This is a genomic window from Stenotrophomonas sp. GQ19 (genome assembly GCF_059758695.1).
Map to the genome: position 1 here is coordinate 1 of NZ_JCAXES010000008.1, position 57,671 is coordinate 57,671.

A 57,671-nucleotide genomic window follows, 5' to 3' on the forward strand; every position below is an offset into this window, starting at 1 on the left:
TCTCAACAAAAAAGGCCCCGCAGTGCGGGGCCTTTTTCTGTTCGCCTGGAACGCGTATCAGCGCTTCATCGAACCGAAGAACTCGTCGTTGGACTTGGTGTTCTTCATCTTGTCGAGCAGGAATTCCATCGCGGCCATTTCATCCATCGGATGCAGCAGCTTGCGCAGGATCCAGATCTTCTGCAGCAGTTCCGGTTCGATCAGCAGGTCTTCGCGACGGGTACCCGAGCGGTTGATGTCGATCGCCGGGAACACGCGCTTTTCAGAGATGCGACGGCTCAGGTGCACTTCGCTGTTGCCGGTGCCCTTGAACTCTTCGTAGATCACCTCGTCCATCTTGCTGCCGGTATCGACCAGCGCGGTAGCGATGATGGTCAGGCTGCCGCCTTCCTCCACATTACGCGCGGCGCCGAAGAAGCGCTTCGGACGGTGCAGGGCGTTGGCGTCCACACCACCGGTGAGCACCTTGCCGGAGCTGGGCACCACGTTGTTGTAGGCACGTGCCAGGCGGGTGATCGAGTCGAGCAGGATCACCACGTCCTTCTTGTGCTCGACCAGGCGCTTGGCCCGCTCGATCACCATTTCGGCAACCTGCACGTGACGCGCAGCCGGCTCGTCGAAGGTGGAGCTGATGACTTCGCCGCGCACGGTGCGCTGCATTTCGGTCACTTCTTCCGGGCGCTCATCGATCAGCAGCACGATCAGGTGCACGTCCGGATGATTGGTGGTGATCGCCGTGGCCACCTGCTGCATCATCATCGTCTTACCGGCCTTGGGCTGGGACACGATCAGCGAACGCTGACCCTTGCCCTGCGGTGCCATCAGATCGAGGATGCGGCCGGTGATGTCTTCGGACGAGCCGTTGCCGCGTTCCAGGGTGAAGCGCTTGCGCGGGAACAGCGGGGTCAGGTTCTCGAACAGCACCTTGTTCTTCGACGCTTCCAGCGGCTCACCATTGATGGTGTCCACGATCGACAGCGCGAAGTAACGCTCGCCGTCCTTCGGGAAGCGGATGCGGCCGGACAGGTGGTCGCCGGTGCGCAGGTTGAAGCGGCGGATCTGGCTGGGCGAAATGTAGGTATCGTCCGGGCCGGCCAGGTAGCTGGCTTCGGCGGCACGCAGGAAACCAAAGCCGTCCGGCAGGATTTCCAGCACGCCGTCGGCGGCAACGCCGTCGCCATGGCGGGTGAGCACCTTGAGCAGGGCGAAGATCACGTCCTGCTTGCGGGCACGTGCCACGCCTTCGGAAATCTGCAGCTGCTCGGCAATTTCCAGCAGCTTCTGCGCCGGCATGCGCTTGAGGTCGCTCAGCGAATAGACCGGGAAGCCTTCGGGCACATTGGCCTGCTGGCTGCGCACGAACGGCTGCTGTTCGCCGTTGTCCTGCGGCATGCCGTCGTCGTTGTAGCGATCGCCACCGCGATTGCGGTCACGGCGATTGCGGAAACGATCACGGCGGTTGCCCTGACCCTGACCCTGACCTTGGTTCTGGCCCTGGCCTTGACCTTGACCCTGCTGGTACGGGTTCTGCCCGCCCTTGGGGGTGTTGTTGCCGTTCTGGTTGCGCTGGCCACCGTCGCCGGTGTCCTGTTGCGCATTGCCCTGGGCAGAGGAGGCGTCGCCGGTAGCGGCGGACGGTGCCTGCTGCGGCGCCGACGGAGCGGCGACCGGCGCCGGCGCGTCATGCGCGGCAGCCAGGGGCAGTGCAGGCTGGGAGGGGGGAGAACCTGCCTCGGCAGCGGTGTTGGCGGCGGCCTTGGCGACGCGCGGCTTGCGCACGCGCTTCTCGGCGGGCGCGTCGGCGCTCCCGGGTTCGGAAGTAGTGATATCGGACAAGTGCTGGATTCCTCGCTAGAAGGTGCGAGCGCCCGGCAGGGCAGCGAACGTTGGGAAAGGATTCTGGAAAGAACGTCGTCCAGAAGATGCGGCGCGCGAATGCGGCCGGATGCTGCCGACACTAACACCGGCTCGCGGCGGTGCGCAAGCCGGGTGGGGCAGGGTCATTCATGCGGGGCAGGCCCCGCGGGCAGCCGGCAGGGGCCGGCTGCCTGCTGCGATCAGGCCAGCGCCTTGTCCAGCATGCCGGCCAGCTGGGCCTTGCCGACCGCGCCGATCTGCTGCGCCTGGACCTGGCCGTCCTTGAACACCAGCAGCATCGGGATCGAGCGCACGTGGTACTTGGCGGCCAATGCGCGGTTCTGGTCCACGTTGACCTTGGCGATCTTGGCGCGGCCGTTGTAGGCGTCGGCCAGTTCGTCCAGGGCGGGGGCGATCATCTTGCACGGACCACACCACTCGGCCCAGAAATCGACCAGCACCGGTTCCTTGGAATTCAGCACTGCGCTATCGAAGTCGGCATCGCCGACATGTACAACCTTGTCGCTCATCTTGGTTTCTCGTCTGGAAATGCACCCGGCCGAGCCGGAGGAGGTTGAATTTGGACGCCACCGGAAGGTGCCATCCGCGTCTGCTGCCTCGTGGCCGCGAGGGCGGCCAGCGGTGCGCCAGGTGGATGCCTGGTCGCTCACGGCGGGCAGTGTACCCCTATCGTCGCGGCCGGGCAGGTGCTGCCTGAAACCCAGCATCCCGTGATTGGCGCCCTGCATTGATGGGGCAGTCCTTCTCTATATGCGGGCGTGTGCGACCGCCTCCAGTGACCGTGGCGCGCGCGTTCAACTGGCGGCAGGCGCGGTGAAAACACGTGAAAACCGGTGTGCCGGCACCGGGCACCCAAGGTGGCAGCCCACCGCTGGCGGGCTGTCTCAGCCATCCATGCGACGGCAGAGGCCGGTTTGGCGCCGACATTGCGCTAAACTGCGCCATTGTGCGGCGCCCCTGGACCGGTAGGTCCGGCCCCGTCCAACCCCGGCGCAGGGCCCGCAATGGCGACGGTGCCCCCCAAGATTGCAAGCCTCCCGCGCACCGCTGCCGGGGCGGCCTTACCAAGACGGACACATGAGCGACAAACCGCTGACCGATTTGACCTTCTCCTCCTTCGAGCTGCACCCGGCCCTGCAGGCCGGCCTTGAAGGAGCCGGATTCACCCGTTGCACGCCCATCCAGGCGCTGACCCTGCCGGTCGCGCTGCCCGGCGGCGACGTCGCCGGCCAGGCCCAGACCGGCACCGGCAAGACCCTGGCCTTCCTGGTCGCGGTGGTGAACCGCCTGCTGACCCGCCCGGCACTGGCCGACCGCAAGCCGGAAGACCCGCGCGCGCTGATCCTGGCCCCCACCCGCGAACTGGCCATCCAGATCCACAAGGATGCGGTCAAGTTCGGTTCGGACCTGGGCCTGCGCTTCGCGCTGGTCTACGGCGGTGTGGATTACGACAAGCAGCGCGAGATCCTGCAGCAGGGCGTGGACGTCATCATCGCCACCCCGGGCCGCCTGATCGATTACGTCAAGCAGCACAAGGTGGTGTCGCTGCACGCCTGCGAAATCTGCGTGCTCGACGAAGCCGACCGCATGTTCGACCTGGGCTTCATCAAGGACATCCGCTTCCTGCTGCGCCGCATGCCCGAGCGCAGCACGCGCCAGACGCTGCTGTTCAGCGCCACGCTCAGCCACCGCGTGCTGGAGCTGGCCTATGAGCACATGAACGAGCCGCAGAAGCTGGTGGTGGAAAGCGAGTCGATCACCGCCGCGCGCGTGCGCCAGCGCATCTACTTCCCGGCGGACGAAGAAAAGATCCCGCTGCTGCTGGGCCTGCTGTCGCGCAGCGAAGGCGCGCGCACCATGGTCTTCGTCAACACCAAGGTGTTCGTCGAGCGCGTGGCCCGTTCGCTGGAAAAGGCCGGCTACCGCGTGGGCGTGCTGTCCGGCGACGTGCCGCAGAAGAAGCGTGAGAGCCTGCTCAACCGCTTCCAGAAGGGCCAGCTCGAAATCCTGGTGGCCACCGACGTGGCCGCCCGCGGCCTGCACATCGACGGCATCAAGTACGTCTACAACTACGACCTGCCGTTCGACGCCGAAGACTACGTGCACCGCATCGGCCGTACCGCGCGCCTGGGCGAAGAAGGCGATGCGATCAGCTTCGCCTGCGAGCGCTACGCGATGGGCCTGCCGGACATCGAGGCCTACATCGAGCAGAAGATCCCGGTCGAAGCGGTCACCAGCGAAATCCTGACCTCGCTGCCGCGCCCGGAACGTGCCCCGGCCGAAGCGGGCGAGGACGGCGACGAGAACGAGAGCGTTGGCCAGATCTTCCGCGAGGCACGCGAAGCGCGTGCGGCCGAAGAACAGCGCCGTGGCGGTGGCAGCAGCAGCGGTCGCGGTGGCAAGCCGTCGGCCGGTGGCCGTGGCGAACGCCGCGCACCGGGCGAGCGCAGTGCCGACGGCAAGCCGCGCCGCGAGCGCAAGCCGCGCGTGGAAGGCGACGCGCCGGTCGAGGGTGAGGTCAAGCCGCAGGCCGCGGTGGCCCAGGCCGCCGTTGCCCCGGCGGACGCCCCGAGCGCCGCCGACAGCCCGGCCGTGGAAGGCGAGCGCGCCCCGCGCAAGCGTCGTCGTCGTCGCCACGGCCGTCCGGTCGAAGGCGCCGAAGGTGCCGCACCGCAGGCATCGGTGACCCCGGTGCAGGTGACTGCCAAGCCGATGCGTGGCACCCCGGCCGCCGATCCGGGCGCGTCGTTCCTGACCCGCATCGGTCGCAAGATCCGCCGGATGCTCTCCGGTTCGTAAGACCGGACGCGCGACCCGCGATGCCTGGGGGGTATAGCCCCCTTGGCAAGGGGGCGGTCGCGAAGCGACGGGGGATCGGGTGCTGATGAGAGGGGCCCACGGTTTGCGCAGCGAACCGTGGGGCGACAGCGCGAATGCGATGGCGCTTCCCCCGACCAACGGTCGGCACCCACCCCACCTGCACGCCGCCACCCTCGTCCTGCATAATCAGGGGATGAGCGTCCTGCGTTTTGACAATGTCAGCAAACAATATGCCGGCGGCCACCAGGCACTGGTGGACGTCAGCTTCGATGTCGCCCCCGGGGAAATGCTGTTCGTCACCGGTCACTCCGGTGCGGGCAAGAGCACTCTGCTCAAGTTGATCCACCTCGACGAGCGGCCCAGCCGCGGCGCGGTGATCTTCAACGAGCGCAACCTGCTCAAGGTGCGTGGCGGCAACATCCCCCGCCACCGTCGCGAGGTGGGCGCGGTCTACCAGGACCACCGCCTGCTGATGGACCGCAGCATCGCCGAGAACGTCGCCCTGCCGCTGATCCTGCGCGGCACCCGCCGCGCCGATATCGGCAAGCGGGTGCGCTCGGTGCTGGAACGGATGGGCCTGGGCCACCGCGAAAAAGCGCTGCCGTCGCAGCTGTCGGCGGGTGAGCAGCAGCGGGTGGGCATCGCCCGCGCGATCGTCAGCGAACCGCGGCTGCTGGTGGCCGACGAACCCACCGGCAACCTCGACCCCACCCTGGCGGCGGAAATCATGGCGTTGTTCGCCGAGCTTCCCGAGCGCGGCACCAGCGTGCTGGTGGTCAGCCACGACCTGGCCCTGCTGCGGCACATGCGCAAGCGCGTGCTGATCCTGGACCACGGCAAGCTGATCGACGACATCTCGCCGCAGGACCTGGCCGAATGAACGCACCCACCAACAAGGACGCCGCGGCACCGTCGCGCCTGGGCGTGTGGCTGCATCACCACGGCCATAGCGTGGTGTTCAGCCTGGGCCGTGCCTGGCGCAAGCCGTGGGCCACGCTGCTGACCATCATGGTGATGGCGCTGGCCCTGGCCCTGCCGTTGGGCCTGTCCATCGCGCTGGACAACCTCACCCATTTCGCCGGCAGCGTGCAGCAGTCGCGCGACATCAACCTGTTCCTCAAGACCGACACCGACGCGGCGGCGGCCGGACAGGTCGCCGATTCGTTGCGTGGCCGTGCCGATGTGGCCAACGTCACCGTGCAGACGCCAGAGCAGGGCCTGCAGGAACTGCGTGACGGCGCCGGGTTGGGCGAGGCGATCGATGCGCTGCACGACAACCCGTTGCCTACGCTGCTGATCGTCACCCCGAAGGCAGGCGCCGACGATGCGCGCCTGGCGCAGTCGCTGGAAGGCCTGCCGCAGGCCGACCTGGTGCAGCACGATGCGCTGTGGCGCAAGCGCCTGGACGCCTGGCTGGGCTTCGGCGCGCGGCTGGTACAGGTGCTGTCGGTGCTGCTGGGCCTGGGCGCCGCACTGGTGGTGGGCAATACCGTGCGCCTGGACATCCAGGCGCGCCGCGAGGAAATCGGCGTGCTGCAGTTGCTGGGCGCCAGCGACGGCTTCATCCGCCGCCCGTTCCTGTACCTGGGCGCGTGGTACGGGCTGGGGGCCGGCGCGGTGGCGCTGGCGCTGATCGGCGTGGCCGGCCTGGCCTTGCGACCGCCGCTGGCCGCGTTGTCTGAAAGTTATGCCAGCCCGTTCGTGTTGCACGGGTTGGATCTGCTGCATTCATCGTTCGTGCTGGTCGGCACCGTGGTGCTGGGCTGGCTGGGCGCGTGGCTGGTGACAGGGCATTTCCTGCGCCAGACCCGACCGACCGAAACCTGAGGCCCGCATGCGCCCGCAAGCCCTGAAGCACCTGGTCGACGATGCACCGCGCGTGATGGTGGTCGACGGCTCCAAGCTGGTCCGCAAGTTGATTGCCGATGTGCTGCAACGCGAATTGCCGGCGGTGGAGGTGGTGGGCTGCGCGAGCATCGAAGAGGCGCGCAACGCCCTTGCCGCCGGGCCGGTGAACCTGGTCACCACCTCGCTCACGCTCAGCGACGGCGACGGCCTGGCGCTGGCGCGGCTGGTCCGCGAAACCGCCGGGCAGGCCTACGTGCCGGTGATCGTGGTATCCGGCGATGCGCAGCAGCACCTGGAACAGCGCCGCTTCACCGACTACGTCACTGACTATTTCGACAAGGCGCTGGGCCATGAGGCGCTGGCCACGTTCATCCGTGGCTATGTGCAGCCGGAAACCATTCCCGGCGCCACCATCCTGTATGTCGAAGACAGCCGCGTGGTGGCCGAGGCGACCAAGCGCATGCTCGAACGCCAGAGCCTGCGCGTGCTGCATGTGATGACCGCCGAGGAAGCCTTCGCGCTGCTCACCGCTGAATCGCTGGGCCGCAGCAGCCATCGCATCGACCTGGTGCTCACCGACGTGACCCTCAAGGGCGAGCTGAGCGGGCTGGATGTGGTCGAGCGTGTGCGCGTGGATTTCGGCTACGGCAAGCGCCGCCTGCCGGTGCTGGTGATGACCGGTGATGGCAACCCGCTCAACCAGTCCGGCCTGCTGCAGGCCGGTGCCAACGACCTGGTGCAGAAGCCGATCGAAGAGCGCCTGCTGGTAACCAAAGTCCTGTTCCAGCTGCGCCTGTCGCGGCTCAATGAAAAACCCCTGGTGCGATGAACGACGACGCAACCCCCAGCATCCAGCTTGAACCGAGCTGGAAGGCACGTATTGGTGAGTGGCTGCTGCGTCCGGACATGCGTGACCTGTCCAGCTTCCTGCGCCAGCGCAAGGCAGCCGGTGCGCAGGTGTTCCCGCCCGGCCCGCAGATGTTCGCCGCCTTCGACGCCACCCCGTTCGAGCAGGTCAAGGTGGTGATCCTGGGCCAGGACCCGTACCACGGCGCCGGCCAGGCCCATGGCCTGAGTTTCTCGGTGATGCCCGGCGTCCCGGTGCCGCCGTCGCTGCTCAATATCTACAAGGAAATCGAAGCCGACCTGGGGATTCCGCGCCCGGACCACGGCTGCCTGCTGCCGTGGGCGCGCCAGGGCGTGCTGCTGCTCAATGCGGTGCTGACCGTGGAGGCCGGCCAGGCCGGTGCGCACCAGAAGCGCGGCTGGGAAGGGTTCACCGACCATGTCGTGGACACCCTCAACCGTGAACGCGACGGGCTGGTGTTCATGCTCTGGGGCAGCTACGCGCAACAGAAGGGCAAGGTGATCGACACCGGCCGGCATCGGGTGCTGAAGGCACCCCATCCGTCGCCGTTGTCGGCGCACCGCGGTTTCCTGGGGTGCCATCACTTCTCGATGGCCAATGAATACCTGCAGCGCCGCGGCCAGACGCCCATCGACTGGTCGCTGCCGCCGCGCGCGGCGCTGTAATCCGGGCCGGCAACAGGCCGGCAGCCACGCGTTACTCCGTCAACATTTCCATGATCGCGCGCGCCACCTGACGCTTGCGCGCGGGCATGCGCCGCAATAACGACAGAATCTCGGTTTCCTGGGCGGTACGTGCTGCTTCCACCGGCAACGCGTCCGGCAAAGGCAGGTCCACGCCGTCCTCCGGACGCCCGGGACCGCGCCCCGTGGCCAGCCATTCAAAATGGACTTGCGTCACAATTGCGATGCAGGCAAGGTGTTGCACGCTCGGGAATGTACCGCCTTCCCGTTCCCACTGCGCTACGGCACTGCGTCGCACGCCGGCCGCCAACGCCAGCTGCGCCTGGGACAGGCCAGCCGTTAGTCGGGCTCGCCGGATTCTGTCGCACATGGCCTGCATTTAGTGCCCCCTTTCCCTGTTCGGTAAGCCCTGCTTCCCTGGAAGTGATTCTTTTCCCGCGTGTACAGAATCGCTGTCGCCGCCTGCTGCATCCGGGGTATTCGTCCGACGCCGACCCGCCAGCAAGCGCCACTGTCCCCCTATTTCACGCCGTCTTGTTTGACGGAATTTTCGTTGCCCCGCATTAATCGGCCCGAACCGGACATAAACGCATTCCCAAGCGGGAAACGGCACCGGCAGGGCACGATCAGAACGACGACGGAGTAACTCCGCCGCCACGGTCGAACTCTGCCAAAAATCGGCGGAGACGCATGTATGGTTAATGTGAAAGGCGTGAACGTTCCGTCAGTGCGTTGGCAGTCATGGCTGCTCCTTGCACTACTGGCGGTGCTTTCATGCCTGGGGCAGGCCAAGGCGCAATCGGCCTGTACCGCCGGCGCCTGCGTCAGTGCCGGTCCGCGCCTGGCCTCGGTGGATTCCACCCAGAGTCCGGTGCTCAACCTGCTGTTCGGCGCGCTGCTGCCGGGCACCAGCCTCAACCTGAGCGTGGCCGACTGGAACAACCTGGCCGGCGCCAACATCAACCTCAACGCCTTGCTGACCCAGCTCAACGGCGGGGTGGTGGTGAGCGATCCCAGCCAGGTGCTCAACGCCAACATCACCCTGGGCCAGTTGCGCGCGGCGATGGTGCAGGTGCTGCAGGCCGACGGCCAGACCGCCGCGGCCAACGTGCTCAACGCACTGCCGCTGGGCGCGGCCGGCACCACCGGCAACATCCGCCTGGCCGACCTGCTGCAGATCGCCCTGCCCACCGGATCGCTGGCCAGCGTGCGCCTGAACGTGCTGGACCTGCTGACCGGCGGCGTGCAGCTCTACAACTTCCGCAACGTGCTCACCACGCCAACGCCGATCACCGTCGACACCGCGGCGCTGGGCCTCAACGGTGTGGCCAACGTGCGCCTGTGGCTGCAGGTGATCGAACCGCCGGTCTACACCTGCGGCACGGTGGGCGCGGCGTTCCACAGTGCGGCCATCCGCATCAAGCTCGACCTGGACCTGGTGCAGGGACTCAACACCGGCACGCTCAGCGCGGCGCTCAACGGCCTCAACCTGCTGGGGGTGTCGCTGTCCAACACCAGCATCACCGCCGACGTGCTGCACCTGCAGCTGTATGCCGACGTGGCGCGTGCCGAAGGCTCGATCTCGGCGGTGAACCTGGTGGGCAACGCGGTCACCTTGCAGGCGCGCCCGGGCCTGGTGAACCTGTATGTCGGCCAGATCAGCGACGCCACCTTCTTCAACCGCAGCACCGTGCTCACCGACACCGCCCTGACCGCCGCCACGCTGACCTCGCTCAGCGTGAAGGTGCGGGTGGCGGCCAACGTGCTTGGCCTGCTCACGCCGATCGCCGACATCACCGTGCCGCTCACGGTCAGCGTGCGCAGCTTCGCCACCGCCACGCCAGGGCTGCAGAGTGCCAGCTTCACTGGTCCCTACCCACAGACCCGCACGCTGACTGCCGGTACGGTGAGCGCGGCCACGATGGTGTCCACGCTGGTCAACTCGTTGAACATCCAGGTCACCAGTGGCAACCCCACCGTGACCCTGCTCGGCGGCATCCCGCTGCCGCTGCCGGTGGCCGACCTGGTCAACGGCATCGTCAACACGCTGCTTACGCCCATCCGCTCCGCCGTCAACGTGCTGGTCACCCCCGTGCTGACGGCCGTGCTCGGGGGCCTGGTCGACAACCTGCTGGCGCTGCTGGGCATCCGTATCGGCCAGGCGGTGTTCACCGTGGAAGGCATCACCCAGGCCTGCGCGGCGACGCTGCAGCTGGTCAAGGACCTGCAGCCCACCAGCGACACCGGCCGCTTCAACCTGTCCATCACCTACAACGGCAGCACGGTGGGCTCGGCCAGCAACGTGGGCAACAACGGCGCCACCGCGGCGGTGATCACCGTGCCCGGCGGCAGCTACGCGCTGTCCGAAGCCGCCGCCGCCGGCACCACGCTGGCGCGCTATGCCAGCAGCTGGCAATGCACCGACCAGAACAACACCGTGGTGTCTTCCGGCAGCGGCGGCAGCTTCACCCTGCAGGCGCCGGCGATGACCGCCACCGCCGTGACCCTGGTGTGCCGCATCACCAACCGCACGCGCCAGGCCGAGCTGTCGATCACCAAGAGCGACGGCAGCGGCACCTACACACCAGGCGGCACGGCCACCTACACGCTGCTGGTGCGCAACGACGGGCCCGACCCGGTCACCGATGCCGTGGTGGCCGACAACCTGCCCAACGGCATCACCCTGCGGGGCGCCTGGACCTGCAGTGCCACCAGCGGCAGCACGTGCGCGGCGGCCAGTGGCGGTGCGGTGGGCGGCAACGCGGTCAGCGTGGGCGTGAACCTGATCAATGGGGGCCAGGCAACGATCAGTGTGCCGGTCAGCTTCAGCAGCAATCCGGGCGCGTACTAGCACCCGGGGCGGTACCGCAGTGGGCGTGGGGATGACCCCGCGCCGGGGATGGACACGATCACCGCTTCGAGGATGAGCGCATGGCAGCACGCCGCACGCAGGGCAGGGCACGCAGGGCATCGGCCGGCATCGCGCACGCGGTGGGGCTGTTGGCGTTGCTGCTGTCTCCCACGCTGCTTGCGCAGAGCTATCCGAACCCGCTCAACAACACCGCCACGGTGACCGCGCCGACCGATGTGGGCGACCCGACCCCAGGCAACAACACCGCCACCGATACCAACGCGCTGGCCCTGCAGGCACAGCTGAGCGTGACCAAGACATTGCTGAGTACCAGTCCGGTGGCCGCCGGCGGCGCCGTGCAGTACCGCATCCAGGTGAGCAATGCCGGCCCGTCGGCGGCGCAGGGCGTGGGCGTGGTCGACACCGTGTCGTCGCTGCTCACCAACGTGGCCTGGAGTTGCCAGCCCACCACCGCGGCATCGTCGTGCGCGCAGTCCAGTGGCACCGGCAATGCCGTCAACGTGCAGGTCAACGTGGGCGTGGGCGACAGCGTGGTGCTGCTGGTCAATGGCACCGCGCCCAGCGCCACCCCGGCCACCGTGCCGGCCAACAGCGTCGCGCTGGTGCTGCCCACCGGCACCACCGATCCGACCCCGGGCGACAACAGCGCCACCACCCCGGCCGTGCCGGTGCAGGCCAACGCGCTGGTGGCCAACAACGATGTGTTCGCCACCGCGATCTCCTCGGCCACCGGTGGCACCACGCCCACGGTGCTGGCCAATGACACGCTCAACGGTGCGCCGGTGGTCGGCGCCAACCTCATCATCGCGCTGCAGGGCGCGCCGGCCGGATTCACCATCAACAGTGCCGGCGTGATCACGGTGCCGGCCGGCGCCACCGCCGGTGCCGGCAGCCTGACCTACCAGATCTGCGAGAACGCCTCGCCGACCAACTGCGCCACCGCCACGGCCAGCGTTGTGATCGGCCCGACTGCGGTGAACGACAGCTTCAACGCCACCGGTGGCGCGCCCTCGTTCGCCGGCAACGTGGGCAGCAACGACAACGCACCGGCGGGTGCGGTGTTCAGCGCCGTCGGCACGCCCCCGGCCGGGCTCACCGTCAACAGCGACGGCACCTTCACCTACGCGCCTGTCGGCGGCATCGCCACGCCCACCTCGTTCCAGTACCAGGTCTGCCTGCCCGCGCCGAACGGCGCCGTCTGCGCGACGGGAACTGCTGCGATCGTAGTCAATGCCAACGCACTGGTAGCGGTGGATGACACCTTCGCCACGCCGATCCCGGCCGGCACCGGTGGGCTCACCCCCACCGTGCTCACCAACGACACGTTCAACGGCGGCGCCGTGCCGCTGGCCCAGGTGACGCTGAGCCTGGTGGGCGCGCCGGCAGGCTTTGCCATCAATGCCAACGGCACCGTGCAGGTGCCGACCACCGCCGCGGCCGGTCCGTTGGCGCTGACCTATCGCTTCTGCGAAAACGCCTTGCCGGCCAACTGCGCCACCGCCACCGCCAATCTGGTGGTGAGCCCGGATGCAGTGAACGACACGGTGACCACCCCGGGCGGCGGTCAGCCGGCCACCGGCAGCCTGGCCGGCAACGACAACATCGCCAGCGGGTCCACCTACACCCTGGCCACCGCGCCCACCCGTGGCGCCGCCGTGGTCAACGCCGATGGGACCTTCAGCTACACCCCGTCCAACGGCAATACCGGGCCGGACTCGTTCATCTACCAGGTGTGCCTGCCGGCCCCGAACGGCACCGTGTGCGACACCGCCACGGTCAGCGTGAACGTGCAGGCCAACCAGATTGCCGCGGTCAACGATGTGTTCACCACGCCGCTGCTGACGGGCACCACCACCACGGTGAGCCTGCTGGGCAACGACACCCTCAATGGGGTGGCGGTGGCCCCGGCCGCGGTGCTGCTCACCCTGAGTGGTGCGCCGGCCAACTATGCGGTCAACGCCAACGGGCAGGTGCAGGTGCCGGCCGGTGCCGCGGCCGGTGCAGTGACCTTTGACTACCAGATCTGCGAAATAGCGGCGCCCACCAACTGCGCCACCGCCAGCGTGCAGCTGGTGGTCGCGCCCGATGCGCTCGACGACGCGTTCGTGGCCACGGCGGGCGTCCCGCTGACCGGCACCGTGACCGGCAACGACAACGTGGGCGCGGGCGCACAGTTCAGCCTGCTGGCCGTGGCCGCGCATGGCACCGTGACGGTCAATGCCGATGGCAGCTTCAGCTACACCGCGCAGTCGGCGTACATCGGTGCGGACAGTTTCCGCTACCAGGTGTGCCTGCCGGCGCCGAATGCGGGCGTGTGCGATGCCGCCACCGTGACCGTCAATGTCGGCGCCGCCGTCATCGCGGCCGGCAACGACGACTTCACCGGCACGCCGCTGACCAGTGCCGGTGGGCTGACCGCCAGCGTGCTGGACAACGACACCTTCAACGGCGCGGCCATCCTGCCTGCGCAGGCCACGCTGTCGCTGATCAATGCACCGCCAGCCGGTTACACACTGGCCGCCAACGGCCAGCTGCAGGTGCCTGCGGGTGCGCCGGCCGGGCCCATCAGCCTGACCTACCAGCTGTGCCAGGCCGGCACCAGCAACTGCACCACCGCGAGCATTGCGGTGGTGATCGCGCCCGACGCGGTGGCCGATGCGTTCACCACCCAGGTGGCGCGCGCGGTCAGCGGCAACGTGGCGGTCAATGACACGGTTGCCGTCGGCACCACCTATGTCGTGACCGGTGCCACGCCGGCCGGGCTGCTGTTCAACCCCGATGGCAGCTTCACCTACACCCCGCCGGCGCAGTACACCGGCACCACCACGTTCACCTACCAGGCGTGCCTGGCCGCGCCGTTCGCCGCCGTCTGCGATACCGCCACGGTCACCCTCAACGTCAACGCCGGCACGCTGGTGGCCAACGACGATGACTTCCGCGCCGCGATCATCAACCCGGCCAGCGGCGGCACCACCAACAGCGTGCTTGGCAACGACACCATCAACGGCGCGGTTCCGCCGGCCCCGGCCGATGTGATCCTGAGCCTGGTGGGCGCGCCGGCCGGCTATGTGATCAACAGCAACGGCACCGTGTCCGTTCCCGGTGGCGCGGCGGCCGGTGCGGTCAGCTTCTCCTACCAGCTGTGCGAAGCGGCACTGCCCAGCAACTGCGATACCGGTGCGGTGCAGCTGCTGCTGGCGCCGGTGGCGGTCAACGACACTCTCAGCACGCAGGTGGGCGTGCCGGTGACCGGCAACGTGGCCGGCAACGACAACGTACCGGCCAACGCGAGCTTCAGCCTGAGCGGCACCGCGCCGGCCGGTCTGGTGTTCAACCCGAACGGCAGCTTCACCTACACCCCGCCGGTGGGCACCCAGGGCGCGGTCACCTTCGCCTATCAGGCCTGCCTGCCCGCACCGGACACCACCGTGTGCGCCGGCGCGTCGGTCACGGTCAACGTCAATGCCGGCACCCTGGTGGCCAATGACGATGATGTCCGCGCGACCCCGATCAACCCTGCCGTGGGCGGCAGCACGGCGTCGGTGCTGGGCAACGACAGCCTCAATGGCACCGTGCCGCCGGCCTCGGCCGATGTGCTGCTCACCCTGGTGGGCGCGCCGTCGGGCTACACGCTGGGCAGCGATGGCGTGCTCGCCATTGCCAGCGGCGTGGCTGCCGGTGCGGTCACGCTGACCTACCAGCTGTGCGAAGCGGCGCTGCCGGGCAACTGCGATACGGCCCAGATCCGCCTGCTGGTCGCGCCGTTGGCGGCCGCCGATGTGTTCTCCACCCCGGCCGGGCAGCTGCTGGCCGGCAACGTGGGCAGCAACGACAACGCGCCGGCCGGTGCGGTGTTCCGCGTGCCCGGCGCGGTGCCGGCGGGCCTGCAGTTCGGCGCCGATGGCAGCATCCAGTACACCCCGCCGGCCAACTTCACCGGCCCGGTCACGTTCACCTATGAGGTCTGCCTGCCCGCGCCGGACAGCGCGCAGTGCAGTACCGCCACGGCCACCATCAACGTCAACGCGGGCACCCTGGTGGCGCGCGACGACGACATCAGCGCCACGCCGCTCGCCCCCGGTGGCACCAGTGCCAGCAGCGTGCTGGTCAATGACACGCTCAACGGCGTTACGCCGCCGGCCGCCGCCAGTGTGCTGCTGAGCCTGGTCGGTGCGCCGGCCGGTTACGCGCTCGATGCCAACGGCCTGCTGCAGGTGCCCGCGGCCGCCACCAGTGGCGCGGTGGTGCTGACCTACCAGGTCTGCGAAGCGGTGCTGCCCAGCAACTGCGCCAGCGCCACCCTGCGCCTGGTAGTGACGCCGTCGGCCAGCAACGACACCTATTCCACCGCGGCCGGGCAGGCGCTCAACGGCAACGTCGGTGACAACGACAACGTGCCGGCGGGCGCGCTGTTCAGCGTGGTCGGCCCGGTGCCGGCCGGGCTGACCTTCACCGGGTCGGGCAGCTTCACCTATGTGCCGCCGGTGGGCGCTACCTCGCCGGTGAACGTCAATTACCAGGTCTGCCTGCCGGCACCGAACGCGGCGCTGTGCGCCACGGCCAGCGCCACCATCACCATCACCGTGGGCAGCCTGGCCGCCAATGGCGATGATTTCAGCACCACCCCGATCAACCCGGTCAGTGGCGGCAGCACCACCTCGGTGCTGGCCAATGATTCGCTCAACGGTGCCACGCCGCCGGCGGTGGCCGACGTGCTGCTGTCACTGGTGGGCGCACCGGCCGGCCTGGCCATCACCGCCGAAGGCGCGGTAACCGTGGCCGCCGGTACCCCTGCCGGGGTCAAGAATCTCACCTACCAGTTGTGCGAAGCGGCTGCGCCGGGCAACTGCGACACCGCGACGATCCGCCTGGTGGTGGCACCGTCGGCGCTGGACGATGCGTTGTCCACCGCGGCCGGGCAGGTGCTCACCAGCAGCGTGGCCAGCAACGACAACGTGCCGGCCGGTGCGGTCTTCCAGGTGGTGGGCATCCCGCCGGACGGGCTGGTGCTGGCCGCCGATGGCAGCCTGGTCTACACCCCGCCAACCGGGTTCAGCGGCGCATCCACCTTCGCCTACACGGTCTGCCTGCCGGCACCCGATGCGGGCGTGTGCGCCACCGCGAACGCAACGCTCAACGTCAACAGCGGCACGCTGGTGGCCGTGGCCGATACCTTCGCCACCCCGATCGCGCCGGGCACGGCGTCGCCCACCGTGCTGACCAACGACACCCTCAACGCGGCCACGCCGTTGCCCGCCGAGGTGGTGCTGTCGCTGGTCGGCGCGCCCACCGGCTTTGCGATTGCCGCCGACGGCACCATCAGCGTGGCCACCGGCACTGTGTCCGGTGCCACCACGCTCACCTACCAGATCTGCGAGGCCGCCGCGTCGGCCAACTGCGCCACCGCCAGCGTGGCCCTGGTGGTCGCTCCGGCACCGGCCAACGACGCCTTCGCCGTGCAGGCCGGTCAGACGTTGACTGGCAATGTGTCGGGCAACGACAGCATGCCGATCGGATCGGTGTACACGCTGCAGGGCACGCCGCCGGCCGGGGTCACCTTCAACGCCGATGGCAGCTTCACCTATGCACCGCCGGCGGGCACTACCAGCCCGGCCAGCTTCGACTACCAGGCCTGTCTGCCTGCGCCGAACAGCGCCGTGTGCGGTACCGCCACGGCCACGCTGAACATCAACAACGGCCTGCTGGTGGCGGCCGATGACAGCTTCGGTGCGATCGCGCCGGGCGCCAGCACGCCCAGCGTGCTGGGCAACGATGCGCTCAACGGGGTGACCCCGCCGGCTGCGGCCACGGTGTCGCTGTCGCTGGTGGGCGCACCGGCCGGTTTCACCCTCAGCCCCACCGGTACGCTGTCGGTGGCCGCCACCGCGCCCACCGGCGCCATCGCGCTGGTCTACCAGATCTGCGAAACCGCGGCGGCCAACAACTGCGCCACGGCTACCATCGCGCTGGTGGTGCGCCCGGTGCCGGTCAACGACGTGATCGCCGTGCAGTCCGGCCAGCCCAACACCGGCAACGTGTCGGGCAACGACAACATGCCGGCCGGCTCCACCTGGAGCGTGGTCGCGCCGCCGCAGGGGCTGGTCTTCAACAGCAACGGCAGCTTCACCTACACCCCACCGGCGGGCACCATCGGCCCGGTCACCTTCAGCTACCAGGCCTGCCTGCCGGCGCCGGATGCCGCGGTGTGCGGCACCGCGACGGCTACCTTGAACATCGCGGTGAACGCGGTGGTGGCCAACGACGATACGTTCGCGGCCCCGATCACCGCCGGCTCGGCCACGCCCAGCGTGCTGGCCAACGACGCCCTCAACGGGGTCACCCCGCCGGCCTCTGCCGATGTGCAGCTGCTGCTGGTGGGCGCACCGGCCGGGTTCGTGATCAACAACGACGGCACGGTGCAGGTGCCGGCCGGTGCGACTGCCGGTGCGACGCTGCTGAACTACCAGCTGTGCGAGACCGCGTCGCCGACCAACTGCGACAGCGCCGCGATCCGCCTGGTGATCACCCCGGCACCGCAGAACGACGCGTTTGCCGTGCAGGCCGGTGACACGCTGGTGGGCAGCAGTGTGGCCACCAACGACAGCATGCCGGCCGGGTCGACCTGGGCGGTGCAGGGCACGCCGCCGACCGGGCTGGTGTTCAACGGAAATGGCAGCTTCACCTACACCCCGCCGGTGGGCACCACCGGGGCGGTCACCTTCACCTACCAGACCTGCCTGCCTGCGCCCAACAGCGGCGTGTGCGGCCTCGCCACGGCCACGGTGAACGTCAACCTGGGCACGCTGGTGGCTGGCGATGACAGCTTCACCAGCGTCGTGCCCGGCACCACCACGCCCAGCGTGCTGGCCAACGATGCGCTCAACACGGTGAGCCCGCCGGCCGCGGCCAGCGTGCAGCTGAGCCTGGTGGGTGCGCCGGCCGGCTACGCCATCGCCGCCGATGGCACCATCACCGTGCCCACCGGGGTCACCTCCGGCCCGGCCACGCTGACCTACCAGATCTGCGAAACCGCCGCGCCGTCCAACTGCGATACCGCCACGGTGTCGCTGGTGATCACCCCGGCCGCGCAGAACGACGCGTATGCCGTGCAGGCCGGCGGCTCCATCAGCAACGGCAACGTGGCCGCCAACGACAACCTGCCGGCAGGCTCCATCTGGACGGTGCAGGGCGCCACACCGGCCGGGCTGACGTTCAACGGCGATGGCACCTTCACCTATACCCCGCCGATCGGCACCGTCGGCCCGGTGATCTTTACCTACCAGGCGTGCCTGTCGGCGCCGAACGCCTCGCTCTGCGACAGCGCCAGCGTCACCCTCAACATCAGCAACGGCACCTTGGTGGCGGTTGACGACACCCTCAGCGGGGTCGCTGCAGGAGGCACCACCACCGTCAGCGTGCTGGCCAACGACACGCTCAATGCGGTGAGCCCGCCGCTGCCGGCCAGCGTTGTGCTGACCCTGGTGGGTGCGCCGGCCGGGTACACCCTCAATGCCGACGGCACCCTTGGCGTGGGCAGCACCGTGACATCGGGCACCACCACGCTCACCTACCAGATCTGCGAAGCCGCCGCGCCGACCAACTGCGATACCGCCAGCATCACCGTCATCGTCAGCCCCTCGCCGCAGAACGATGCCTTCTCGGTGCAGGCCGGGCAGACGTTGAGCAACAGCGTGGCGACCAATGACAGCCTGCCGCCGGGCTCGACCTTCACCGTGCAGGGCACCCCGCCGGCCGGGCTGACCTTCAACCCCGACGGGTCGTTCACCTACGCCCCGCTGCCCGCCACGCCGAGCCCGGTGACCTTCACCTACCAGGCCTGCCTGCCCGCACCGAACGTGGTGTGCGCCACCGCCAGCGTCACCCTCAACATCACCACCGGCTCGCTGCTGGCCGGCAACGACACGCTCAGCGGCGTGGCACCGGGCACCACCTCGGCGGCCAGCGTGCTGGCCAACGACAGCCTCAACGGTGTGTCGCCGCCGGCGGCGGCCAACGTGCTGCTGACCCTGGTCGGCGCACCGGCGGGCTTTGCGATCACGCCCACCGGCACCATCAGCGTGGCCACCGGCGTCAGTGCCGGACCGACCCCGTTGACCTACCAGATCTGCGAAGCCGCCGCGCCGGGCAACTGCGCCACCGCCAGCGTCACCGTGATCGTCAGCCCGACCCCGCAGAACGACGCGTTCTCGGTGCAGGCCGGGCAGACGCTGAGCAACAGCGTGGCCAGCAACGACAGCATGCCGGCCGGCTCCACCTGGGCGGTGCAGGGCGTGCCGCCACCGGGCCTGACCTTCAACCCCGATGGCAGCTTCACCTACGCGCCGCCGACCGGTGCGGTGTCGCCGGTGGGCTTCACCTACCAGACCTGCCTGCCGGCGCCGAACGGCAGCCTGTGTGCCACCGCCACGGTGGCGCTGAACATCAACAACGGCACACTGAGTGCAGGCGATGACACCCTGGTCGGCGTGCTGCCCGGTGCCACCACCGGCACCAGCGTGCTCGCCAACGACAGCCTCAATGGCGTGTCGCCGCCGGCCGCGGGCGATGTGTTGTTGAGTCTGGTCGGCGCGCCGGGTGGCTTCACGCTCAACCCCGACGGCACGATCACCGTGGGCAGCGGCGTGGGCTCCGGGCCGACCACCCTCACCTACCAGATCTGCGAAGCGGCCGCGCCGTCCAACTGCGACACCGCCAGCGTCACCGTGGTGGTCACCCCGGCGCCGCAGGATGACGCCTACGCCGTGCAGGCCGGGCAGACCCTGTCCAACACCGTGGCCGCCAACGACAACACCCCGCCCGGTGCGCAGTTCACGTTGCAGGACACCGCGCCGGCCGGCTTGACGTTCAACGCCAACGGCAGCTTCACCTACACCCCGGCGATCGGCGTGGTCGGCCCGGTCAGCGTGGCCTACCAGGTCTGCCTGCCGGCGCCGAACGCCAGCCTGTGCGGGCGCGCCATCGTCACCATCAGCATCAACAACGGCCAGCTGGTGGCCGGCGATGACACGTTCACTGGCGTCGCACCGGGCAGCACCTCCGGGCCCAGCGTGCTGGCCAACGACAGCCTCAACGGGGTGTCGCCACCGGCTGCGGGCGACGTGCTGCTGAGCCTGGTCGGTGCGCCGGCGGGCTTCAGCATCGGCAACGACGGCAGGATCACCGTGTCCACCGGCGTCACCTCCGGTGCAACCGCGCTCACCTACCAGATCTGCGAAGCCGCCGCGCCCGCCAACTGCGACACCGCCAGCGTCACCGTGGTGGTCAGCCCGGCACCGCAGAACGATGCGTACTCGGTCCCGGCCGGGCAGACGCTGACCAACACCGTGGCCAGCAATGACAGCATGCCGGCTACGGCGGTCTATACCGTGCTGGGTGCGGCGCCGGGCGGCCTGACTCTCACCAGCACCGGCGCGTTCACCTACACCCCACCGGGCGGCACGCCCAGCCCGGTCAGCTTCACCTACCAGGCCTGCCTGCCCGCGCCGTACGCGGCCAGCTGCGGCACCGCCACGGTCACCATCAACATCAACAACGGCACGCTGGTGGCCGGCGATGATGTGCTCACCGATGTGCTGCCCGGCGCCACCTCGTCGGCCAGCGTGCTCGCCAACGACCGCCTCAACGGGGTCAGCCCGCCGCCGCCTGGCGATGTGATCCTCAGCCTGGTGGGCGCACCGGCCGGCATCACCATCAACCCCGATGGCACGATCAGCGTGGGCACCGGCGTCGCGTCGGGCGCCACCCTGATCACCTACCAGATCTGCGAAGCCGCCGCGCCGGCCAACTGCGCCACCGCCGGCGTCACCCTGGTGATCACCCCGGCGCCGCAGAACGACAGCGTCACCGCCCCGGCCGGGCGCCCGACCCTTGGCAACGTGTCGTCCAACGACAACACGCCGCCGGGCGCGCTCTACACCCTCACCAGCGGTGCGGTGCCCGGGCTGGTGTTCAACGCCGACGGCAGCTTCAGCTACACCCCGCCGTCGGGCACCACCGGGCCGGTGACCTTCACCTACCAGGTATGCCTGCCTGCGCCGTACAGCGCGCAGTGCGGCACGGCCAGCGTCACGCTCACGCTGTCCGGGTCGGCCAACGTGGTGCTGTCGGTCAACGACGACTTCACCGCTACGCCGGTGGATCCGTCGGTAGGCGGCACCATCGCGCGCTCGGTGCTGGACAACGACAGCTTCAACAACGTGTCGCCGCCGCCGGTGGGCAGCGTGGTGGCCAGCCTCACCGGCAGCACGCCGGGCTACACGATGAACAACCAGGGCCAGATCATGGTGGCCGCCGGTGTGCAGCCGGGCCAGGTGCAGCTGGCCTACCAGCTGTGCGAGAACGGCGTGCCGACCAACTGCACCACCGCCATCGCCACGGTGCTGGTGCAGGGGCCGGTGGGTGCGCTGCTGGCGGTGGATGACAGCGCCGGTCCGATCGGGCCGGCCGGGCAGGCACGGGTATTGAACGTGTTCAACAACGACACCTTCAACACCGCACCGCTGGACCCGGCCCAGGTGAGCTTCGCGCCGGTGGCCACTACCGCGCTGACCTTCAGCGCCGATGGCTGGGTGGACGTGGCCGCCGGGCTGGCACCGGGCAGCTACAGCACCACCTACACCCTGTGCCTGCTCAACCAGCCCACCGTATGCGACACCGGCACGGTCAGCGTGACCGTCATCGCCGGCGCGCCGGGCGTGGATGCCGAGGATGACCAGGTGCAGGTGCCGCAGGACGGCGTGATCGAGATCGACGTGCTGGGCAACGACCGCGTCAACGGCACGCCGATCGATCCCGATACGGTGACGGTGACCATCACCGCGCCGCCGCCGTACGGCACGGCCACGGTGCTGCCGCGCGCGCGCATCCGCTTCGCCGCGCTGACCAACTTCGCCGGCGTGCAGAACTTCGACTACCAGGTGTGCGACGTGGCCGACCCGGCGATGTGCGCCAGCGCCACGGTCACCGTAACCGTGGAGCCGAACGTGCTCACCCTGGTCGACGACGCGGTCACCGTGGAGGCCACCGCGCCGGTGCAGATCGACGTGCTGGCCAACGACAGCGCCCGCAGTGCACCGCTGGACCCGGCCTCGCTGCAGGTGGTGACCGCACCGACCCACGGCAACGTGCAGTGCGCCAACGGCCTGTGCAGCTACACGCCGGCCGCAGGGTTTGCCGGCACCGACAGGTTCCGCTACCGGGTCTGCGACGTGTCCATTCCCACCGCGCTGTGCGCCGAAGCGAACGTGGCCGTCACCGTGGCCGGCCAGCAGGCCGTGCTGCGCCTGACCAAGGTGGCCGCCAAGCGCAGCGCGCAGATCGGCGACCTGGTGCGTTACACGGTGACCATCGACAACGTGGGCGAGGTGGATGCCAACGGCGCCACCCTGCTGGACACGCTGCCGCCGGGCTTCACCTTCGTGCGCGGTGGCTTCGCGGTGCAGGACGCCGACAACGATGCGCGCACCAGTGGTGTGCAGCCGCTGCGCATCGACGGCATCGACATCCCGGTGGGCGAGCGCGCCACGGTGGTGTACTACCTGCGCGTCGGGGCGGGCACCGGCACCGGTGTGCACACCAACCGCATCACCGCCATCGATGGCGAGAACCGCAGCATCGGCAACGTGGCCTCGGCCGATGTGGACATCACCACCGATCCGCTGCTCGACGAGAGCCTGATCATCGGCAGCGTGTTCGACGACCGCAACGGCAACGGCGTGCAGGACCCGGGCGAGCGGGGCATTCCCGGCGTGCGCGTGGCAGCGGTGGAAGGCCTGCTGATGGAGACCGATGCCTTCGGCCGCTATCACCTAGTGGGCATCCCCGGTGGCCAGGCACGCGGGCGCAACTTCATCCTCAAGGTGGACCCGTCCACGTTGCCCAGCGGGGCCCACTTCACCACGCCCAATCCGCTGGTCCGGCGGATCACGCCCGGGCTGCCGGCACGGTTCGACTTCGGTGTGCGCATGCCCGATGGCGCGCTGAGTACCGCAGCGCCCGCCGACGCGACGGCGCCCCGGCCGGTCCGGATCGAACTGGGCGACGCCTTGTTCGCGCCCGGCAGCGCCCGCCTGGATGCCAGCCGTGACGCCGTGCTGGACAAGGCGGCACAGGCGCTGGTCACGCGCGGCGGCGGCCGTGCGCTGCTCACGGCGGCCCCGGGCCAGGAGGCCCTGGCACGGCAGCGTGCGCAGGCGATGCAGGCAGCACTGGCCACGCGTGTGCCGGCGACGGTTGCAGCGGCCAGCCACATCGAGGTCGTGGGCGGCGACGGCAGCACGCTGTACCGGCTGCGGCTGGACGATCCACCCGAGCCTCCTCCCGGCGCGGACCGCACCAACAGGGAGGGGCGTTGAACATGGATATCACCCTGAGCAGACCCTCGACCTGGACCGCGCTTCTTCTTCGCCGTGCACCGCTCGCGCTGGGCACCGCGCTGTTGCTGGCCGCCGCGCCGGCCATCGCCCAGACGGCGCTGCCGCCCACCGCAGCGGATGCGATCCGCTGCCAGGACGACAGCTGCCGCAGCGACGACGGCCTGTTGCTGCGCATCGGCGATGACGATGGCGCGGTGCTGCCGTTGCCGGGCCGCGTTGATCCGCGGGCGGCCAACGCGGTACCGCTGGCACCGGCCGCCACGCCGGATGTCGCCGGACCCGGCGGCCAGTTCATGGCCGAACTGCCCAATGGCGGCGTGGTCTGGGCCACCGAAGATCCCACCATGGTGCCGCCCAGCCTGAGCGTGCAGGCGGCGGCCACGGTGCCGTTCGAGAACGGCCGGGTGATCCGCCCGCTGCGCTTCCACAGCTACAACAACTACGCGTCGTTCATCCAGAAACTGGAGGTGACGCTGTACCGCGGCACCGACACCGACCTGGTCATCCCGCTGGCGCGGATCCAGTTGCCGGCCGACTACGTGGGCGACGCCGAATGGGATGGCACGCTGCCCGAACAGATCAAGCTGCGCACCGGCGATGACCTGATCTACGTGGCCCGTGCCTACGGTGCCGGTGGCGCGTTCGATGAAACGCGCATCCAGCGCATCCAGCTGGTGACCCCGGCCGACTTCGACCGCGGCCTGCAGGTCACCCGCGAGAACGTGCAGAAAACCCTGGGCCAGGCGCTCGACGGCGACAGCGCGCAGGACCTGCAGGTCAGCAACAGCATCTACGGGCAAAGCACGCTGCGCCTGCAGAACATTCCCATCCACGGCTCACGCGTGCGCCTGTATGGGCGCAACCTGGAACCCAACAGCCGGGTGCGCATCAACGGCCAGGATTTCCCGGTGGACCTGGAGCAGAAGTTCGCCGCCGAGTTCCTCGAGCCGGTGGGCCAGCACCGCTACGACGTCAGCGTGGAAGCGCGCGATGCCCCCTCGGCGCAACGCCAGCTGGACGTGGACGTGACCGGTCGCTACCTGTTCCTGGTGGCCATCGCCGACGTGACGCTGTCCAAGAACAGCGCCAGTGGCAACGTGCAGCCGCTGGCCGCCGACGACCGCGACACCGACGGCTTCCTCAGCGACGGCCGGTTGGCGTTCTATCTGAAGGGCAAGATGCGCGGCAAGTACCTGGTGACCGCGCAGGCCGACACCCAGGACCGCGAGCTCAAGTACCTGTTCCGCGACTTCACCCAGGCCGATGCACAGGACGTGTTCCGCCGCCTCGACCCGGACCTGTACTACCCGGTGTACGGCGACGATTCCACCACCTACCGCGACGTGGATACCCAGGGCCGCTTGTACCTGCGCGTGGACTGGGACCAGAGCCAGGCACTGTGGGGCAACTACGCCACCGGCATCACCGGTACCGAGTACGGCCAGTACGTGCGCTCGCTGTACGGCGGCGCGTTGAACTGGCGCTCGCTGGAGGCCACGCCGCTGGGCGAGGCGCGGTCGCAGCTGAAGGTGTTCGGGTCCGAAGCGCAGTCGGCACCGGGGCACAGCGAATTCCTCGGCACCGGCGGCAGCCTGTACTACCTGCGCCACACCGATGTGCTGCCCGGCTCGGAGCAGGTGGTGCTGGAAGTGCGCGACCGCACCACCGGGCGCACTGAAACCCGCGCCACCCTGCAGGAGGGCGTGGACTACGAGATCGACGACCTGCAGGGTCGCCTGATCCTGACCCGCCCGCTGGCCCAGCTCACCCGCGAGAACGTCCGCAGCATCACCCGTGACATGCCGCTGGACGGCTACGACCAGTTGCTGCTGGTGGACTACGAATACGTGCCGCTGGGCTTCAGCAGCGACGACGTCACCTACGGTGCGCGCGGCCGCCAGTGGATCGGCGACCACGTGGCGATCGGGGGCACCTGGATCGACGAAAACCGCAGCGGCGAAAACTACAGCCTCAAGGGCGCCGACCTGACCCTGCAGGCCGGGCGCGGTACCTACCTGAAGGTGGAACAGACCCGCACCGATGCGACTGCCGCACCCGTGTTCTATTCGGACAACGGCGGCCTGAGCTTCATCCGCCGCAACCCGTACGAAGGGCGGCGCTCGGGCACGGCCAGCGCGGTGGAAGCGCGCGCCAACCTGCGCGAGCTGGGCTGGACCGCGCGGGACTGGAGCGTGGGCGCGTGGTGGCGCGACGTGGATGCCGGTTTCTCGGTGGCCCGCCAGGACACCGGCCAGCCGATCCAGGAATACGGCGCGGAGTTCCTGGGCTACCTCACCGACGACGTCAGCCTGTACGGCCGCCACACCCGCACCGAGCAGGGCGAGCTGGCCCTGGAGCAGAGCCAGCTCACCGCCGAGTGGCGGCTGGGCAACGACGGCCAGCTCACCGGCGAACTGCGCCGCGTACGCGAGGAACAGGCACTGCAGGACGTGTCGGCGATGCTGGCGGCAATCGGTTACCGGCAGCGCTTCGGGTCGTCGTGGGAGCTGTACGGCACCGGCCAGGTGACCCTGGACGATGACGGCGGCGCCTACGAGAAGAACGACCTGCTCACCCTGGGCGCGCGCTACCTGTTCGGCGACCGCAGCAGCGTGGGCGCCGAAGTCAGCGGCGGCAGCCGCGGCAACGGGGCCAAGGTGGATGCCGAGTACCGCATGGCGCCGGACCACAGCCTGTACGGCAGTTACAGCTACAGCACCGACCGCACCGGCACCGACCCGCTGTTCGACACCGGCCTGCAGAGCGGCTGGACGCTGGGCCAGCGCTGGCGCCTGAGCAACCAGGTGAACGTGTACAACGAAAGCCAGTACCTCAAGGACCGTCGCCAGGACAGCGCCGGGCTGGTGCACACCTTCGGCATGGACTTCTATCCCGCGCAGGGCTGGAACCTGGGCTTCACCGTGATGGATGGCGAACTGGATTCCACCGTGGGCCGCATCGACCGCCGCGCGTACAGCGTCAGCGGCGGCCGCACCGACGCAGTGGCGCAGTGGAACAGCAAGCTGGAGTACCGCCGCGACAGCGGTGCCGAGCAGCGCGAGCAATGGGTGACCACCAACCGCCTGCTGTACAAGCTCAACGAAGACTGGCGCTTTGCGTTGCGCGCCAACTACGCCGACACCGACGACCGGATCAACCCGGTGGCCGATGCCAAGTTGGTGGAAACCAACATGGGCTTTGCCTGGCGCCCGCACGACGCTACCGGGTGGGCCGGCTTCGGCAAGTTCACCTATCTCTACGACGTGGCTTCGCTGGGCCAGGAAGGCGGCAACCTCTACGACCAGCGCTCGCAGGTGCTGTCGGTGGAGGGCATCCGCCAGTTGGGCGCGCGCTGGGAAGTGGCGGCCAAACTCGCCTCACGGTGGGGCGACTACCGCACCGGTCGCGGCGAAGGCGCCTGGCTGGACAGCCGCGCCGACTTCGCCGCGCTGCAGCTGCGCTACCGCCTGTTCGAGAAGTGGGAAGGGCTGGCCGAGCACCGCTGGCTGAAGGTACGCGACGGCGGCGTCCGCAAGGGCTGGCTGCTGGGCGTGGACCGCCGGGTGGGCGAGAACTTCAAGGTCGGGGTGGGCTACAACTTCACCGAGTTCAGCGACGACATGACCGAGCTGAAGTATGACCAGAAGGGGTTCTTCTTGAATATGGCGGGGTATTACTAGGCTTCGTCATTGTCTGGCCTGCCACGCATGGCGTGGCACTACCGGAGATGGCGGCTTCGGCGGTCGGCTCCGGCCGTCGCTCGTAGAGCCGGGCTCTGCCCGGCTGGGCCACCGACCAACCCGATCCCATGCCATGCCGCTGGCCGGTTCCGCACCGCCCGGCTCGCCGGGCTGAATGCCTGCCAACACTTTTCGGCTGAATGGGGTGGGGGAACCCGGTCGTTCAGCGCAAATCGACGCTCCGTGGGCGCATTTATCTAAACAAGCTATTGATTTTAATGATGTTTGACCTATTTTCTGACCCTCTCGCCACTGTCATCATTTCGCGGTACGTTATCCGGGTAATCAGTGCCATCGTTGCATGAACAGAACGCTGGAACTTCTTTCCCCTTTAGCAGTCCAAGTTTCAGACTGCTAAGATGAGCCCTATGAGCCAGAACACGTCTACTGCCCTTGTGGCAAACAATCTCCCGATTCCCAGTGCGCTCGGTTCGCTGGACGCCTACATCGGTGCCGTGCACCAGATCCCGGTGCTGTCGGTCGATGACGAGCAGGATTTGGCCCGCCGCTTCCGCGACGAGCTGGACCTGGACGCCGCGCGCGAGCTGGTCCACTCCCACCTGCGCTTCGTGGTGCACGTGGCCCGTGGCTACAACGGCTACGGCCTCGCCCTGGGCGATCTGATCCAGGAAGGCAACATCGGCCTGATGAAGGCGGTGAAGCGCTTCGACCCGGACATGGGCGTACGCCTGGTGTCGTTCGCGGTGCATTGGATCCGTGCGGAAATGCACGAGTTCATCCTGAAGAACTGGCGCATCGTGAAGGTCGCCACCACCAAGGCGCAGCGCAAGCTGTTCTTCAACCTGCGCAAGTCCAAGACCCGCCTGGGCTGGATGAACGCGGCCGAAGTGCGCGCCGTGGCCAAGGACCTGAACGTTTCCGAGCGCGAAGTGCTTGAAATGGAATCGCGCCTGTCCGGCCGCGATATCGGTTTCGATGCGCCCAGCGACGAAGACAACGAAAACGCCCCGCCGTCGCCGGCTGCGTACCTGGTGGCCGACGCGGAAGATCCGTCGATGGCCTACGAGCGTGCCGACAGCGAAGACAACAAGCTGCAGCTGCTGCGCGAAGGCATGGCCGAACTGGATGCGCGTTCGCGCGACATCATCCGCCGTCGCTGGTTGGACGCGGACAGCAAGGTCACCCTGCAGGAGCTGGCCGACGAGTACGGCGTGTCGGCCGAGCGCATCCGCCAGGTCGAAGCGAACGCGCTGAAGAAGATGAAGGCGCTGTTTACCGCGTAATGCGGGGCGGCGTTGAGGTGATAAAAGGCCCGGCACTGCCGGGCCTTTTCTTTTCCGGAAGCGTCGGTCCTGTAACGCAACGGCCCGGCAATGCCGGGCCGCTGACGTCATACGCTCCACGCCATGCGCGGATCCGTGCGGCCTCACTTCTCCCGCGCGATTGCCCGCCAGCCGATGTCGGTGCGGTGGAACTCGTTGTCCCAGGTCACCTTCGCCACGCCGGCATACGCGTTGGCCTGCGCCTCGCCCACGCTGTCGCCCAGCGCCGCCACGCACAGCACCCGGCCGCCCGCGCTTACCACCTGGCCCTGCGCGTCCAGCGCCGTGCCTGCATGGAACACCTTGGCCGTGGCCGGCACCGTGTCCAGGCCGTGGATCACATCGCCGCTGATCGGCGTTTCCGGGTAGGGCGCCGCCGCCATCACCACGCCCAGCGACGGGCGCGGATCCCACTGCGCCTCTACCTCGTGGAGGCGTGCGTCGATGGCCGCCTGTACCAACTCCACCAGGTCCGACTGCAGGCGCAGCATCACCGGCTGCGTTTCCGGGTCGCCGAAGCGCACGTTGAACTCGATCACCTTCGGCGCGCCGTTGGCATCGATCATCAGCCCGGCATAGAGGAAACCGGTGAACGGAATGCCGTCGGCGATCATGCCCTGCACGGTCGGGTTGACCACCTCGCGCATCACCCGGGCATGCACCGCGTCGGTGACCACCGGGGCCGGCGAGTACGCGCCCATGCCGCCGGTGTTCGGGCCGGTGTCGCCGTCGCCCACGCGCTTGTGGTCCTGCGAGGTCGCCATCGGCAGCGCGGTGGTGCCGTCCACCATGGAAATGAAACTGGCTTCTTCGCCGTCGAGGAACTCCTCGATCACCACGCGCGCGCCGGCGTCGCCGAACGCATTGCCCGACAGCATGTCGCGCACCGCGTCTTCGGCCTCGGCCAGGGTCATCGCCACGATCACGCCCTTGCCCGCGGCCAGGCCGTCGGCCTTGACCACGATCGGTGCGCCCTTCTCACGGATGTAGGCCAGCGCCGGCTCGATCTCGGTGTGCACGGCATAGAACGCGGTCGGGATGTTGTGGCGGGCCAGGAAGTCCTTGGCGTACGCCTTGCTGCCTTCCAGCTGCGCGGCGGCGGCGGTCGGCCCGAAGATGCGGTGCCCGGCGGCGCGGAAACGGTCCACCACGCCGGCCACCAGCGGCACTTCCGGGCCGACCACGGTCAGGCCGATGCCTTCGGCAGCCACCAGGGCCAGCAGCCCGTCCAGGTCGGTGACCTTGACCGGCACGTTGCGGCACTTGGCCTCGGTCGCGGTACCGGCGTTGCCGGGGGCCACGATCACTTCCTCCACCGTCGCGGACTGGGCCAGCTTCCAGGCCAGGGCGTGTTCACGGCCGCCGGCGCCGATGACCAGGATCTTCAATGCAGTTCTCGCGTGTGGGGGGCAGACCCGCGATTTTACGCGGTGTCGGCCTGCCCTGCATGGGCGTGGCCGCCCGACGGGGCCACCTGGTGCAGCGGCGCCAGGTTACTCGGCGCAGTCCGCGCGCTGCAGTTCCGGCGGCACCGCGTAGCGGCGCGCGACCGGATCGAACGCCACCAGGTCGTAGCTGTGCGCCGGCCCGGTGCAGTCCTGCCCACGGCTGCGGACGGTCAGCGGCCAGTACCCGTCCACCGCGTCGGCGGTGCCCACGGCAATGCTGAAGTCCACATTGAACGGGGTGTCATCGCAGCCCTTGCCCGCGTCGCCGCAGGGCCGGGCGGCGCTGTTGTCGATGTGTTCGCGCAGCACCGCTACCTCGCGCAGGCGGTTGGCGTGCACGGCCACATAGGTGCGCGAGGCGAGGGTGACGCCCCGCTGGATCTCGCCATGGGTGATCCGGAACGCATGGCGCTGCGGACCAAGCGGCTCCACCTGGACCGTGCCCGGCGCGCCCCTGCGACCGTACTGGCCCTGCAGGCGCTGGGCGATGACCAGCAGCGGCGCTTCGCTGGTGCCAACGGCTGGACCATCGCGCAGCACGTACAGATCCAGCCGGCCCGGTTCCACGCTGGCGGCGTCGTCCAGCGTCTGGCAGACCGCCAGCAGCGTCTGCACATGCCCATCAGTATCGCGCGTGTCACGGGCACACACGCTGCGCGTGACCGGGCGCTGCGCCTCCACCTCGGTGTCGTCCCACTGGTCCTGCCACGGCGCGTCCAGCCGGGCGTTGTCGCCATAGCGCGCATGCAGGAAGCCCAGCAGGCGCTGATCGGCGGTGCCACTCACCTGCAGGGTGTCTTCCACCTGCGCGGTGCTATCGAGCACACGGCGCGGTTTGCCTGGCTCGGAAGCGGGCGTGGCATCGCCGCACCCGGCGAGCAGGACGAGCAGTGCGGCGGCCAGCGCGAACGGGCGCAGGCGGTGCACTGCACGGCCCGCGCGCACCATCACTCGCACCCTTCGCGGTTCAATACATCGGGGAAAGCGTAGGTCCAGGTCTTCGCGTCCAGGGTGAAGCGATGCTCGCGGCGCACCGGGGTGCGGCCACAGCTCATCCCGGTTTCCTCGATCACCAGCGGCCACTGCCGCGCGGCCGGGTCGCGGGTGTCGAAGGTCAGGGCGAAATCGAGGTTGAACAGACGGGCCTGGCAGTCCGGCTCGGCGTCGGCATCGTCGCAGTCGTAGGCACTGCTGTTGTCGATGTGGCTGCGCACGCCACCGGCCTCCACCAGCCCGTTCGGGCCGGGCAGCACCAGCGTCTGGGTGATCAGCGAATAGCCCTGGCCAAACCAGCCGTGCTCGATGCGGAACCCGTAGAAGTCGCTGCCGGCGCGGATGATCTGCACCGTACCGGGCTGGCCCTGGCTGCCGAAGTTCTGGCCGGTCAATTCGGCGGCCACGGCGAAACGGTCGGCCTCGGGGCGCAGTACGAAGAAGTCGATCGCGCCCGGGTCCGGGTGCGCGCCGTCCAGCGGCCAGCCGCATACAGCCAGCAGCTGCTGCCAGCTGTCGCCGGTCACTACCGGTTGTTCGGCGCAGACGCGCCAGTCGGTGGGGCGGGTGTCGCCATCCTGGCTCCAGCTGCCACGCCAGGTGCCGCCCAGTTTCGCGGTCTTGCCGTAGCGTTCGGTCAGAAAGGCCTGCAGCCGCGCGGTGCGGCTGACGTGGGCCACCGGTGCGGCGGGCGTCTGCGCCGCAACGGGGGCGGCCGGGGCCGCCGGTTCACCGGCCGGGGTGCAACCGGCCAGCGCGGCCGCACTGGCAATGGCCAGGGCGGCGAGGGTCTTCATGGGCTGCGGGGACATCCGTGTCGCTCCAGGGGTCAGTGGCGGAAGTGACGGACGCCGGTGAACACCATGGCCAGGCCGTGTTCGTTGGCGGCGGCGATCACTTCGTTGTCGCGCATCGAGCCGCCCGGCTGGATCACCGCCTTGATGCCGGCCGCAGCGGCGGCATCGATGCCATCGCGGAACGGGAAGAACGCATCGGAGGCCATCACCGAGCCTTCCACCACCAGGTTCGCGTCGGCCGCCTTGATGCCGGCGATACGCGCCGAGTACACCCGGCTCATCTGCCCGGCGCCCACGCCGATGGTGCGGTTGTCCTTGGCATACACGATGGCGTTGGACTTCACGAACTTGGCTACCTTCCAGGCGAACAGCAGGTCGGCAAACTGCTTGTCGGTGGGGGCCAGCGTGCTCACCACGGTCAGTTCGTCGCGCGCCATGCCACGGTTGTCCGCGCTCTGGATCAGCAGGCCCGAGCCCACGCGCTTGGTGTCGTAGTTGTTGCGGCCCTGCCCGTGCGGAATGCGCAGCACACGCACGTTGGCCTTCTTCTGCGCGTATTCCAGCGCGGCCGGTTCGTAGTCCGGGGCGATCAGCACTTCAACGAACTGGCGGTCCAGGATCACCTTGGCGGTGGCGGCATCCAGCGGCTGGTTGAAGGCGATGATGCCGCCGAAGGCGCTGGTCGGGTCGGTCGCGTAGGCCAACTCGTAGGCATCGCCGTTGCCGGCACCCACGGCCACGCCGCACGGGTTGGCATGCTTGACGATCACGCAGGCCGGCACGTCGAACTGACGCACGCATTCCCACGCCGCATCGGCATCGGCCAGGTTGTTGTAGCTCAGTTCCTTGCCCTGCAGCTGCTGGAAGGTGGCCAGCGTGCCCGGCACCGGGTACAGGTCGCGGTAGAACGCGCCGCTCTGGTGCGGGTTCTCGCCGTAGCGAAGGTCCATCACCTTCACGAAGCTGGAATTCATCTGCGCCGGGAATTCGCTGCGCACCGGTACCGCCGCATCGCTGGCGGCAACGGCCGACAGGTAGTTGCTGATCGCCGCGTCGTACTGGGCCACGCGGTTGAACGCGGCCACCGAGAAGGCAAAGCGCTTGGCGGCCGACAGCTTGCCGTCGTTGGCGTCCAGTTCGGCCAGCAGCTCGGCGTACTGCGACGGGTCGGTGGCCACGGCCACGCGCGCGAAGTTCTTCGCGGCCGAGCGCAGCATCGCCGGGCCGCCGATGTCGATGTTCTCCACTGCATCGTCCAGCGTGCAGTCGGCCTTGGCGGTGACCGACTCGAACGGGTACAGATTCAGCACCAGCAGGTCGATCGCGCCGATGCCGTGTTCGGCCATCACCGCGTCATCCAGCCCGGCACGGCCGAGCAGGCCGCCGTGCACCATCGGATGCAGGGTTTTGACCCGGCCGTCCATCATTTCCGGGAAGCCGGTGACGTCGGCTACGTCCTTGACGGCCAGGCCCGCCTCGCGGATCGCCTTGGCGGTGCCGCCGGTGGACAGCAGCTCCACGTTGCGCGCCGCCAGGGCGCGGGCCAGGTCGATCAGACCGGTTTTGTCGGAGACGGACAGGAGGGCCCGACGAACGGGCAACAGATCAGCAGTCATGGGGACAGGGCAATCGGCAGCGGAGCGGGGCCAATATTGTAGGCGGTGGGGGCCGGTGGCGGGCGCCGCCCGGCCGATATTGCCCCCGGCAGCCGCATCCGGCACACCGCCCGGCCCCCGCAGGCCGGCGGCGCTGGGGTAGGCTGCGCGCTCTGCCAGGGATTTGCAGGTCCAGAACGTGTCGACAGCAACATGGAAGGGGCCGCTGCTGGCCAGCCTGGTGGTATTCGCCGGGACCGGCACCGCCGTGCAGGCGCAGGACACCGCGCGCGGGGCGGCCGACGCACCGGTGCAGGTTGTGGAGATTGCGGCGCTGCCGGTGGCGGTGGATGCCGCCCACGGGGCCGGCGCGCCGGCCGATGCCGACGGGTCCAGCAGTGACGACCTTGAGCAGCGTGCCTACCGGGCCTACGAAGACCAGGACTGGCCCCAGGCCAGCCGGCTGATCGCGCAGGCCATCGCGTTGGCGCCGGACCAGGCCGGCCTGTACCGCCTGAAGGCCTACATCGCCGCCGCGACCGCCGACGACGCCGGGGTGCTGGCGGCAGCTGAGCAGGCGCTGCAGCGTGATCCGGGCGATGCCGAAAGCCTGCAGCTGCGCGGCAGTGCGCGGGCCAAGGCGGGCGATGCGCAGGGCGCGTTGGCCGACTACGCTGCGGCCTTGCAGGCGGGCTGGCATACCAGCGGCTTCTTCCGCAATTACCTGTACGTGCTCAACCAGCAGCATGCCAACGCGCGGATGCTGGAGGTGCACGCCGCCTACGAAGACGCCTACCGCCGCGACCCTGAAGGCACCGGGCTGCACCCGGACATCCCCTTCCATGCCGCCCAGGCCTACCAGCACCTGGGCCAGCCGCGCCGCGCGCTGGACCTGCTGGACCAGGCCATCGCGCAGTCGCCCCAGGTGGCTGGCTACTACGGCAACCGCGCGTTGGCCCAGCACGCGCTGGGCCGCTCCAGCCAGTCGCTGGCCGACGATGCCCGGGCGATGCAGCTGGACCCCACCGAGCCGCTGTATCCGTACAACCGCGGCGTGACCCGGCTGGACATGGGCGACCCGACCGGGGCGCTGCAGGACTTCAAGGCCGCCCTGGCGCTGGGCAAGGACGACGCCGATACCTGGCTCAACATCGGCGTGGTCGAGGAGCGGCTGGGCCACACGCGTGAGGCGCTGGCCGCCTACGACCGTGCGTTGGCGAAGGCGCCGGGCAATGCGAAGGCGCTGACCAACCGTCTGTCGCTGCTGGGCAAGGCCGGCAAGAGCGATGCCGCGGCGGTAGCCGCACAGGCCGCCCGCCTGCCCACCGAAAACCAGGCGCAGCTGCTGTTCAACCAGGGCCAGGCGCAGACGCGGGCAGGGGAGTGGCAGGCCGCTGCGGATCTGTTCGCGCAGGCGGTGCGGCTGGATCCCGGCCTGGACACCGGCTGGCTCAACCTGGGGGTGGCGCAGGCCCGGCTGGGGCAGCACCAGCGTGCGCTGGACACGTTCAATGACTACCTCCAGCGCGCTCCGCTCAAGACCCTTGGCCTGCTCAACCGCGCCAACGTGCTGCACGAGCTGGGCGATGACGGCGCGGCCGAGAAGGACCTGCTGCGCGCCGCCCAGCTGGAACCGGGCAACCTCGACATCCAACAGCGGCTGGCCACCCATTACAGCCGTACCGGCCAGACCGACAAGGCGCGGCGCTACTACGCCCAGCTGGTGAAGCTGCCGGGCAACCTGTCGCCCGATGCCTTCATCAACTACGCGGCGATGCTGCTGCAGCTGGGCGATACCCGCGAGGCGGCGGTGGTGGCGGCCAACGGCGTGGCACGCTTTCCGGACGACTACGGCCTGCGCGTGAACCTGGGCAATGCGTTGGGCGACAGCGGCCAGCACCCGCAGGCGGTGGACGCCTACCGCGCGGCGATGCGGCTGCAGCCCGCGCGCCTGGACGCGCACTACAACCTGGGCAACCTGTACCTGCAGCAGCTCAAGCAGCCGCGCAAGGCCGTGCAGGAATACCGCACCGCGTTGAAGCTGCAGGGCGATCCGGAGTTGGACGCGTCCGGCCAGCGCGGACAGCGCATGGACATCCACCTCAACCTGGCCAGCGCGCTGGCCGACACCGGTGATGCGGACGCCGCGCGCCGCGCGCTGCAGGCCGCCATCGATGACGCGCCGGACGATTACCGGCCATGGTTCAACCGCGCCGCGATGGCATTGTCGGCCGGCAACCCGGCAGCGGCCGCGCCGGACTTCGAGGCGGCGTGGGTGCGCCTGGACGCACTGCAACGCGCGCAGCCGGCGCAGGCGCAGCCTGACCCGGCGTTGCAGGAACATGCCGGCTACGTGCTGTTCCACCTGGGCCGCACCGGCGAGGCGGCCATCCGCATGCAGCAGGTGCTGCAGGCGCAGCCGGACAACATCGACGCGCAGCGCAACTATGGCTACATGCTGCTGGACCTGGGCCGGCCGCAGGATGCGAAGCGGTTGTTCGACCAGGCCTTCACCCGGGAACCGGACGAGGTGGACGGCTGGCTGGGCATGCTGGCCTGCGCGATGCTGGAGAGCGACCCGGCGCAGCTGGACCGGCTGAAGCGACAGTTCGAACAGCGCTTCACCACGCGTTACGTGCTCGCCGCAGGTCTGCCGGAACAGTTGATGCGCAGCGAAGGCTACTGGTACTCCGACCGCTTCCTGCAGCTGTGGCGGCAGCTGCTGGCAGCGGGGTGAGCCGATGCCGTCAGCGGGCGTTTCCCTGCATCGGCGCCGACAGGTAGATTAGCGAACGTCAGGAGGACAGCACGGCATGTCGATCTATGCATTGAAAGGGCGCTTCCAGGATCTGCTGCGCCCGGGCGTACGCGGTCTTTACCGCGCGGGCATCACGGCCAATACGGTCACGGTGTTGGCCGCGGGGGTGTCGTTGCTGGTGGCCGCTGCCGTGTGGCGCTGGGCGCCCCTGCACCCGCTGCTGTATCTGGCCCTGCCGCTGTGGATGCTGCTGCGCATGGCACTCAATGCCGTGGACGGCATGCTGGCCCGGGAATTCGGCCAGCAGTCGCGCCTCGGCGCGTATCTCAACGAGTTGTGCGACATCGTCGCCGACGCCGCGCTCTACCTCAGCCTGCTCAGCGTGCCGGGGGTGAACCCCACCGCGTTGTGGGCGCTGACGTGGATGGCCGCGGTTTGCGAGTACGCTGGCGTCCTGGGCGTGATGGTGGGGGCCAGCCGGCGCTATGACGGGCCGATGGGCAAGAGCGACCGGGCGTTCGTGATCGGCCTGATCGGCGTGCTGCTGGCGCCGGGCTGGATCGACGGCGCCATCGTGGGATGGATCGCGTGGGCAGCGGCCGCACTCTGCGTGCTGACCAGCTGGCGGCGCGTTCGACAGGGATTGGCGGAGATCGGCTGACGTGGCCGGATCCCGCCGGATGCACAACGGAGTGATGCATGCGCGCACAGCACCATCTGCAGTTCCACAGTTTTGATGGCCAGCCGCTGTTCTACCGGCATTGGTCGGCCAGCGGGATGGCTGCCACGCGCCGTGCCGTGGTGCTGCTGCATCGCGGGCATGAGCACTCCGGCCGGGTAGCGCATCTGGTCGATGAGCTGGACCTGCCCGACACCGATGTGTTTGCCTGGGATGCGCGCGGCAACGGCCAGTCGCCGGGCGAGCGCGGCGATGCGCCGGGGTTCGAGGCGCTGGTGCGCGACCTGGACAGCTTCATCGCCCACATCGGCCAGCAGCATGGCATCGCCGTGCAGGACATCGCAATCATCGCCCAGAGCGTGGGCGCGGTGGTCGCCGCCACCTGGGTGCACGACTACGCGCCGCCGCTGCGCGCGCTGGTTCTTGCCTCGCCGGCCTTCAAGGTCAAGCTGTACGTACCGTTGGCGGTGCCCGGCCTGAAGCTGATGCAGAAGCTGCGCGGCAACTTCTTCGTCAACAGCTACGTCAAGCCGCAATGGCTCACCCACGATCCGGAGCGGGTGGAAAGCTACCGCACCGATCCGCTGATTACCCGGCCCATCTCGGTGCGCGTGCTGCTGGGCCTGTACGAGGCCGCCGATCGCGTGGTGGGCGATGCGCAGGCCATCACCGTGCCGACCCAGCTGCTGGTCTCCGGGTCGGACTTCGTGGTGCATCGCGCGCCGCAGGACCGCTTCTACGAGCGGCTGTCCTCGCCGATCAAGGAACGCCACCTGTTGCCGGGCTTCTTCCACGACACCCTGGGCGAGCGCGACCGTGCACCGGCCATCGCGGCCATCCGCCGCTTTGTCAGCGAGCGGTTCGCGCAGCCGCTGGTGCGGCCCAGCCTGCGCGATGCGCACCGGCATGGCCCCACCTTCGACGAGGCGGAAATCCTGTCCTGGCCCCCGCAGCGTAACAGTGCCAAGGACCTGTACTGGCGCTTCACCCGGGCCGGATTGCGCTTCGGCGGCACGCTGTCGGAGGGCATCGCGCTGGGCCTGGAAAGCGGCTTCGATTCGGGCAGCACGCTGGACTACATCTACCGCGACCAGGCGCGCGGGAGCGGCCCGCTGGGCCGCATGATCGACCGCAACTACCTGGACGCGATCGGCTGGCGTGGCATCCGCATCCGCCGCACCCATGTGCGCGAGCTGCTGCAGCTGGCCGCGTTGCACCTGCATGGCGAAGGGCGCCCGGTGCGCGTGCTGGACGTGGCCGCCGGGCATGGCCGCTACGTGCTGGATGCACTGGCCCAGGGCGAACAGCGCGCCGACGCGATCACCCTGCGCGACTTCAGCGAACGCAACGTCATCGACGGGCGCAAGCTCATCAGCGAATTCGGTGCCGATGACATCGCCACCTTCGAACAGGGCGATGCATTCGATGCGGCTTCGCTGGCAGCCCTGCCGGTGGCCCCCACGCTGTCCACGGTGTCGGGGCTGTACGAACTGTTCGCCGACAACGATGCGGTGCTGCGCTCGCTGCAGGGCATCGCCGCGGCCATGCGCGAAGGCGGCTACCTGGTGTACACCGGGCAACCGTGGCACCCGCAGCTGGAGTTCATCGCGCGCGCGCTCACCAGCCACCGCGAAGGCGTGGCCTGGGTGATGCGCCGGCGTACCCAGCAGGAAATGGATGAACTGGTGCGCCTGGCCGGGTTCGAGAAAGTCACCCAGCGCATCGACCGCTTCGGCATCTTCACCGTGTCGCTGGCGCGCCGGGTGCTGCCGTGACCGAGGGCGTGCGGCCCTGGCGCCGCGCCCTGCTGTGGCTGGCCTTGCTGGGGCCGTTCTTCTTCCTCAGCTATGGCCTGTCCAATGCGATGGCCGGGCGCCTGTCCTACGTGCCCTCCATCGTGTTCGACTGGGAAGCGTCCATTCCGTTCCAGCCGTGGACCATCGTGCCGTACTGGTCCATCGACCTGTTCTACGTGGCCTCGTTCTTCATCTGCACCCAGCGCGCCGAACTGGACATGCATGCGCGCCGGCTGCTCACCGCGCAGGTGCTGTCGGTGGCCTGTTTCCTGCTTTGGCCGCTGCGCTTCAGCCTGGAGCGACCGGAAACGGCCGGCGTGTTTGGGTGGTTGTTCGACGTGCTGCTGGGCTTCGACAAGCCGTTCAACCAGGCTCCCTCGCTGCACATCGTGCTGTTGGTGGTGCTGTGGGTGCGCTTCCAGCAGCACCTGCGCGGGTGGTGGCGGGCGGCCCTGCACGTGTGGTTTGCGTTGATCGGCATTTCGGTGCTGACCACCTGGCAGCATCACTTCGTGGACGTGCCCACCGGCGTGGCCGTGGGCTGGTTGTGCGTGTGGCTGTGGCCGGCGCACGGCCGCTCGCCATTGGCCCACTGGCAGTGGGCGCAGGACGGCACGCGTTGGCGGCTGGCGATGCTGTACGGATTGGGCAGTGCGCTGTGCGCGTCGCTGGCGCTGACGTTCAGTGGCTGGGTGCTGTGGCTGGGCTGGCCGGCGTTGTCGTTGGCGCTGGTGGCGCTGGGCTACGCCGCGTTGGGCACGGCGGTGTTCCAGAAGCAGGAAGACGGCCGGCTGAGCATGGCCGCGCGCTGGCTGCTGGCCCCGTACCTGCTGGCGGCCTGGTTGAACTCGCGCTGGTGGACCCGGCGCGCGCCGCAGCCGCAACTGGTGATCGACGGCGTGTGGCTCGGGCGCATGCCGGCCGCGGGGGCGTCCTTGCCGATGTCGACCGTGGTGGACGTGTGTGCCGAACTGCCCTTCGCGGGCCAGGTGCGGCACTACCGCAGCGTGCCGATGCTGGACCTGGCCACCCCCACCGCGCACGACCTGCAGCGTGCTGCCGAGGCCATTGCACACGGGCATCGTCGTGGCGAGGTGCTGGTGTGCTGCGCGCTGGGGTATTCGCGCAGTGCGGCGGCCGTGGCCACCTGGCTGTGCCGCAGCGGGCACGCCGACAGTGCCGACGCGGCGATCCGCCTGCTGCAGCTGGATTGCCCGCATATCGTGCTGCATGACCGGCACCGCGATGCGATTGAACAGGCTGTGCGCGATGCCGCAGCCGCCAACGGAAGCACACAGGTGAGCGCATGAGTATGTTGTTCCAGTTGCGGGTGATGACCGCCGTGCTGCGCCAGGCGCGCATGGCCACCGGCCTGTCGGTGTTGCTGGCGGGCGCGGCGCTGGCGCTGCTGTGCCTGTCGATGCCGCCGCTGGGGGTGGCAGTGCCGGCGTTGGCATCGCTGCTGGCCGGCGCGGTGCAGGCGTACTACGCCACCCGGGTCAGCTTCGATGCGGCGTTGCTGGAAGCGTTGCAGGTAAGCCATCCCGACGCCGCACCCGGGGTGATCGATGACGTGCTGCAGAAGCTGGGGCTGCGTGAAGCGTCCACCGCCACGCGCGGTTGGCAACCGCGCTGGCAGGGCATGCGCCGCCTGCTGCGCTGGCAGTTGCTGGCGCTCGGCCTGCAGGCGGTGTGCCTGCTGGGCGCGCTGGTCCTGAAGACGTTGCCGTGATGCCACCACCGCCCCCCCGCAAGGACGCCTGCCCATGTTTGCTGACCTCATCGCGCGCGGCTGCAGCTTCGCCATCCGCGCGCTCACCGGTGCGCGCGCGCTGTGGCAGGGTTGCGCCCCGTCCAGCGACCACCGCGTGTACTACGGCAACCATGCCAGCCACGGGGATTTCGTGCTGATCTGGTCGGCACTGCCGATCACCCTGCGCCGCCAGGTGCGGCCGGTGGCGGCGGCTGACTACTGGCAGCGCGATGGCCTGCGCCGCTACCTGATCCACGCGGTGTTCAACGGCGTGCTGATCGAGCGCGATGCGACCAAACGCACTGAAGACCCGATCGCCTGCCTGTGCCAGGCCGTGGATGAAGGCAACTCGCTGATCCTGTTCCCCGAAGGCACGCGCAATCCCGACGAGGGCGTGCTGCCGTTCAAGAGCGGCATCTACCACCTGGCCCGGCAGCGTCCGGAACTGGAGTTCGTGCCGGTGTGGATCGACAACCTCAAGCGGGTGATGCCCAAGGGCCGTTGGCTGCCGCTGCCGCTGCTGTGCACCACCACCTTCGGCGAGCCGCTGCGGCTGAAGGCCGATGAAGACAAGGACCGCTTCCTGGAGCGCGCGCGGCTGTCGCTGATGGCGCTGGACCCGCAGCCGCGCAGGGAGCGCGGATGACCGCCTGGCTCTCGACACTGGCCACCGACGTGGCGCAGTTGTCCACGCACGCGCAGACGCGCCTGCTGTTTGCCGGTATCGCGGCGGTGCTGGTGGTGGCCACGCTCATCGCCGAAACCCTGCGCTGGCGCGCGCGGCATGCGCCCAGCAGCGTGCTGGCCAACCTGGTGTCGCGGATCCGCGCGTGGTGGGTGATGGCGGCCGTGGTCGCGCTGGCGTTCTTCTTCGGGCGAACTGGCGTGGTGCTGCTGTTCGCGCTGGTGTCGTTGTTCGCGCTGCGCGAGTTCATCACGCTCACCCCCACCCGCGCCGGCGATTACTACGCGTTGCTGGCCGCGTTCTATGTGGTGCTGCCGTGGCAGTACTGGCTGGTGTGGACCGACTGGTACGGCATGTACACCTTGCTGATTCCGGTCTACGCGTTCCTGTTCCTGCCCATCCTGGCCACCATCGGCGGCGACACCACCGACTACCTGGAGCGGACGTCCAAGGTGCAGTGGGGGTTGATGATCTGCGTGTTCTGCATCTCGCACGTGCCGGCGCTGCTGAACCTCAAGCTGGCCGGGGTGGACCCGGCGCGCAACCTGCTGCTGTTCGCGTTCCTGGTGATCGTGGTGCAGTCCTCGGACGTGCTGCAGTACATCTGGGGCAAGCTGATCGGCAAGCGCCTGATCGCGCCGAAGCTGTCGCCGTCCAAGACCGTGGAGGGCTTCATCGGCGGCGTGCTGTCGGCCAGTGCGCTGGGCGCGGCCCTGTGGTGGCTGACCCCGTTCACGCCGTGGCAGGCGTTCGGCATGTCGCTGGCGGTCAACCTGATGGGCTTCTGGGGCGGTCTGGTGATGTCAGCGATCAAGCGCGATCGCGGCATCAAGGACTGGGGCCACATGATCGAGGGCCACGGCGGCATGCTCGACCGGCTGGATTCGGTGTGCTTCGCCGCGCCGGTGTTCTTCCACCTGGTACGGTATTTCTGGAGCGCGTGACCCAAACGGGTAAGCATCGACCGTTGGTCGATGCACGGCATCAGGTGGCGATGCCGTATTCCTTCAGCTTCTTGCGCAGCGTGGCGCGGTGGATGCCCAGCATGGCCGCGGCGCGGCTCTGGTTGCCTTCGCAGTGGTTGAGCACTTCCACGAACAACGGGATTTCCATTTCGCGCAGCACGATCTCGTACACATCGTCGGCATCGCAGCCATCCAGGTCGCGCAGGTAGCGTCGGACCGATTGGGCCACGTGTTCGCGCAGCGGTGGCTTCGGCGCGCCACGACTATTGTCAGGACGAGAAAGGACAGCGTTCAAGAAGGTTCCCGGTGCAGATGCCGGGGCGGACAGCAGCCCCGGTCGGAGAATTGTAGGGGCCCAGTCTAGCGCGTGCGTGGGCAGCCCGCCACGCTCCACGCGCCAGGCATGGCTACTGGAACTCGAAGGTGAATGCGACGGTGGAGGCGGCGGGCTCGCGTACGCGGAACGCAATCTGTGCGCTTTGGCCAGGTTCCAATACGCTGTTGGCGTCAAGCGAACGGTCCAGGTAATCGTGCGGGGCAAACACCCCGGTGCCGATCACGCGGCCATCGGCATCGGACAACGACAGTCGCAGTGCGGGCCAGGCCTGGGCCCAGCGCGCATCGTTGCGGAAGCTGGCCTGCACCTGCAGTGCGCCGGGCTGGCCCGGCACCGGACGCACGTCGCGGCTGATCATGCTGAACGCCGCGGGCTCCTGCCACGCGGGCAACGTGCAGCGCAGCACGCTGCACAGCCCGGCAATCCACGGCCGGCTGCCGGCATCGCCGGCCAACCGCGCGCGGTCGGCCACGGCGATCTGCAGCACCAGCAACAGCACCAGCCCGGCCAGTACGCCCCATTGCCAGCGCGGGGTGTGCAGGCGCGCGGCACGCAGCCGCATGAAGCTCGGTGCGGGGGCACTGCCTGCGCCGATCACCGGTGCAGGCACGTCCACGCTACCGTCGTCGTCGGCCGCATCCTGCTGCGGCATCGGGTCGCAGGCGGCAACGTGCGCGGTGTCATCGTTGACGCTGGCCGCAGCGTGCGCCGGTTCCCGTTGCGATACGTCCGCCGCGCGCTGCTCACGGTCATCGCGTTCGGCCGGCGGCGGATCGAACACCGCGACCTGCGGCGGCGTGATCTGCGCAGGCGTCTCGCGCGCCGCGTCATGTGCGGCCGGCGGTGCATCGTCCGGCAGCGGCCGCTCGCGCGGCGCATCGTCCGGGCTGGCGCGCAGGAAGGTGGCCAGCGGGCGGCGGGGTGGCGGGGTAGGCTCGGTCATCGATTCGGGGCCGGGCGGCAGGGTCGCGCCCATTCAATCACGTTCACGCCAGCTCAGGCGCGGCGCACGCCGGTGATGCGCATCCAGTCTTCGTCCTGGGCGGTTTCCAGCTGCTCGAACCACGGCGCATAGCGCACCAGCAGCTCGTCTTCCTGGCCGTGCAGGATGCCCGACAACGCGATGCGCCCACCGGGGGCCACGCGTGCGGCCAGCACATCGGCCAGTGCATCCAGTGCCGAGGCCAGGATGTTGGCCACCACCACCGGGTAGGTGGCCGGCGGCTCGTCGTGCGGCAGGTAGACCTGCAGGCGATCTTCCAGGCCATTGCGCTGCGCGTTGTCGCCGGTGGCGATCACCGCCTGCGGGTCGTTGTCCACGCCCACGGCACGCGCCGCGCCCAGCTTCAACGCCGCCAGCGCCAGGATGCCCGAGCCGCAGCCGAAATCGAGCACGGTCTGACCGCCCAGCACGCCGTCGGCGGCCAGGCTGTCCAACCAGCGCAGGCACAGCGCGGTGGTGGGGTGGGTGCCCGAGCCGAACGCCAGGCCCGGGTCGAGGCGGATCACGGCGGCATCGTCGGCCTGTGCGGCCTCGGGCAGCGCGTGGTTCCACGGCACAATCCAGGTGCGCTCGCCGAACGCCATCGGCTGGAACTGGTCCAGCCACGCGCGCTCCCAGTCTTCATCGGCTACCGCACGGAAGCTGGCATCGGACCAGTCCAGGCCCGGGTCGAACGCCTCCAGCGCGGCCAGCAGCGCCAGTGCGTTGGTCTCGGCTGCGAACAGTGCGGTCAGTACCAGGTCGTTCCACAGCGGGGTTTCGCCCACGCCCGGTTCCAGGATGGCGCGCTCGTTGCTGGTATCGGCATCGGCGTCGAGCAGGGTCACCGCCAGCGCGCCGACATCGTCCAGCGCATTTTCGTAGCGGGGCTGGGTGGATTCGCTGCAGCGGAGGGTGAGTTCCAGGAACGGCATGGGAAGAATTACCTGCGGAAAACCGTGAATGCTAGACCATTGTGGGGGCCTGCGGCCCGTGGCGCGCCCTCGTCCAGTCTCGCGCGGTGGCGAGAATGCAACCGCCACGCAGTTCAGACACGGCCCGGAGGGCTTGCTAAACTGGGCCTTCCGCTGCCCCACGGGCATCTTCCGGTCCTGCGCATGGCGCTCGTGCCTACCCTCAAAACCTGGTTGCTGGTCGTACCGGCCCTGGCGTTGCTGGGGGTGGTGGGCTATCGCGCCGGTGGGCATGTGCGGCACGACGACACGGTGCCCGGCACGGTGGATGAAGCGCCGGTATCGCTGGTGTCGGTCGCACCGATGCAGGCCCAGCAGCTGGCCCGCCAGTTGCTGTCGAGCGAGCGCGGCACCGCGGTGGCCTCCGGCCTGCCGCTGGATATCCGCGCCGACATCGAAGGCGATACCGATCTGTTCGCCTATGCCCAGCGCCTGCAGCTGCAGGCCGCCAACGGCAACGCCGAAGCGGGGTGGATGGTCAGCCGGGTGTACGACTACTGCGCCATCTACGCGATGGACCCGGGCGGCTACCAGTTGGACAACGCGTTGTTGAACGGGCTCGGCCTGACCGCCGCGCCGGCCATGGTGCAGGCACGCGAGCGCGTGGCGCGTCGCTGTGGCGGCTTCGTGGCCAGCGACGGGCTGGGCCGCCAGTTGATCCTCGCCCAGCGGCAGCAGGCGGCCAAGGCCGGCAACCTGGCGGCCGAGGCATCGTTGTTCGCCGACGGCCAGCCGTTGATGAACACACCGGAGTATCGCCGTGGGCTGGTCGAACGCGTGCTCGATTCCCGCGACCCGGAAGCCTTCATGGCGCTGTCGCCGGCAATGGGCCAGCGCGCCAGCGGTGACCGCGCGCTGGAGGGGCTGGTGGCAGGGGATCAGTTCAGTGAACTGGCCTGGCGGCTGGGTGCATGCCAGCTGGGCATGGCCTGCGGGCCGGACAGTGTGCTGATGAACAATTTCTGCGCGAACGGTGGGATCTGTTCGCAGGACGGTGGGCAGGATTTTGCCACCTTCGTCTATGACGCCGCGGTTTCGCGGCAAGGTGCGGGGACAATGAAGGCTTTGGTTGAAGAACTGATCAAGAAGAGGAAAGGGCGATGAATTACCGTCGATTCCTGCACGGTGCCAAGTTCTGGTTCTGGGTGGTGTTGTTCGTGGCATATTCGGCCGGCGCGGTCGGGCTGGTGATGATCGATACCTACGAGGATCGCTATCGCAACCTGTCCAAGGTGCAGTTGACCTCGGTGAAGACGCAGGAAGACGTGCGACGCGCCGGTGCCAGCCAGGTGGCCGCGGTGTACCGCGCGCAGAGCGGCATGCCGTTCGCGTCGCTGCCCACCGGCAGCACCTTCCAGGTGGTGTGGCCCGATGGTTCCACCGAGACCATGGTGATTGTCGACCCGACCTCGTCGCTGGGCGTGGCACCGGTCAAGAACAGCCAGGTGACCGCGGCGAACGCGCCGCGCTGATGCCGCAGGTCGAAGGGGGCGTGGTTGCCACGCGCCCGCTGCGGTTGGTGCTGCTGCCCGGTCTGGATGCGACTGGCAGCCAGCACGCCGCGTTCTCCGCCGCGATGCAGCGGCTTGGGGTGGTGGTCACGGTGATTGCCTACCCCGTCAACCGCACGCTGGACTACCCCGCGCTCGCGAGCTTCGTGCGGCAGGCATTGCCTACCGAAGGCGACTACCTGCTATTGGGTGAATCGTTTTCGGGGCCGCTGGCGCTGTCCATCGCCGCTGCACCGCCGCCCGGTCTGCGTGGTGTGATCCTCTCCACCACGTTCGCGCGTTCGCCCTGGCTGGCATGGCGTCGCCTGCAATCGCTGTTGTACTGGGCGCCGGTGCGTGCGCTGCCGATGCCCGCGTTGTCGTGGCTGCTGCTGGGCCGTTGGAGCACGCCCGCCTTGCGCGCCGCGCTGCGCGATGCCCTCGCCAGTGTCGATGCGGATGTGCTGCGCAGCCGTGCGATTGCCGCGCTCGGCGTCGATGTCGCTGTCCACGCAGGCGCGATGAGGCTGCCCACGCTATGCCTGCATGCGGTGCAGGATCGCCTATTGCCCCGGCGCTGCCAGCGCCACCTGTCGGCGTTGCTGCCCGCGCAGGCCACTCGATGTCTGGACGGCCCGCATCTGATGCTGCAGGCGCGGCCGGAAGCGGCGGCGCAGGTGGTAGCTGCCTTCATGCAGGATGTCTGCGGCAGCGCGTAACAGTCCTGGGCGTAGCCGGCATACACCCGATGTGACCGGCGCGTTGTGATCCTGTCCACGCGGTCTTCGCTTACGGATCTCGGGCAATTCACGGTGTGACGCGCAGCCTGCGGGTGTTGGCTGCATCCGCAGCGCACGTGCCGGAGACCCTGTCGAATGAATACCCGAGGCGATTACGCCGCATCCGAACCACACGCCACCGCGACGGTTGCAGTGGTCACCCCGCCCCCCGTTGCGCCGCACGACAGTGCCACGTCCTGGGGCGCAATCTTCGCCGGTGCCGCCGCGGCTGCCGCGCTGTCGCTGGTGTTGCTGATCCTGGGCGTCGGCCTGGGGCTGTCATCGGTATCGCCGTGGTCTTATGAGGGCGTGTCGGCCGAGGCGTTCGGCTGGTCCAGCATTGCCTGGCTCACCTTCACTGCCATTGCCGCCTCCGGCCTGGGCGGCTATCTCGCGGGCCGGCTGCGCAACAAGTGGAGCAACCTGCACGGCGATGAGACCTACTTCCGCGATACCGCACACGGCTTCCTGTCGTGGTCGGTGGCCACGCTGTTGACGGCCGGCCTGCTCACCACCGCCATCGGCGGCGTGCTGGGCGCTGGCGCCAAGGTGGCCGGTGCCACCGCAGGGGCTGCTGCCACCACCGCAGGCGGCCTGGCCGCCGCTGCCGGTCCGGCCGCCATGGGCGGCGACAGCGGCGACCTGCAGTACTGGGTGGATGGCCTGTTCCGCGCCAATCCGAATGCACCGGCCGCACCGGCTGCACCGATGGGCCCGCCGCCGGCACCGGTTGCCGGTGCTGCGCCGCCGGTGCAGCAGGCTGGCACCGCCGCGCCGCCGCCGCGCCCGATGCTGGGTGCCGAACGCGGTCCGGGTCCGGGTCGGGGTGACGTCCGTGGCGAGGTCAACCGCATTGTGGTGAACAGCCTGAAGGGCGATGCCATGGACCCGGCCGATACCCAGTACCTGGCGCAGCTGGTGGCCAACCAGACCGGCATGAGCCAGGCCGAAGCGCAGGCCCGCGTGACCGACATGCAGACCCGTCTGCGCGCCTCGCTGGAGAAGGCCAAGAACGACGCCAAGCAGGCCGCTGACGACGCCCGCAAGGCGACCGCCTACGCCGCGCTGTGGCTGTTCATCACGCTGCTCATCGGCGCGTTCAGCGCCAGCCTGTTCGCCACCTGGGGCGGCCGCCGCCGCGACCTGTAACCCACCGCTCAACGAGGAGGATTCACCATGAGATACCTGCTGCTGTGGTTCCTGGGCATTCCGATCCCGATCCTGCTGCTCATCGCGCTGTTGCGTTGAGGCAGGGCGTACCGACCAACGGTCGGTACCTACCGGTGGGTGTCAGCCATTGGTCGGCACGCGGGAACCGGCCCAAACACCGGTGGGTGTCGACCCTTGGTCGACCCACCGGAACCGGTCCCCGTAACCCATATTCCGGACAAACAAAAAGGCGGGGGAATCCCCCGCCTTTCTGCTGTAACGCACTACCGCGCGATCAGGTCAACGCAATCGACTTGTTCTTGCGTTCGGCCAGGCGCTTTTCCAGGTAGTGGATGTTCTGCCCACCGGCCTGGAAGCCCTTGTCGCGCATGATCCGCTGCTGCAGCGCCACGTTGGTCTTGATGCCATCAACCACCATTTCGCTCAGCGCCACGCGCATGCGCGCGATCGCGGTTTCGCGGTCCGGGCCGTGCACGATCAGCTTGCCGATCATCGAGTCGTAGTTCGGCGGCACGCGGTAACCACTGTAGATGTGGGTATCCACGCGCACACCGGGACCACCCGGCGGATGGAAGGCGGTGATCTGCCCCGGGCTCGGCACGAAGGTTTCGGCGTCTTCGGCGTTGATGCGGCACTCGATCGCGTGACCGGTCAGCACCACGTCGCTCTGCTTGATGGTCAGCTTCTGGCCGGCGGCAATGCGCAGCTGTTCGCAGACCAGATCGATGCCGGTCACCATCTCCGTCACCGGATGCTCCACCTGCACGCGGGTGTTCATTTCGATGAAGTAGAAACGGCCGTCTTCGAACAGGAACTCGAAGGTGCCCGCGCCGCGGTAGCCGATGCGGATGCAGGCTTCCACGCACACCTTGCCGATCTGCTCGCGCATTTCGTCGCTGATGCCCGGTGCCGGTGCTTCTTCCACCACCTTCTGGTGGCGGCGCTGCATCGAGCAGTCGCGCTCACCCAGGTGGATGGCGTTGCCCTGGCCGTCGGCCAGCACCTGGATCTCCACGTGGCGCGGATTCTCCAGGAACTTCTCCATGTACACCTGGTCGTTGCTGAAGGCAGCCTTCGCTTCGGACTTGGTGGTCTCGATGGCCGCCTTCAACGACGCCTCGGCATGCACCACGCGCATGCCGCGACCGCCGCCGCCACCGGAGGCCTTGATGATGACCGGGTAGCCGATCTCACGGGCAATCTTGGTGTTGGCCACGATGTCGTCGGTGAGCGGGCCGCCCGAGCCGGGCACGCACGGCACGCCGGCAGCCTTCATCGCACGGATCGCTTCCACCTTGTCGCCCATCAGGCGGATGGTGTCGGCCTTGGGGCCGATGAAGATGAAACCGGACTCTTCCACGCGCTCGGCGAAGTCGGCGTTCTCCGACAGGAAGCCGTAACCCGGGTGGATGGCCTGGGCGTCGGTGACTTCCGCCGCGGCAATCAGCGCCGGAATGTTGAGGTAGCTCTCAGACGACGGTGCCGGACCAATGCAGACCGACTCGTCGGCCATGGCCACGTGCTTGAGGTTGCGGTCGACCGTGGAATGCACGGCCACCGTGCGGATGCCCAGGGTGTGGCACGCGCGCAGGATGCGCAGCGCGATTTCCCCTCGGTTGGCAATAACGACTTTGTCGAGCATGGACGAGTCCTTAGCCGATCACGAACAGCGGCTGGTCGAATTCGACCGGCTGGCCGTTTTCGCCCAGGATGGCGACGATGGTGCCGGAAACATCGGCTTCGATCGGGTTGAACATCTTCATCGCTTCGATGATCGCCAGCGTTTCGCCTGCCTTCACGGCCTGGCCCACCGACACGAAGGCCGGCTTGTCCGGCGAGGACGACGAGTAGAAGGTGCCGACCATCGGGGCGCGCAGCACGTGGCCGTCCGGCAGGGCGTTACCGGCCTTGGCGGTGCCGCCGGTCGAGGCTTCGGTGGGCGACTGCATCGGCATCGCCGGGGCCGCGGCGGCCTGCACCGGCGCGGGCGCCATCATCATCTGCGGGGCGGCCTGCATCATGCCGTAGCCGGAGACCGGGGCGCGCGACAGGCGCACGGACTCTTCGCCTTCCTTGATTTCGATTTCGGCGAGGTTCGACTCTTCCAGCAGGTCGATCAGCTTCTTGATTTTGCGGAGATCCATGGGGGCCTCTTGGCTCGTGGTGTCAGTGTGGTGGGAAGCGCGGTGCGCTCGGGTCAAAGCAATTCGTAGAAGTCGCGCAGTTGCCGCGTACGGTCGCGCGCCAGGGTGATCAGGCAGCGCATCTGCGCGCCGTTGCGCGCGGTGCCATCGGAGTTGAGGGCGTAGACCGCATTGCAGTCGTGGTCGCGCAACTGCATCCAGGCACGTTGCGCCAACACCAGCTCCTGTTCGGCATTGCCGCAGTAGCTGCAGCTGCCGCCCTTGGCCGGCGTACGCAGCTGCTTGCGCGCCTGCGCATACACGGCATTGAGTTCGACGTCGGCGGCGGCGGCCACGTCGGAGGCGCACAGGTCGCTCTCCATCGTGGTGGTCGGGTGCGCACAGTCGATGCCTTCGGCCTCACGGTCGGACGCCGCCGCGCCGGCACACAGGCCAGCCGACAGCACCACGCAGGCAAGGGCGCGCAGCAGCGTCATCAGGCGCGCGTGCCCTGCAGGCGGGTCAGGGCGGCATCCATCGCGTAGCGGTAGCTGTCGGCCCCAAAGCCGCAGATCACGCCCACCGCCTTGTCGCTGAAATAGCTGTGCTGGCGGAACGGCTCGCGCGCATGCGGGTTGGACAGGTGGATTTCGATGAACGGCACGTCCACCGCGGCCAGCGCATCGCGCAGGGCCACCGAGGTATGGGTGAACGCAGCCGGGTTGATCAGGATGAAGGCGGTGCCGTCTTCACGGGCGGCCTGCACGCGGTCCACCAGGTGGTGTTCGGCGTTGGACTGCAGGCTCTCCACGTCATGCCCGGCGGCGTTCGCCTGGGCCAGCAGGGCCTGGTCGATCTGCGCCAGCGTGGTGTGCCCATACACCCCCGGCTCGCGTGTGCCGAGCAGGTTGAGGTTGGGGCCATGCAGGACCAGCAGTTTCGCCATGGGTGCCACGAAGCGGGAAAGGGCGAAGTCTGGCGGAACCGGCTGATGGTGTCCAGTTCGGCGAAGTTACGCGTGTTTCAATCGGTTGTTTGAAATGCGCTGCATTCACCCGCCCCGCCAGCATCTCACGCGCACGCACCCGCCTGATGTAACGCGCGCACCTGCACGGCCGTGTCACGACCCACACCACTCATCCCGTACGCGCGTCCGCTGGAAACCACCGCTTCCCCAAACGCAACGCCACATGCACCAGCAGGATCAGCACCGGCACCTCCACCAGCGGCCCGATCACGGCGGCGAAGGCCACCGGTGAGGCCAAGCCAAAGGACGCGATCGCCACGGCGATGGCCAGTTCGAAGTTGTTGCCGGCCGCGGTGAACGCGATGGCCGTGGTGCGTGGGTAGTCGCGGGCGACGAACCGGCCCATCAGGAAGCTGATGATGAACTGGATCAGGAAGTACAGCGTCAGCGGGATGGCGATGCGCACCGCATCCATCGGAATGCGCAGCACCTCGCCCCCTTTCAGGCTGAACATCGCCACGATGGTGAACAGCAGTGCGGCCAGCGTGATCGGGCTGATTCGCGGCAGGAACGTCTCTTCGTACCAGCGGGCGCCTTTGCGCGCCTGCAACCAGCGCCGGGTGAGGAAGCCGGCCAGGAACGGAATGCCAAGGTAGATCAGCACCGCCTCGGCAATGGTCCAGAAGCTGACGTTGATGACGCTGCCCTCCAGCCCGAGCACCGAGGGCAGCCACGACAGGAAGAACCAGGCATAGCCGCTGAACAGTGCGATCTGGAAGATCGAGTTGAACGCCACCAGCCCTGCCACGTACTGGCTGTCACCGCGTGCCAGTTGGTTCCATACCAGCACCATGGCAATGCAGCGCGCCAGGCCGATCAGGATCAGGCCGGTCATGTAGTCGGGATAGTCGCGCAGGAACAGCACGGCCAGGCCGAACATCAGCAGCGGCCCCACCACCCAGTTCTGCAGCAGCGAGAGAAGCAACACGCGCTTGTCGGCGAAGACCCGGGGCAGTTCCTCGTACTTCACCTTGGCCAGCGGCGGATACATCATCAGGATCAGGCCGATCGCGATGGGGACGTTGGTTGAACCGACCGACAGGCTGTTAAGCGCCGCCGGTACGCCGTCGAACATCGCGCCCAGCCCCACGCCCAGCGCCATGGCCAGGAAGATCCAGAGGGTGAGGTAGCGATCCAGAAAGGAAAGACGCGGGGGCTGAGGGGTCATGGCGCGTGCTCAGCAACCGGGCCGGTCACAGGCCGGATCATCGGCGCAGCAGTTTTCGGTGAGGTAGGCCACCAGTGCGTTCATGGCCTGGAACTCGGCCCGGTAGCAGATGGTGCGGCCACGCTGCTCGGCGTTGATCAGCCCGGCCGCGCTCAGCTCCTTCAGGTGGAAGGACAGCGTGGCGCCGGGCAGCGCCAGCGCCTGGGCGATGTCGCCGGCCAGCTTGCCGCCGCGGCCGGCCTGCACCAGCAGGCGGAAGATCGAGAGTCGGGTGGCGTGGCCCAGGGCAGCCAGCGCATGTGTTGCAGTCGTATGTTCCATGATTCTAGAATAATGGAACTATCCGCGATGGACAACCCCATGCACCCCCTCCCCAACGTAGTGCCCGGCGCTCTGGACCTTCCCTCGGCCGCCAGGCTGGAGCAGGGCACGGCGCCGCGCCACCGCCCGCGCATCCTCATCCTGTATGGCTCGCTGCGCCCGCAATCGTTCAGCCGCAAGCTGGCGCTGGAAGCGCAGCGGCTGCTCGAACAGCTTGGGGCGGACACCCGGCTGTTCGATCCGCATGGCCTGCCGATGCTCGATGCCGAACCGGCCACGCATCCCAAGGTGCAGGAACTGCGCCAGGCATCGCTGTGGTCCGAAGGCCAGGTGTGGGTCAGCCCGGAGCGGCATGGCACGCTGACGGCGGTGTTCAAGAATCAGATCGACTGGCTGCCGCTGGAAGAAGGCAGCGTGCGCCCCACCCAGGGACGCACGCTGGCGGTGATGCAGGTCTGCGGTGGCTCGCAATCGTTCAACGTGGTCAACGCGCTGCGGGTGCTGGGCCGTTGGATGCGCATGGTGACCATCCCCAACCAGTCGTCCGTGCCCAAGGCATGGCAGGAGTTCGATGACGCGGGGCGGATGAAGCCGTCGGCCTATTACGATCGCGTGGTGGACGTGATGGAGGAACTGGTCAAGTTCACCCTGCTGGTGCGCGGGCGCAGCGACTACCTGGTGGACCGCTACAGCGAACGCAAGGGCGCGGTGGAGGCAGTCGCGCTTGCGGCCGCTGCCGGCGTGGTGGATGCAGCCTTGAACCAGGCGGAGGGCGCATGAACGCCGTCATTTACCACAACCCCAATTGCGGCACCTCGCGCAACACGCTGGCGATGCTTCGGCACGTGGGCATCGAACCGGAGGTTATCGACTACCTGGCCCACCCGCCCAGCCGCGCGCGCCTGGTTGAACTGATCACAGCGGCAGGCCTGGGCGTTCGCGATGCCATCCGGCAGAAGGGCACGCCCTATGACGCGCTGGGGCTGGGCGACCCCGCGCTCGGCGACGACGCACTGCTGGACGCGATGCTGGCGCATCCGATTCTGATCAACCGGCCGTTCGTGCAGACGGCGCTGGGCACACGACTGTGCCGCCCCTCCGAGGTCGTGCTGGAAATCCTGCCGCCGATGACGCGGTCCTTCATCAAGGAAGACGGCGAGGTGGTGGAAGCGCGGCGGGGGAGCTGACCGATCCCGATGCAGCAAACGCCCAAAGGGTTGCCATGACCATCGGGGGTTTCCGCTGCGCGCCGTGTGCACCAGCATCGCGACCAGGCAAGGCACCCGCCATTGCATGGAGGCAGCATGATCGGACGCATCAGCGGTATGTTCATTCTTGGGCTGTGCAGCGCCAGCGCGCTGGCCGCCGGGACGGGGTACCAGCCCCCCTTCCACCCCGACCAGCTGAAGGGCCCGCCGGCGGGCCGGCCCAACGAGGTGCTGGTGCTGGGCTCGCCGCACCTGTCGGGAATGCCGGACACCTTCGCGCCGGCCCAGCTGGAACCGCTGCTCGAGCGTCTGGCCGCATGGAAGCCGGAGGCGATTGCGGTGGAAGCCGTGTCCGGCCTGCAGTGCGACTACATGCGGCGCAATCCCGCGCGGTATGCCGACAGCGTGAGCAGCTACTGCGTGGATACCGGCCCGGCGCAGGCCGCAACCGGCCTGGACGTACCGGCCGCCAACGCCGAGGCCGAGCGCCTGCTGGCCCAGTGGCCCGCCACCCCCAGTGCGGCGCAGCGCCGACGGCTGGCTGCGGTATGGCTGGCCGCCGGTGAGCGCAACTCCGCGGTGGTGCAATGGCTGCGCCTGCCCGCCGAGCAACGCATTGCCGCCGACGGCATGACCGACGCGCTGGTGGCCTTCCTGGACAAACGCATGCAGCGGCGCGACGAGTCCGTGCTGGTGGCCGCCACGCTCGCTGCCCGGCTGGGACTGGAGCGGGTGTGGGCGGTGGATGACCACACCGCCGATTCGCCCACGCCGAAGGAGGTGGAGAAGGCGGCGGCCGATGCGATCAGGAAGGCGTGGGACAACCCGTATTCCAAAGCCCGCCACGCGGCGGACGATGCGCTGAACGCCCATCTGACCCAGCCGCACGGCATGCTGACGATCTACCGGGCGTACAACGCACCGGAAGGCGCGATGCAGACCTACCGCAGCGATTTCGGCGCAGCGTTGGTGGAACCGTCGCCGCAGGCATTTGGCCGCAACTACGTGGGCTACTGGGAAACCCGCAACCTGCGCATGGTCGCCAACATCCGCGACGTGGTCGGGCAGACCCCCGGCATGCGCCTGCTGGCCATCGTCGGCGCGTCGCACAAGCACTACTACGAGGCCTACCTCAACCTGATGCACGACGTGCAGCTGGTGGATGCCGAAGCCGTGCTGCGCTGACGCCCATCGACGGCGTGGTGCCAAAGCAGGCCGCTTTGAATGCAGGGGTTCGGATACGCCGGGAGATAACTTCCGGCCTATATCGCAGCCTTCGATGGCCATGCTAGGTTGCGCTGCCCAACACTGCCGTGGGCATCCATCCAGGGGCCCGCCGTGCGTGTCAGTCGATCCGTCTTGTTGATGGCGATCATCGCCACCGCGTGGGCCGCGCAGCCCACCCTTGGTCAGGCGAAGCCCGCCGGCATCTCACCGGCAGATCGCCACGCGCAGGTGGACGCCCTGTTCGCCCCGTGGAACGGCACCGCCACGCCCGGCTGCGCGGTGGGGATCTCCCGCGACGGTGTGCTGGATTACGCGCGCGGTTACGGCATGTCCACGCTCGAGTACGACATCCCCCTCTCCCCGGAATCGATCTTCCTCGTCGGGTCGGTCTCCAAGCAGTTCACCGCCTTCTCGATCGCGCTGCTGGCACAGGACGGCAAGCTGTCGCTGGACGATGACATCCGCACCTACCTGCCGGAGATGTCGAACATTGGCCGCAAGATCACCATCGCACAGCTGATCCACCACACCAGTGGCCTGCGCGAGCAGGGGCAGCTGCTGTACCTGGCCGGGTGGCGCAGCGACGACCTCATGACCCAGGACGACATGCTGGCGATTGCCAGCCGGCAACGTGGCGTGAACTTCGCGCCGGGCAGCGAAACGCTGTACAACAACCTGGGCTATACGCTGCTGGCGGTGATCGTGCAGCGCGTCTCCGGCAAGCCGCTGTGGGCCTTTGCCGATGAGCGCATCTTCAAGCCACTGGGCATGGCCGACACCCACTTCCAGGACGACCACACCGAGATCGTGCGCGGGCGTGCCGCGGCGTACCAGGCCGATGGCGAGGGTGGCTGGAAGATCAGCATTCCGGCATCGGACTACTACGGCCCGACCGGTCTGTTCAGCACCGTGGGCGACCTGCTGAAGTGGCAGGCCAACTTCGTTGACGGGCGCGTGGGTGGGGCAGCGTTGGTGGCCTCCCTGCAGCAGTCGGCTGCGCTGGATAGCGGCGCCGCAACTGGCTACGGCGGCGGCGTGTTCGTGAGCACCTACCGTGGCCTGAACACCATCGGCCACGATGGCGTGCATGCCGGGTACCGGGCCGACACGGTGGCCTTCCCCGACCAGCGGCTGGCGATCGTGACGCTGTGCAACGGCACCACGCTTGCACCTGCGGAGCTCAACCAGAAGATTGCGGCGGTGTATCTCGGGGACCAGATGAGGCCGATTGCATCGCCGGTGAAGGTGCCGGAAGCGGCGTTGGTGCCGCTGGCGGGCGTGTACTGGAGTGCCGTGACCGACGAAGTGGTGCGGGTGGACGTGAAGGACGGGGCGCTGCGTCCGTCCGGCGCGGCGTCCCCGTTGGAAGCGCTCGGCGGTGGGCTGTTCCGCGCGGGCGAGGTGGCGCGATGGCAGTTCGATACCTCCACCAAGGCGCTGCCAGGTACACGCGAACTGCGGATCTGGGACTCCTGGCCCACGCCGCGCGTCTTCTCGCGCGTTGACGCACCGATGCCCTCCGCCGAGGCGCTGGCGTCGTTGGCCGGGCAGTACCGTATCGACGAGGTCGGCATGACCTACACGGTGCTGATGGTGGACGGCAAGCTGACCGTGCGCTGGCCGCGCCAGAGTGACCTGGTGCTGGAGGCCGTGGGCGGTGACCGCTTCGTCAGTGGCCCATGGACGGTGACATTCACGCGGACGGCGGTGGGTGCGGTGGACGGGTTGACGCTCACGGCGCGCCGGCTGCGACGCCTGCGGGCCGAACGGCTCACCACGGTGGAGGTGCCGGCGGTAGCGGCTACACGTGCAGGCGCTGACCACGCGCGCTGACGCCTGACCCTCCAGCGCCGCCGGACTGGCTTATGATCCACCCACTTCAACTCCTGCACCGGCATCATGGACCGATCCCGTACGCACCTTGCCTGGCCACCGCGCGTGCTGGCCCTGCTTGCGCTGCTGCTGTTCTGCACCTCAGCTGCGCTGGCCCAGACCGCACGCAAGCCATCACCCTACGAGTACCGGCCAGGTAACGAGGGCGCTCCCACGTCGACCGAAGGGCCGGACTATCTGTCGCGCATCGACAACCGCGCGCAGTTCATGCAGCTCGCCCGCGTCTACAACGCCGGTACCGCGCTGGAGATGCCGCACCTGATCTTCGTGATCGACCGGCAGAACGCCGCGCGCATCTACTACATCAACACCCCGCGCATTGCGCTGCACGAGCAGTTCGTGCGCCGCCAGCGGCTGGTGCGCAGCCTGGACAAGGCCACGCTCAACGCCCAGTACCGTGACCCCGAGCGGCGCTTCCTGTTCGGCACGCTCAGCTGGCAGCGCGATCTGCCCGGCTACACCTTCGAGTTCTGGGAGGGCGACAAACTCACCGCGCCCCTGCTGCGGCAGACCGACACGGTGGTGCGCGCCTCCTTCCGCGAGCCGATCCGCTTCAAGACCAACTCCACCCAGCACGAGCAGCTGGCCGCCAGCATGGGGCTGCCCTACGTCAGCCAGGAGGCGCTGCTGCGTGAGCAGCGCTTCCTGCCGTTGAACACCGGCCGCGCCGAGGGTCGGCTGCGCATCGTGCGCTCGGAGGCGCAGCTGCGCACGCTGTCGCCGGGCGACATCCCGGTGCTGGATGAGGTGCCCATCGCGCTGTCACCGGTGGCCGGCCTGGTCACCCAGCGTCCCTCCACCCTGCTGTCGCACGTGAACCTGCTGGCCAAGGGCTGGGGCATTCCCAACCTCTACCTGCGCGATGCCCAGGCGGCCCTGCGCCCGTACGACGGCCAGTGGGTCGCCCTGGAGGTCACCCACAACAACTACCAGGTCACCCGGCTGACGCGCCCGGCACGCACGCCGTCGGCCACGGCGGCGCGCCCCACGGTGCGCAACCTGCCACGCCCGGACCTGAGCGTGGTCGCGCTCAAGCCGCTGGCCGCGCTGCGCGCGCGTGACAGCGGCCATTGCGGGGTGAAGGCGGCCAACCTGGGCACGCTGAAAACCGCGCTG

41 protein-coding genes and 1 pseudogene (1 of these 42 running past the window's edge) are annotated in these 57,671 nt (G+C 68.7%); 25 read left to right on the plus strand and 17 right to left on the minus strand.

From position 1 onward, the window contains the following. Positions 1-57 precede the first annotated feature (57 nt). Both rho and trxA read right to left on the minus strand, forming a co-directional pair. A complete protein-coding gene (gene rho / locus AC6CHL_RS14720; RefSeq protein WP_498295052.1) occupies positions 58-1,836 on the minus strand; it encodes a transcription termination factor Rho in 1,779 nt (592 codons plus the stop codon). Between the two features lie 221 nt (positions 1,837-2,057). Then, positions 2,058-2,387 (minus strand): thioredoxin TrxA, encoded by a 330-nt coding sequence (gene trxA / locus AC6CHL_RS14725; RefSeq protein WP_038685830.1) that lies wholly within the window; start codon positions 2,385-2,387, stop codon positions 2,058-2,060. 568 nt (positions 2,388-2,955) lie between these two features. Here trxA and rhlB point away from each other — a divergent pair. The 5 genes from rhlB to ung all read left to right on the plus strand — a co-directional run bounded on the left by rhlB (position 2,956) and on the right by ung (position 8,079). Continuing rightward, a complete protein-coding gene (gene rhlB / locus AC6CHL_RS14730) occupies positions 2,956-4,677 on the plus strand; it encodes an ATP-dependent RNA helicase RhlB (RefSeq protein ID WP_038685831.1) in 1,722 nt (573 codons plus the stop codon). A gap of 214 nt (positions 4,678-4,891) precedes the next feature. Beyond that, entirely contained in the window at positions 4,892-5,578 is a 687-nt protein-coding gene (gene ftsE / locus AC6CHL_RS14735) for a cell division ATP-binding protein FtsE (protein ID WP_038685832.1), read from the plus strand. Then, entirely contained in the window at positions 5,575-6,525 is a 951-nt protein-coding gene (gene ftsX / locus AC6CHL_RS14740; RefSeq protein ID WP_038685833.1) for a permease-like cell division protein FtsX, read from the plus strand. Before ftsE ends, ftsX begins: the two co-directional genes overlap by 4 nt. A 7-nt stretch (positions 6,526-6,532) precedes the next feature. Beyond that, positions 6,533-7,375, plus strand: coding sequence for a response regulator (locus tag AC6CHL_RS14745; RefSeq protein WP_038685834.1), 843 nt, complete (start codon positions 6,533-6,535; stop codon positions 7,373-7,375). After that, positions 7,372-8,079, plus strand: coding sequence for a uracil-DNA glycosylase (gene ung / locus AC6CHL_RS14750; protein WP_448134599.1), 708 nt, complete (start codon positions 7,372-7,374; stop codon positions 8,077-8,079). The genes AC6CHL_RS14745 and ung overlap by 4 nt, the downstream gene beginning before the upstream one ends. 31 nt (positions 8,080-8,110) lie before the next feature. Here the strand turns inward: ung and AC6CHL_RS14755 are convergent, their stop codons facing one another. Together AC6CHL_RS14755 and AC6CHL_RS14760 are read right to left on the minus strand one after the other, a co-directional pair. After that, complete coding sequence (locus AC6CHL_RS14755; protein ID WP_236546334.1) at positions 8,111-8,251, minus strand: hypothetical protein; 141 nt, start codon at positions 8,249-8,251, stop codon at positions 8,111-8,113. 30 nt (positions 8,252-8,281) lie between these two features. After that, a pseudogene (locus AC6CHL_RS14760) lies at positions 8,282-8,476 on the minus strand (helix-turn-helix domain-containing protein); the annotation flags it as partial. A gap of 333 nt (positions 8,477-8,809) precedes the next feature. On the opposite strand from AC6CHL_RS14760, the gene AC6CHL_RS14765 reads away from it, so the two are divergent. The 4 genes from AC6CHL_RS14765 to rpoH all read left to right on the plus strand — a co-directional run bounded on the left by AC6CHL_RS14765 (position 8,810) and on the right by rpoH (position 28,348). After that, positions 8,810-10,948, plus strand: a complete 2,139-nt coding sequence (locus AC6CHL_RS14765) for a hypothetical protein (RefSeq protein ID WP_498295055.1) — start codon at positions 8,810-8,812, stop codon at positions 10,946-10,948. An 80-nt stretch (positions 10,949-11,028) separates the two neighbouring features. Beyond that, positions 11,029-23,343 (plus strand): Ig-like domain-containing protein, encoded by a 12,315-nt coding sequence (locus AC6CHL_RS14770; RefSeq protein WP_498295057.1) that lies wholly within the window; start codon positions 11,029-11,031, stop codon positions 23,341-23,343. 2 nt (positions 23,344-23,345) lie between these two features. Beyond that, positions 23,346-27,044 carry a TonB-dependent receptor gene (locus tag AC6CHL_RS14775; protein ID WP_498295058.1) on the plus strand — a complete coding sequence of 1,233 codons (3,699 nt, stop codon included), beginning with the start codon at positions 23,346-23,348 and terminating at the stop codon, positions 27,042-27,044. Positions 27,045-27,472: 428 nt separating this feature from the next. After that, positions 27,473-28,348 (plus strand): RNA polymerase sigma factor RpoH, encoded by an 876-nt coding sequence (gene rpoH / locus AC6CHL_RS14780; protein WP_038685839.1) that lies wholly within the window; start codon positions 27,473-27,475, stop codon positions 28,346-28,348. A 143-nt stretch (positions 28,349-28,491) separates the two neighbouring features. On the opposite strand, the gene purD is transcribed toward rpoH, so the two are convergent. The 4 genes from purD to purH all read right to left on the minus strand — a co-directional run bounded on the left by purD (position 28,492) and on the right by purH (position 33,241). Next, entirely contained in the window at positions 28,492-29,775 is a 1,284-nt protein-coding gene (purD, locus tag AC6CHL_RS14785; protein WP_498295060.1) for a phosphoribosylamine--glycine ligase, read from the minus strand. 105 nt (positions 29,776-29,880) lie between these two features. Further along, positions 29,881-30,783 carry a hypothetical protein gene (locus tag AC6CHL_RS14790; protein ID WP_498295062.1) on the minus strand — a complete coding sequence of 301 codons (903 nt, stop codon included), beginning with the start codon at positions 30,781-30,783 and terminating at the stop codon, positions 29,881-29,883. Next, positions 30,783-31,640: a hypothetical protein gene (locus AC6CHL_RS14795; protein ID WP_498295064.1), complete on the minus strand. Its 858-nt coding sequence runs from the start codon at positions 31,638-31,640 to the stop codon at positions 30,783-30,785. The genes AC6CHL_RS14790 and AC6CHL_RS14795 overlap by 1 nt, the downstream gene beginning before the upstream one ends. A gap of 17 nt (positions 31,641-31,657) precedes the next feature. Next, on the minus strand, positions 31,658-33,241 hold the full coding sequence (purH, locus tag AC6CHL_RS14800; RefSeq protein WP_498295066.1) for a bifunctional phosphoribosylaminoimidazolecarboxamide formyltransferase/IMP cyclohydrolase: 1,584 nt from the start codon (positions 33,239-33,241) through the stop codon (positions 31,658-31,660). Positions 33,242-33,419: 178 nt separating this feature from the next. Here purH and AC6CHL_RS14805 point away from each other — a divergent pair, with 178 nt between their 5' ends. The 7 genes from AC6CHL_RS14805 (at position 33,420) to AC6CHL_RS14835 (ending at position 41,835) form a co-directional block, all read left to right on the plus strand. Beyond that, positions 33,420-35,957 carry a tetratricopeptide repeat protein gene (locus AC6CHL_RS14805; protein WP_498295067.1) on the plus strand — a complete coding sequence of 846 codons (2,538 nt, stop codon included), beginning with the start codon at positions 33,420-33,422 and terminating at the stop codon, positions 35,955-35,957. Positions 35,958-36,033: 76 nt separating this feature from the next. Continuing rightward, positions 36,034-36,639, plus strand: coding sequence for a CDP-alcohol phosphatidyltransferase family protein (locus AC6CHL_RS14810; RefSeq protein WP_137190563.1), 606 nt, complete (start codon positions 36,034-36,036; stop codon positions 36,637-36,639). A 38-nt stretch (positions 36,640-36,677) separates the two neighbouring features. Further along, entirely contained in the window at positions 36,678-38,432 is a 1,755-nt protein-coding gene (locus AC6CHL_RS14815) for a bifunctional alpha/beta hydrolase/class I SAM-dependent methyltransferase (RefSeq protein WP_498295069.1), read from the plus strand. Beyond that, a complete protein-coding gene (locus AC6CHL_RS14820) occupies positions 38,429-39,763 on the plus strand; it encodes a phosphatase PAP2/dual specificity phosphatase family protein (RefSeq protein WP_498295070.1) in 1,335 nt (444 codons plus the stop codon). Before AC6CHL_RS14815 ends, AC6CHL_RS14820 begins: the two co-directional genes overlap by 4 nt. Further along, on the plus strand, positions 39,760-40,185 hold the full coding sequence (locus tag AC6CHL_RS14825; RefSeq protein WP_498295072.1) for a hypothetical protein: 426 nt from the start codon (positions 39,760-39,762) through the stop codon (positions 40,183-40,185). The genes AC6CHL_RS14820 and AC6CHL_RS14825 overlap by 4 nt, the downstream gene beginning before the upstream one ends. A gap of 34 nt (positions 40,186-40,219) precedes the next feature. Beyond that, complete coding sequence (locus tag AC6CHL_RS14830; protein ID WP_498295073.1) at positions 40,220-40,852, plus strand: lysophospholipid acyltransferase family protein; 633 nt, start codon at positions 40,220-40,222, stop codon at positions 40,850-40,852. Then, positions 40,849-41,835 (plus strand): phosphatidate cytidylyltransferase, encoded by a 987-nt coding sequence (locus AC6CHL_RS14835; protein ID WP_038685851.1) that lies wholly within the window; start codon positions 40,849-40,851, stop codon positions 41,833-41,835. The genes AC6CHL_RS14830 and AC6CHL_RS14835 overlap by 4 nt, the downstream gene beginning before the upstream one ends. Positions 41,836-41,875: 40 nt before the next feature. On the opposite strand, the gene fis is transcribed toward AC6CHL_RS14835, so the two are convergent. The 3 genes from fis to prmA form a co-directional block, all read right to left on the minus strand. Then, complete coding sequence (gene fis / locus AC6CHL_RS14840) at positions 41,876-42,151, minus strand: DNA-binding transcriptional regulator Fis (RefSeq protein WP_038685853.1); 276 nt, start codon at positions 42,149-42,151, stop codon at positions 41,876-41,878. Between the two features lie 112 nt (positions 42,152-42,263). Further along, positions 42,264-43,136: a DUF3426 domain-containing protein gene (locus AC6CHL_RS14845; protein ID WP_498295254.1), complete on the minus strand. Its 873-nt coding sequence runs from the start codon at positions 43,134-43,136 to the stop codon at positions 42,264-42,266. A 53-nt stretch (positions 43,137-43,189) separates the two neighbouring features. Beyond that, complete coding sequence (prmA, locus tag AC6CHL_RS14850; RefSeq protein WP_498295075.1) at positions 43,190-44,110, minus strand: 50S ribosomal protein L11 methyltransferase; 921 nt, start codon at positions 44,108-44,110, stop codon at positions 43,190-43,192. 183 nt (positions 44,111-44,293) lie between these two features. Between prmA and AC6CHL_RS14855 the strand changes: the two genes are divergently transcribed. The 4 genes from AC6CHL_RS14855 (at position 44,294) to AC6CHL_RS14870 (ending at position 47,567) form a co-directional block, all read left to right on the plus strand. After that, entirely contained in the window at positions 44,294-45,253 is a 960-nt protein-coding gene (locus AC6CHL_RS14855) for a hypothetical protein (RefSeq protein WP_498295077.1), read from the plus strand. After that, positions 45,250-45,621 (plus strand): hypothetical protein, encoded by a 372-nt coding sequence (locus AC6CHL_RS14860; RefSeq protein WP_038685858.1) that lies wholly within the window; start codon positions 45,250-45,252, stop codon positions 45,619-45,621. Before AC6CHL_RS14855 ends, AC6CHL_RS14860 begins: the two co-directional genes overlap by 4 nt. A 47-nt stretch (positions 45,622-45,668) precedes the next feature. After that, positions 45,669-46,358: a serine aminopeptidase domain-containing protein gene (locus AC6CHL_RS14865; RefSeq protein ID WP_498295255.1), complete on the plus strand. Its 690-nt coding sequence runs from the start codon at positions 45,669-45,671 to the stop codon at positions 46,356-46,358. A 156-nt stretch (positions 46,359-46,514) separates the two neighbouring features. After that, the gene (locus tag AC6CHL_RS14870) at positions 46,515-47,567 is read left to right on the plus strand and encodes a hypothetical protein (protein ID WP_498295079.1); all 1,053 of its coding nucleotides are present in this window, start codon (positions 46,515-46,517) and stop codon (positions 47,565-47,567) included. A gap of 295 nt (positions 47,568-47,862) precedes the next feature. Here AC6CHL_RS14870 and accC read toward each other — a convergent pair whose 3' ends face one another. The 6 genes from accC to AC6CHL_RS14900 all read right to left on the minus strand — a co-directional run bounded on the left by accC (position 47,863) and on the right by AC6CHL_RS14900 (position 52,227). After that, the gene (gene accC / locus AC6CHL_RS14875; RefSeq protein ID WP_038685860.1) at positions 47,863-49,230 is read right to left on the minus strand and encodes an acetyl-CoA carboxylase biotin carboxylase subunit; all 1,368 of its coding nucleotides are present in this window, start codon (positions 49,228-49,230) and stop codon (positions 47,863-47,865) included. Positions 49,231-49,240: 10 nt separating this feature from the next. Then, on the minus strand, positions 49,241-49,732 hold the full coding sequence (gene accB / locus AC6CHL_RS14880; RefSeq protein WP_038685861.1) for an acetyl-CoA carboxylase biotin carboxyl carrier protein: 492 nt from the start codon (positions 49,730-49,732) through the stop codon (positions 49,241-49,243). A gap of 53 nt (positions 49,733-49,785) precedes the next feature. Next, positions 49,786-50,208 carry a lysozyme inhibitor LprI family protein gene (locus AC6CHL_RS14885; RefSeq protein ID WP_038685863.1) on the minus strand — a complete coding sequence of 141 codons (423 nt, stop codon included), beginning with the start codon at positions 50,206-50,208 and terminating at the stop codon, positions 49,786-49,788. Then, on the minus strand, positions 50,208-50,657 hold the full coding sequence (aroQ, locus tag AC6CHL_RS14890; RefSeq protein ID WP_038685864.1) for a type II 3-dehydroquinate dehydratase: 450 nt from the start codon (positions 50,655-50,657) through the stop codon (positions 50,208-50,210). Before aroQ ends, AC6CHL_RS14885 begins: the two co-directional genes overlap by 1 nt. A gap of 190 nt (positions 50,658-50,847) precedes the next feature. Next, a complete protein-coding gene (gene arsB / locus AC6CHL_RS14895) occupies positions 50,848-51,906 on the minus strand; it encodes an ACR3 family arsenite efflux transporter (RefSeq protein ID WP_498295081.1) in 1,059 nt (352 codons plus the stop codon). A 9-nt stretch (positions 51,907-51,915) separates the two neighbouring features. Continuing rightward, complete coding sequence (locus AC6CHL_RS14900; protein WP_038685868.1) at positions 51,916-52,227, minus strand: ArsR/SmtB family transcription factor; 312 nt, start codon at positions 52,225-52,227, stop codon at positions 51,916-51,918. A gap of 39 nt (positions 52,228-52,266) precedes the next feature. On the opposite strand from AC6CHL_RS14900, the gene arsH reads away from it, so the two are divergent. The 5 genes from arsH to AC6CHL_RS14925 form a co-directional block, all read left to right on the plus strand. Continuing rightward, positions 52,267-53,007 (plus strand): arsenical resistance protein ArsH, encoded by a 741-nt coding sequence (gene arsH / locus AC6CHL_RS14905; RefSeq protein WP_038691730.1) that lies wholly within the window; start codon positions 52,267-52,269, stop codon positions 53,005-53,007. Further along, positions 53,004-53,414 (plus strand): arsenate reductase (glutaredoxin), encoded by a 411-nt coding sequence (gene arsC / locus AC6CHL_RS14910; protein WP_498295083.1) that lies wholly within the window; start codon positions 53,004-53,006, stop codon positions 53,412-53,414. The genes arsH and arsC overlap by 4 nt, the downstream gene beginning before the upstream one ends. Before the next feature lie 117 nt (positions 53,415-53,531). Further along, positions 53,532-54,620 carry a DUF5694 domain-containing protein gene (locus tag AC6CHL_RS14915; RefSeq protein ID WP_498295084.1) on the plus strand — a complete coding sequence of 363 codons (1,089 nt, stop codon included), beginning with the start codon at positions 53,532-53,534 and terminating at the stop codon, positions 54,618-54,620. Positions 54,621-54,800: 180 nt separating this feature from the next. Next, positions 54,801-56,495, plus strand: coding sequence for a serine hydrolase domain-containing protein (locus AC6CHL_RS14920; RefSeq protein ID WP_498295086.1), 1,695 nt, complete (start codon positions 54,801-54,803; stop codon positions 56,493-56,495). A gap of 66 nt (positions 56,496-56,561) precedes the next feature. After that, positions 56,562-57,671, plus strand: the 5' portion of a protein-coding gene (locus tag AC6CHL_RS14925; RefSeq protein ID WP_498295087.1) for a PEP/pyruvate-binding domain-containing protein. It continues 870 nt past the right edge of the window; 1,110 of the gene's 1,980 nt are visible here — the first part of the coding sequence; its start codon is at positions 56,562-56,564; its stop codon lies beyond the right edge, outside the window.

Excerpts from the sequence above, each read along its gene's own strand:
- AC6CHL_RS14815 (WP_498295069.1), top strand. The coding sequence starts at position 36,678 with ATGCGCGCACAGCACCATCTGCAGTTCCACAGTTTTGATGGCCAGCCG.
- purH (WP_498295066.1), bottom strand. The coding sequence starts at position 33,241 with ATGACTGCTGATCTGTTGCCCGTTCGTCGGGCCCTCCTGTCCGTCTCC.
- arsH (WP_038691730.1), top strand. The coding sequence starts at position 52,267 with ATGCACCCCCTCCCCAACGTAGTGCCCGGCGCTCTGGACCTTCCCTCG.
- AC6CHL_RS14900 (WP_038685868.1), bottom strand. The coding sequence starts at position 52,227 with ATGGAACATACGACTGCAACACATGCGCTGGCTGCCCTGGGCCACGCC.
- trxA (WP_038685830.1), bottom strand. The coding sequence starts at position 2,387 with ATGAGCGACAAGGTTGTACATGTCGGCGATGCCGACTTCGATAGCGCA.
- ung (WP_448134599.1), top strand. The coding sequence starts at position 7,372 with ATGAACGACGACGCAACCCCCAGCATCCAGCTTGAACCGAGCTGGAAG.
- aroQ (WP_038685864.1), bottom strand. The coding sequence starts at position 50,657 with ATGGCGAAACTGCTGGTCCTGCATGGCCCCAACCTCAACCTGCTCGGC.
- AC6CHL_RS14915 (WP_498295084.1), top strand. The coding sequence starts at position 53,532 with ATGATCGGACGCATCAGCGGTATGTTCATTCTTGGGCTGTGCAGCGCC.
- ftsE (WP_038685832.1), top strand. The coding sequence starts at position 4,892 with ATGAGCGTCCTGCGTTTTGACAATGTCAGCAAACAATATGCCGGCGGC.
- prmA (WP_498295075.1), bottom strand. The coding sequence starts at position 44,110 with ATGCCGTTCCTGGAACTCACCCTCCGCTGCAGCGAATCCACCCAGCCC.
- AC6CHL_RS14830 (WP_498295073.1), top strand. The coding sequence starts at position 40,220 with ATGTTTGCTGACCTCATCGCGCGCGGCTGCAGCTTCGCCATCCGCGCG.
- ftsX (WP_038685833.1), top strand. The coding sequence starts at position 5,575 with ATGAACGCACCCACCAACAAGGACGCCGCGGCACCGTCGCGCCTGGGC.
- accC (WP_038685860.1), bottom strand. The coding sequence starts at position 49,230 with ATGCTCGACAAAGTCGTTATTGCCAACCGAGGGGAAATCGCGCTGCGC.
- arsC (WP_498295083.1), top strand. The coding sequence starts at position 53,004 with ATGAACGCCGTCATTTACCACAACCCCAATTGCGGCACCTCGCGCAAC.
- AC6CHL_RS14775 (WP_498295058.1), top strand. The coding sequence starts at position 23,346 with ATGGATATCACCCTGAGCAGACCCTCGACCTGGACCGCGCTTCTTCTT.
- AC6CHL_RS14860 (WP_038685858.1), top strand. The coding sequence starts at position 45,250 with ATGAATTACCGTCGATTCCTGCACGGTGCCAAGTTCTGGTTCTGGGTG.
- accB (WP_038685861.1), bottom strand. The coding sequence starts at position 49,732 with ATGGATCTCCGCAAAATCAAGAAGCTGATCGACCTGCTGGAAGAGTCG.
- AC6CHL_RS14870 (WP_498295079.1), top strand. The coding sequence starts at position 46,515 with ATGAATACCCGAGGCGATTACGCCGCATCCGAACCACACGCCACCGCG.
- AC6CHL_RS14845 (WP_498295254.1), bottom strand. The coding sequence starts at position 43,136 with ATGACCGAGCCTACCCCGCCACCCCGCCGCCCGCTGGCCACCTTCCTG.
- arsB (WP_498295081.1), bottom strand. The coding sequence starts at position 51,906 with ATGACCCCTCAGCCCCCGCGTCTTTCCTTTCTGGATCGCTACCTCACC.
- AC6CHL_RS14920 (WP_498295086.1), top strand. The coding sequence starts at position 54,801 with ATGGCGATCATCGCCACCGCGTGGGCCGCGCAGCCCACCCTTGGTCAG.
- AC6CHL_RS14855 (WP_498295077.1), top strand. The coding sequence starts at position 44,294 with ATGGCGCTCGTGCCTACCCTCAAAACCTGGTTGCTGGTCGTACCGGCC.
- AC6CHL_RS14770 (WP_498295057.1), top strand. The coding sequence starts at position 11,029 with ATGGCAGCACGCCGCACGCAGGGCAGGGCACGCAGGGCATCGGCCGGC.
- rhlB (WP_038685831.1), top strand. The coding sequence starts at position 2,956 with ATGAGCGACAAACCGCTGACCGATTTGACCTTCTCCTCCTTCGAGCTG.
- AC6CHL_RS14810 (WP_137190563.1), top strand. The coding sequence starts at position 36,034 with ATGTCGATCTATGCATTGAAAGGGCGCTTCCAGGATCTGCTGCGCCCG.
- AC6CHL_RS14795 (WP_498295064.1), bottom strand. The coding sequence starts at position 31,640 with ATGTCCCCGCAGCCCATGAAGACCCTCGCCGCCCTGGCCATTGCCAGT.
- AC6CHL_RS14825 (WP_498295072.1), top strand. The coding sequence starts at position 39,760 with ATGAGTATGTTGTTCCAGTTGCGGGTGATGACCGCCGTGCTGCGCCAG.
- AC6CHL_RS14885 (WP_038685863.1), bottom strand. The coding sequence starts at position 50,208 with ATGACGCTGCTGCGCGCCCTTGCCTGCGTGGTGCTGTCGGCTGGCCTG.
- AC6CHL_RS14745 (WP_038685834.1), top strand. The coding sequence starts at position 6,533 with ATGCGCCCGCAAGCCCTGAAGCACCTGGTCGACGATGCACCGCGCGTG.
- AC6CHL_RS14790 (WP_498295062.1), bottom strand. The coding sequence starts at position 30,783 with ATGGTGCGCGCGGGCCGTGCAGTGCACCGCCTGCGCCCGTTCGCGCTG.
- rpoH (WP_038685839.1), top strand. The coding sequence starts at position 27,473 with ATGAGCCAGAACACGTCTACTGCCCTTGTGGCAAACAATCTCCCGATT.
- AC6CHL_RS14835 (WP_038685851.1), top strand. The coding sequence starts at position 40,849 with ATGACCGCCTGGCTCTCGACACTGGCCACCGACGTGGCGCAGTTGTCC.